At 69.7% G+C, this 57671-nt stretch carries 49 protein-coding genes and 7 pseudogenes (2 of these 56 cut by a window edge); 25 read left to right on the top strand and 31 right to left on the bottom strand.

The features are described 5' to 3' along the window. Positions 1-858 carry the 3' portion of a carbohydrate kinase gene (locus tag OH735_RS02360; protein ID WP_406379002.1) on the top strand. The gene continues 75 nt to the left of window position 1, outside the view, so 858 of the gene's 933 nt are visible here — the last part of the coding sequence; its start codon lies beyond the left edge, outside the window; the stop codon is at positions 856-858. A gap of 31 nt (positions 859-889) precedes the next feature. Here OH735_RS02360 and OH735_RS02355 read toward each other — a convergent pair whose 3' ends face one another. Continuing rightward, a complete protein-coding gene (locus OH735_RS02355; RefSeq protein ID WP_406379000.1) occupies positions 890-2197 on the bottom strand; it encodes a hypothetical protein in 1308 nt (435 codons plus the stop codon). A gap of 197 nt (positions 2198-2394) precedes the next feature. On the opposite strand from OH735_RS02355, the gene OH735_RS02350 reads away from it, so the two are divergent. The 4 genes and pseudogenes from OH735_RS02350 to OH735_RS02335 all read left to right on the top strand — a co-directional run bounded on the left by OH735_RS02350 (position 2395) and on the right by OH735_RS02335 (position 7317). Further along, a complete protein-coding gene (locus tag OH735_RS02350; protein ID WP_406378999.1) occupies positions 2395-3672 on the top strand; it encodes a beta-ketoacyl-[acyl-carrier-protein] synthase family protein in 1278 nt (425 codons plus the stop codon). 14 nt (positions 3673-3686) lie between these two features. Further along, positions 3687-5731 (top strand): annotated as a pseudogene (locus OH735_RS02345) (acyl-CoA dehydrogenase). Between the two features lie 87 nt (positions 5732-5818). Continuing rightward, on the top strand, positions 5819-6097 hold the full coding sequence (locus tag OH735_RS02340) for an acyl carrier protein (protein ID WP_406378997.1): 279 nt from the start codon (positions 5819-5821) through the stop codon (positions 6095-6097). After that, complete coding sequence (locus OH735_RS02335; protein ID WP_406378996.1) at positions 6094-7317, top strand: beta-ketoacyl-[acyl-carrier-protein] synthase family protein; 1224 nt, start codon at positions 6094-6096, stop codon at positions 7315-7317. Before OH735_RS02340 ends, OH735_RS02335 begins: the two co-directional genes overlap by 4 nt. Positions 7318-7727: 410 nt before the next feature. Here OH735_RS02335 and OH735_RS02330 read toward each other — a convergent pair whose 3' ends face one another. Continuing rightward, positions 7728-8753 carry a DUF2382 domain-containing protein gene (locus OH735_RS02330; RefSeq protein ID WP_406378993.1) on the bottom strand — a complete coding sequence of 342 codons (1026 nt, stop codon included), beginning with the start codon at positions 8751-8753 and terminating at the stop codon, positions 7728-7730. 466 nt (positions 8754-9219) lie between these two features. On the opposite strand from OH735_RS02330, the gene OH735_RS02325 reads away from it, so the two are divergent. Together OH735_RS02325 and OH735_RS02320 are read left to right on the top strand one after the other, a co-directional pair. After that, entirely contained in the window at positions 9220-9948 is a 729-nt protein-coding gene (locus OH735_RS02325; RefSeq protein WP_406378991.1) for an adenosylcobinamide amidohydrolase, read from the top strand. Between the two features lie 52 nt (positions 9949-10000). Further along, positions 10001-10909 carry an NAD(P)-dependent oxidoreductase gene (locus tag OH735_RS02320; RefSeq protein WP_406378990.1) on the top strand — a complete coding sequence of 303 codons (909 nt, stop codon included), beginning with the start codon at positions 10001-10003 and terminating at the stop codon, positions 10907-10909. 294 nt (positions 10910-11203) lie between these two features. Here the strand turns inward: OH735_RS02320 and OH735_RS02315 are convergent, their stop codons facing one another. Beyond that, on the bottom strand, positions 11204-12178 hold the full coding sequence (locus tag OH735_RS02315) for an RNA polymerase sigma factor SigF (RefSeq protein ID WP_406378988.1): 975 nt from the start codon (positions 12176-12178) through the stop codon (positions 11204-11206). Between the two features lie 944 nt (positions 12179-13122). On the opposite strand from OH735_RS02315, the gene OH735_RS02310 reads away from it, so the two are divergent. Both OH735_RS02310 and OH735_RS02305 read left to right on the top strand, forming a co-directional pair. After that, complete coding sequence (locus tag OH735_RS02310; RefSeq protein ID WP_406378986.1) at positions 13123-13935, top strand: hypothetical protein; 813 nt, start codon at positions 13123-13125, stop codon at positions 13933-13935. A gap of 156 nt (positions 13936-14091) precedes the next feature. Next, on the top strand, positions 14092-14829 hold the full coding sequence (locus OH735_RS02305; protein WP_406378984.1) for an SAM-dependent methyltransferase: 738 nt from the start codon (positions 14092-14094) through the stop codon (positions 14827-14829). A 127-nt stretch (positions 14830-14956) separates the two neighbouring features. On the opposite strand, the gene OH735_RS02300 is transcribed toward OH735_RS02305, so the two are convergent. After that, on the bottom strand, positions 14957-16549 hold the full coding sequence (locus tag OH735_RS02300) for an IS1182 family transposase (RefSeq protein ID WP_406378983.1): 1593 nt from the start codon (positions 16547-16549) through the stop codon (positions 14957-14959). 90 nt (positions 16550-16639) lie between these two features. Here OH735_RS02300 and OH735_RS02295 point away from each other — a divergent pair, with 90 nt between their 5' ends. The 4 genes and pseudogenes from OH735_RS02295 to OH735_RS02280 all read left to right on the top strand — a co-directional run. Further along, positions 16640-17539: a TIGR03619 family F420-dependent LLM class oxidoreductase gene (locus tag OH735_RS02295; RefSeq protein WP_406378981.1), complete on the top strand. Its 900-nt coding sequence runs from the start codon at positions 16640-16642 to the stop codon at positions 17537-17539. Positions 17540-17739: 200 nt separating this feature from the next. Continuing rightward, positions 17740-18660 (top strand): NADP-dependent oxidoreductase, encoded by a 921-nt coding sequence (locus tag OH735_RS02290; RefSeq protein ID WP_406378979.1) that lies wholly within the window; start codon positions 17740-17742, stop codon positions 18658-18660. Continuing rightward, complete coding sequence (locus tag OH735_RS02285; RefSeq protein ID WP_406378977.1) at positions 18657-19415, top strand: GNAT family N-acetyltransferase; 759 nt, start codon at positions 18657-18659, stop codon at positions 19413-19415. The genes OH735_RS02290 and OH735_RS02285 overlap by 4 nt, the downstream gene beginning before the upstream one ends. Positions 19416-19609: 194 nt before the next feature. Further along, a pseudogene (locus tag OH735_RS02280) lies at positions 19610-19783 on the top strand (zinc-binding dehydrogenase); the annotation flags it as partial. 148 nt (positions 19784-19931) lie between these two features. Here OH735_RS02280 and OH735_RS02275 read toward each other — a convergent pair. Beyond that, positions 19932-20093, bottom strand: a complete 162-nt coding sequence (locus tag OH735_RS02275; protein WP_406378975.1) for a hypothetical protein — start codon at positions 20091-20093, stop codon at positions 19932-19934. Positions 20094-20332: 239 nt separating this feature from the next. Between OH735_RS02275 and OH735_RS02270 the strand changes: the two are divergent. Then, a pseudogene (locus OH735_RS02270) lies at positions 20333-21177 on the top strand (IS256 family transposase); the annotation flags it as partial. Next, positions 21069-21923, top strand: a complete 855-nt coding sequence (locus OH735_RS02265; protein ID WP_406378973.1) for an IS630 family transposase — start codon at positions 21069-21071, stop codon at positions 21921-21923. The pseudogene OH735_RS02270 and the gene OH735_RS02265, both read left to right, overlap by 109 nt. A 3-nt stretch (positions 21924-21926) precedes the next feature. Here OH735_RS02265 and OH735_RS02260 read toward each other — a convergent pair whose 3' ends face one another. After that, positions 21927-22370, bottom strand: coding sequence for a hypothetical protein (locus tag OH735_RS02260; RefSeq protein WP_406378971.1), 444 nt, complete (start codon positions 22368-22370; stop codon positions 21927-21929). 343 nt (positions 22371-22713) lie between these two features. Here OH735_RS02260 and OH735_RS02255 point away from each other — a divergent pair, with 343 nt between their 5' ends. Continuing rightward, positions 22714-23454: a methyltransferase domain-containing protein gene (locus OH735_RS02255; RefSeq protein WP_406378969.1), complete on the top strand. Its 741-nt coding sequence runs from the start codon at positions 22714-22716 to the stop codon at positions 23452-23454. A 61-nt stretch (positions 23455-23515) separates the two neighbouring features. Here the strand turns inward: OH735_RS02255 and OH735_RS02250 are convergent, their stop codons facing one another. From OH735_RS02250 to OH735_RS02225, 6 genes are all read right to left on the bottom strand, one after another. Continuing rightward, positions 23516-24760 carry an IS256 family transposase gene (locus tag OH735_RS02250; protein WP_406378967.1) on the bottom strand — a complete coding sequence of 415 codons (1245 nt, stop codon included), beginning with the start codon at positions 24758-24760 and terminating at the stop codon, positions 23516-23518. Between the two features lie 208 nt (positions 24761-24968). Next, positions 24969-25535, bottom strand: coding sequence for a GNAT family N-acetyltransferase (locus OH735_RS02245; protein ID WP_406386374.1), 567 nt, complete (start codon positions 25533-25535; stop codon positions 24969-24971). 377 nt (positions 25536-25912) lie between these two features. Further along, a complete protein-coding gene (locus tag OH735_RS02240; RefSeq protein WP_406378965.1) occupies positions 25913-26800 on the bottom strand; it encodes a sodium-dependent transporter in 888 nt (295 codons plus the stop codon). Positions 26801-26849: 49 nt separating this feature from the next. Continuing rightward, on the bottom strand, positions 26850-27554 hold the full coding sequence (locus OH735_RS02235) for a phosphatase PAP2 family protein (protein WP_406378963.1): 705 nt from the start codon (positions 27552-27554) through the stop codon (positions 26850-26852). Then, on the bottom strand, positions 27551-28153 hold the full coding sequence (locus tag OH735_RS02230) for a phosphatase PAP2 family protein (RefSeq protein WP_406378961.1): 603 nt from the start codon (positions 28151-28153) through the stop codon (positions 27551-27553). The genes OH735_RS02235 and OH735_RS02230 overlap by 4 nt, the downstream gene beginning before the upstream one ends. Further along, positions 28153-28821, bottom strand: a complete 669-nt coding sequence (locus tag OH735_RS02225) for a DedA family protein (RefSeq protein WP_406378959.1) — start codon at positions 28819-28821, stop codon at positions 28153-28155. Before OH735_RS02225 ends, OH735_RS02230 begins: the two co-directional genes overlap by 1 nt. Positions 28822-28936: 115 nt before the next feature. Between OH735_RS02225 and OH735_RS02220 the strand changes: the two genes are divergently transcribed. Next, positions 28937-29392 (top strand): BlaI/MecI/CopY family transcriptional regulator, encoded by a 456-nt coding sequence (locus OH735_RS02220; RefSeq protein ID WP_406378957.1) that lies wholly within the window; start codon positions 28937-28939, stop codon positions 29390-29392. Continuing rightward, entirely contained in the window at positions 29389-30333 is a 945-nt protein-coding gene (locus OH735_RS02215; RefSeq protein WP_406378955.1) for a M56 family metallopeptidase, read from the top strand. The genes OH735_RS02220 and OH735_RS02215 overlap by 4 nt, the downstream gene beginning before the upstream one ends. Before the next feature lie 110 nt (positions 30334-30443). Here OH735_RS02215 and OH735_RS02210 read toward each other — a convergent pair whose 3' ends face one another. Further along, positions 30444-30968, bottom strand: a complete 525-nt coding sequence (locus OH735_RS02210) for an NUDIX domain-containing protein (protein WP_406378954.1) — start codon at positions 30966-30968, stop codon at positions 30444-30446. A gap of 331 nt (positions 30969-31299) precedes the next feature. Here OH735_RS02210 and OH735_RS02205 point away from each other — a divergent pair. Further along, positions 31300-32385 (top strand): annotated as a pseudogene (locus tag OH735_RS02205) (metallophosphoesterase family protein); the annotation flags it as partial. 186 nt (positions 32386-32571) lie between these two features. Here OH735_RS02205 and OH735_RS02200 read toward each other — a convergent pair. From OH735_RS02200 to dhaK, 3 genes are read right to left on the bottom strand one after another with little or no spacing between them, the layout of a single operon-like run. Beyond that, complete coding sequence (locus OH735_RS02200; RefSeq protein ID WP_406378953.1) at positions 32572-32982, bottom strand: PTS-dependent dihydroxyacetone kinase phosphotransferase subunit DhaM; 411 nt, start codon at positions 32980-32982, stop codon at positions 32572-32574. Next, the gene (gene dhaL / locus OH735_RS02195; protein WP_406386373.1) at positions 32979-33593 is read right to left on the bottom strand and encodes a dihydroxyacetone kinase subunit DhaL; all 615 of its coding nucleotides are present in this window, start codon (positions 33591-33593) and stop codon (positions 32979-32981) included. The genes OH735_RS02200 and dhaL overlap by 4 nt, the downstream gene beginning before the upstream one ends. Before the next feature lie 22 nt (positions 33594-33615). Continuing rightward, on the bottom strand, positions 33616-34608 hold the full coding sequence (gene dhaK, locus OH735_RS02190; RefSeq protein ID WP_406378951.1) for a dihydroxyacetone kinase subunit DhaK: 993 nt from the start codon (positions 34606-34608) through the stop codon (positions 33616-33618). 791 nt (positions 34609-35399) lie between these two features. Here dhaK and OH735_RS02185 point away from each other — a divergent pair. Continuing rightward, positions 35400-36695 (top strand): N-acetylmuramoyl-L-alanine amidase, encoded by a 1296-nt coding sequence (locus OH735_RS02185; RefSeq protein ID WP_406378949.1) that lies wholly within the window; start codon positions 35400-35402, stop codon positions 36693-36695. 43 nt (positions 36696-36738) lie between these two features. After that, positions 36739-37058 (top strand): annotated as a pseudogene (locus OH735_RS02180) (transposase); the annotation flags it as partial. Positions 37059-37424: 366 nt separating this feature from the next. On the opposite strand, the pseudogene OH735_RS02175 reads toward OH735_RS02180, so the two are convergent. The 9 genes and pseudogenes from OH735_RS02175 to OH735_RS02135 form a co-directional block, all read right to left on the bottom strand. Beyond that, positions 37425-37683: pseudogene (locus OH735_RS02175) on the bottom strand (PIG-L deacetylase family protein); the annotation flags it as partial. Positions 37684-37866: 183 nt separating this feature from the next. Further along, positions 37867-39102 (bottom strand): IS110 family transposase, encoded by a 1236-nt coding sequence (locus OH735_RS02170; protein ID WP_406378948.1) that lies wholly within the window; start codon positions 39100-39102, stop codon positions 37867-37869. A 334-nt stretch (positions 39103-39436) separates the two neighbouring features. Next, a complete protein-coding gene (locus tag OH735_RS02165; RefSeq protein ID WP_406378946.1) occupies positions 39437-39583 on the bottom strand; it encodes a hypothetical protein in 147 nt (48 codons plus the stop codon). Further along, entirely contained in the window at positions 39580-39774 is a 195-nt protein-coding gene (locus OH735_RS02160; protein WP_406378944.1) for a hypothetical protein, read from the bottom strand. Before OH735_RS02160 ends, OH735_RS02165 begins: the two co-directional genes overlap by 4 nt. 14 nt (positions 39775-39788) lie before the next feature. Then, entirely contained in the window at positions 39789-40388 is a 600-nt protein-coding gene (locus tag OH735_RS02155; RefSeq protein ID WP_406378942.1) for an MFS transporter, read from the bottom strand. Then, positions 40381-41718, bottom strand: a complete 1338-nt coding sequence (gene fxlM, locus OH735_RS02150) for a methyltransferase, FxLD system (RefSeq protein ID WP_406378940.1) — start codon at positions 41716-41718, stop codon at positions 40381-40383. The genes OH735_RS02155 and fxlM overlap by 8 nt, the downstream gene beginning before the upstream one ends. A 522-nt stretch (positions 41719-42240) precedes the next feature. Continuing rightward, complete coding sequence (locus OH735_RS02145; protein WP_145768043.1) at positions 42241-43113, bottom strand: RNA polymerase sigma-70 factor; 873 nt, start codon at positions 43111-43113, stop codon at positions 42241-42243. After that, positions 43110-43688 carry a carboxymuconolactone decarboxylase family protein gene (locus tag OH735_RS02140; protein ID WP_145768042.1) on the bottom strand — a complete coding sequence of 193 codons (579 nt, stop codon included), beginning with the start codon at positions 43686-43688 and terminating at the stop codon, positions 43110-43112. The genes OH735_RS02145 and OH735_RS02140 overlap by 4 nt, the downstream gene beginning before the upstream one ends. Before the next feature lie 493 nt (positions 43689-44181). Beyond that, positions 44182-44607 carry a nuclear transport factor 2 family protein gene (locus tag OH735_RS02135; RefSeq protein WP_406378938.1) on the bottom strand — a complete coding sequence of 142 codons (426 nt, stop codon included), beginning with the start codon at positions 44605-44607 and terminating at the stop codon, positions 44182-44184. Positions 44608-44692: 85 nt separating this feature from the next. Here OH735_RS02135 and OH735_RS02130 point away from each other — a divergent pair, with 85 nt between their 5' ends. Then, a complete protein-coding gene (locus tag OH735_RS02130; RefSeq protein ID WP_406378937.1) occupies positions 44693-45259 on the top strand; it encodes a TetR/AcrR family transcriptional regulator in 567 nt (188 codons plus the stop codon). Positions 45260-45613: 354 nt separating this feature from the next. Here OH735_RS02130 and OH735_RS02125 read toward each other — a convergent pair whose 3' ends face one another. The 5 genes from OH735_RS02125 to OH735_RS02105 form a co-directional block, all read right to left on the bottom strand. Then, on the bottom strand, positions 45614-46348 hold the full coding sequence (locus tag OH735_RS02125; protein ID WP_406378935.1) for a hypothetical protein: 735 nt from the start codon (positions 46346-46348) through the stop codon (positions 45614-45616). A gap of 70 nt (positions 46349-46418) precedes the next feature. Next, complete coding sequence (locus tag OH735_RS02120) at positions 46419-48734, bottom strand: XRE family transcriptional regulator (protein WP_406378933.1); 2316 nt, start codon at positions 48732-48734, stop codon at positions 46419-46421. Beyond that, complete coding sequence (locus tag OH735_RS02115) at positions 48731-49054, bottom strand: helix-turn-helix domain-containing protein (RefSeq protein WP_406378932.1); 324 nt, start codon at positions 49052-49054, stop codon at positions 48731-48733. Before OH735_RS02115 ends, OH735_RS02120 begins: the two co-directional genes overlap by 4 nt. Then, positions 49051-50079, bottom strand: coding sequence for a tyrosine-type recombinase/integrase (locus OH735_RS02110; RefSeq protein WP_406386371.1), 1029 nt, complete (start codon positions 50077-50079; stop codon positions 49051-49053). Before OH735_RS02110 ends, OH735_RS02115 begins: the two co-directional genes overlap by 4 nt. A 139-nt stretch (positions 50080-50218) precedes the next feature. Continuing rightward, positions 50219-50593 (bottom strand): NUDIX domain-containing protein, encoded by a 375-nt coding sequence (locus OH735_RS02105; RefSeq protein ID WP_406378930.1) that lies wholly within the window; start codon positions 50591-50593, stop codon positions 50219-50221. Positions 50594-50827: 234 nt separating this feature from the next. On the opposite strand from OH735_RS02105, the pseudogene OH735_RS02100 reads away from it, so the two are divergent. Beyond that, positions 50828-51305, top strand: a pseudogene (locus OH735_RS02100) (Tn3 family transposase); the annotation flags it as partial. 59 nt (positions 51306-51364) lie between these two features. On the opposite strand, the gene OH735_RS02095 reads toward OH735_RS02100, so the two are convergent. Further along, positions 51365-52306 carry a LysR family transcriptional regulator gene (locus tag OH735_RS02095; protein ID WP_406378928.1) on the bottom strand — a complete coding sequence of 314 codons (942 nt, stop codon included), beginning with the start codon at positions 52304-52306 and terminating at the stop codon, positions 51365-51367. Positions 52307-52608: 302 nt separating this feature from the next. On the opposite strand from OH735_RS02095, the gene dnaE reads away from it, so the two are divergent. Continuing rightward, positions 52609-56205 (top strand): DNA polymerase III subunit alpha, encoded by a 3597-nt coding sequence (gene dnaE, locus OH735_RS02090; protein WP_406378926.1) that lies wholly within the window; start codon positions 52609-52611, stop codon positions 56203-56205. 346 nt (positions 56206-56551) lie between these two features. Beyond that, positions 56552-57671 (top strand): IS3 family transposase gene (locus OH735_RS02085; protein ID WP_406378924.1). Its coding sequence is split into 2 segments (ribosomal slippage): positions 56552-56849 and positions 56849-57671, totalling 1212 coding nucleotides; it runs 91 nt beyond the window's last position; the frame shifts between segments, so codons are not numbered across the junction.

Here is a 57671-nt window from a genome sequence, read left to right as displayed (position 1 = left end):
CAGGTCCACCCGGGAGGCAGCCCGGCCAACGTAGCGTACGGCCTGGCCAGGCTCGGGTACGGCACCTCCCTGCTCACCCAGCTCGGCCCGGACGACAACGGACGGCTGATCAGGGACCACCTGGCCGCTGCCGGGGTCGAGGTCCGCACGGACGGTGCAACGGCGCCCACCCCGTCCGCCGCCGTGACCCTGGACGACGGCGGCCGGGCCGCATACACCTTCGACATCACCTGGACGCTCGCCCCGGTGACCCCGGACCGGCCGCCGCACCATGTCCACACCGGATCCCTCGCGACGGTGATGGCACCCGGTGCGGCCACCGTCCTCGCCGCCGTCGAGTCGCTGCGGGCGGCCGCGACCGTCAGCTACGACCCCAATGTGCGACCCGAACTGATGGGGGACCACGACGCGGCCGTCCGCCAGGTGGAGCGCTGCGTCGCATTCAGCGACGTGGTCAAGGCCAGCGACGAGGACCTGGAATGGCTCTACCCGGGCCGGGACGCGCGGGAGGTCGCCGAGCGGTGGCTCGCCAGTGGCCCGGCCCTCGTCCTCGTCACCCGGGGACGCGACGGTGCCCTCGCCGTCCTCCGCGGCGGGCAGGTGACGATCGACGCGCTGCCCGCCGACGTGGTCGACACGGTGGGGGCGGGCGACGCCTTCATGTCGGGCACCCTGCACGCCCTCGCCGCGCACGGACTGCTCGGCGCGGCCGGCCGTGAACGGCTGCGTTCGCTGGACCGGGCCACCGTGACCGAGGTCCTGCGCCACGCCGCGGCCTGTGCCGCCGTGACCGTCGCACGGGCCGGCGCCAACCCGCCGGACGAGGGGGAGTTGAAGGCGGCCCTCGCCCGGAGCTGAACACGACGGTGCAGCAGGGCCTGCTCCGAGCTCACCGGAGTCCGGGCACCGCCGGACGCGGCGTGCGGTCGCCGTCGAGGAACTCGACGACGGCGAGAGCGAACAGCGCGCACAGCGCGATGCACACGGTGACCAGGCCGGTCGGCCGGTTCCACACCACCAGGACCGCGGCGGCCACCACGACCACCGTCCAGTTCAGCCAGGCCCTGGCCCGGTGCACCCACCTGCCGACCGGGCCGCCGCTGACACCCGCCGCGTCCCGTACCGCACGGATGCCGCCGCTCCACATGGCGTCGACGCGAGTGGCGGCGTGGCCGGCCCCGGTGAGCCACGCGGCGAGCGCCACCACGATGCCGAGCGTGATCACCATCCGGACCAGGGTGCGCGCCGGGCCGGCCAGGGCGTCGAAGACGGAACCGGCCGCCGGCTGCGACACCTCGGGCGGGAGAGTGTCGAGGTAGAACGCGCGGCCCAGCCACATGGCCACCGCGAGCACCGCGGCACCCGCCGCGACCGCGAGCGCCGTCGTGACCAGGGCGCGACGGCGGCGCGCCGCGAACAGCACCCCGCCCGCGGCCAGGACCAGCGTGACCGGCGGCAGCCAGAAGCCGATGATCTGCAGGGCCCGGAACCCCTTCTGGGCCTTGCCGACCGCGTCGGAGGTGAGCACGGTGAAGTCGGTATGGATCTCGGGAATCTTCGCGGCGATCGTCAGTCCCCGGTCGACGAGGCGTTGTTTCACCCGGTCGATCACGGGCGCCAGGTCGATGGTGACGGTGTCGTTCGTGAGCTTCACCGCCCCGTTGCCGCTGCCGGTCAGTGCCTTCAGCGCCGCGGACTGGGCGGCCCGGTTGAGATCGGTCCAGAGCGTCGCGAAGGCATCGCTCGTGACGAACTTCTCCACGGTTGCGTGGACGAAGCCCGTGACTCCCGCGGTGAGGGGGCCGCTCAGGCGCGTGAGCGCCTTGTCGACCACCGGCCGGTCCGTGGGGGCGACATCGGCCAATAACGCCTTCACGTCGAGGTGCTTCATGACGGCGCCGGTGACGCGGTCGGACACCGCGGCCTGCACATCGGGATCGGAGGCGAGGGGCGCCATCATCGCCACATAGTTGTCCGTGTCGCCGATCTGGTTCTTCGCCCACGTGGACACGATGCTCAGCGGTGTGAGGACGGCCGCGACGAGGATGAGCAGCGCGGCGAGGAACGAACGGGCCCGCAGCCGGTGCCGCGCCGGGGCATGGGCCTCCAGCGCCGTCACCCGGGCACGCAGCGCCTCCAGTTCCGTAGGTTCCTTGCGCGCGTCGGGGGATTCCGAGGGGTTGTCGTCCGCTTCCATGACCCAAGGGGATCCCTCACCGGTGCGAACAGCGCGGTGGACTGCTGCGAACGGGTGAACGCGCGTACCGGACGCGCCGCGCGGACGGTCCACCCGGCCCATCGGTGACCCGTTCGGCCCATTGAGCGCATCCTCGCCGGGGCTACTGCCGTTCGACAACCGGTAGGCGTGATCGATTACGGCGGAGGGGGCGGAACATGGGGCGGGCGGACATGGGTGTCGCGGTGACGGGAATGGGGCTGGTGACGCCGGCCGGCGCGGACGAGCACACCTTCTGGGCGGGACTGTGCGCCGGCGTGTCCGTGGCCCGGCGCTGCGACGAACTGGCGGGACTGCCCGTCGACTTCGCCTGTCCGGTGGACGGGATCGATCTGGACGAGGCCGTTGGCGGCCGCGCGGTGTGGCGGATGGCGCGGTTCGTGAAGATGGCGCTGGTCGCCGCCCGGCAGGCGGTGGCGGACGCCGGGCTGGCACCGGAGCGGTGGGACGGCGGCCGGGTCGGCGTGGTGCTGGGTGTCGGTGTGGGCGGGGTGTCCGCGCTCGTCGACAATGTGCGCAAACTGGACGACCAGGGGCCGGGTGCGGTGTCACCGCTCCTGGTCCCGTTGATGATGCCCAACGCGGCCGCCGGGGAGGTGGCCATCGCGTTGCGGGCGTACGGTCCGAGCCTGGCACCGGCCACGGCGTGCGCGTCCGGAGCGACCGCGATCGCTGTGGCCCGCGACCTGTTGACGAGCGGCCGGTGCGATGTGGTGGTGGCGGGCGGCGCGGAAGCCGTACTGACTCCGCTGGTGGTGAGCGCCTTCGCTGGCATGGGCGCGCTCTCCCGGCGCAGCGGCGATCCGGCCGGGGCATCGCGGCCGTTCGCCGCGGACCGGGACGGATTCGTGATCGGTGAGGGTGCCGCCGCGCTCGTGCTGGAGCGGACACCCGCCGTGTACGCCCGCGGCGGGCGGCCGCGCGCCCTGCTGACCGGTGCGGGCTCCGGCACCGACGCCCATCACCCCACGGCCCCGGCCCCGGACGGAGCCGGGCCGCGCAGGGCCGTGGAGGCCGCGCTGCACGAGGCGGGCTGGGCGGCCCACGAGATCGATCACATCAATGCGCACGGCACGTCGACGCCGCTGAACGACGCGATGGAGACGGAGCTCATCGCGGACCTGTTCCCGCACCGGCCGTCGGTGACGGCGCCCAAGGGCGTGCTCGGGCACACCCTCGCGGCGGGCGGGGCGATCGAGGCGGTGGCCACCGTACTGACCCTGGAGCAGGGCCTCGTCCCGCCGATCGCCAACCTGGACTCGCTGCCGGACGGGTTCGACCTCGACTGTGTGGTCAAGGAGCCCCGCCCGCAGTACGTCGAGCGGGCGCTCAGCCACTCCTTCGCCTTCGGCGGGCACAACGTCGCGCTCGCCTTCCAGCGCGTCGACCCGGACGGTCCGCGGCCCACGGCCCCCGGTGTCCTCGCCGTCGGCTGAGTCGTTCTTGTCGCATGACCGCAATGATCGACGGCCCCTCCACCGAGCCGTCCACGGACCTCCTCACCGCTGTGCTCCTCGGCGACAACTACCGCCGGGAGCACGGCTTCTGGCAGCGGCTGATCAGCACGGAGCCGTTCCGCCGCCCGGAGCGCCGCACCCCCGGTGAGCGCCTGGGTCTCACGTACGAGCGGCTGCGCGTCCTCAACGACTGCCTCGACAGCGGCGCCCGGCTCGCCGCCGACCCACGCGCCCTCGCGGCCCTGCACGAATGGCTCGGGCCGGTCGACCCGGCACTCGCCACGGTGGCGGGCATCCACTACAACCTCTTTCTCGGCACACTCCTCGACCACGAGGGCGACACCCGGCGCGATCTGTCGGACTTCCTCCGGCTGCGCAGCATCGGCACCTTTCTCTGTACGGAGGTGGCGCACGGCAACGATGTGGCGGCCGTCGAGACCGTGGCCGCCTACGACCGCGCACGCGACGGCTTCGTGCTCCACACCCCGCACGCGGGCGCCCAGAAGTTCATGCCCAACACCAGTCCGGCGGGCGGCCCCAAGACGGGGCTCGTGGCCGCCCGGCTGCTCGTCGACGGCACCGATCAGGGGGTCTTCCTCTTTCTCGTACCGCTCACCGATGCCGTACGGGCCCTGCCCGGTATTCGGGTCCGCAGGCTTCCCGCACGCATGGGGAGCCCGGTGGACCACTGCCTGACCTCCTTCGACCAGGTCTTTGTGCGGCGCGACGCGCTGCTCGGCGGGGACCACGGACGGATCGGCGACGACGGCGGGTTCAGCAGCACCGTCGGCAACCGGAGGCATCGGCTCCGGGTGTCGATCGGGCGCGTCACCTCCGGGAAGCTCTCGATGAGCGCGTGCGCGGTCGGCTCCGCGCGCGCGACACTCGCCGTCGCCGTCCGCTACGGCGGCCACCGGTACATCTCCGGGCCGCGCGGCTCGCGGCCGGTCCCGGTGATCGCCCACCGCAGCCACCACGGCCCACTCGCCGTGGCCATGGCGACCGTGTTCGCGATGAGCCTGCTGCACCGCCGGGCCCTGGACCGCTGGGAGCGGCGGGAGGACGGCTCGGGTGCGGGCCCGGAGGAGGCGGAGCGGCTGGTCGCCGTGGCCAAGGGGTGGATCACCTGGCGGGCCAGGTCCGTGATCGTCGAATGCCGTGAACGGTGCGGCGCCCAGGCGCTCCTGGAGAACAACGGCATGAGCGAACTCCTCACCGGAGTGGAGGGCGCCATCACCGCCGAGGGCGACAACCTGGCCATCTATGCCAAGGCGGCCGCGGAAATGCTCTTCGCCACCGAACCCGCCGGGTGCGGAACCCGCTGTGACGGCGCATCCGGTGATCTCGCCGACCCCCGGTTCCTCGGCGGGCTCCTGGCGGCCCTGGAGGAGATCTGGTTCGGCCGGGCCAGGGAGCGGATGGGCCGCGCACCGCACGGCGATCCGCTGGGGCGGTGGAACGCCGCCGCCGGGCCCGCCCTGCGCGGCGTCGAGGCCCACGCCCACCGGCAGGCGGCCGAGGCGTACGCGGACGCGGTGGCCGGTCTGCCGGCCGGGCCCGCCCGCGAGCAACTGATCACACTGCAACGGCTGTTCGCGCTCGACTGGATCGCCCGGAACAGCGGTGACCTGCTGGCCGCAGGTCATCTGACGGACGATCAGGTCAACCGGCTGCCGGAGGCGGTGGATCAGCTCATCACCGCCGTCGCCCCTCGACTGCCCGCCCTCGTCGACTCCTTCGCACTGCCGCGCGATCTCCTCGCCGACTGGCCCATCGCGGGGGCCGATTACATCGACGCGTACGACGACCCGGCGGGTGCCTGGCAGCGGCACGGCGGCCCGATGACGGCTCAGGGACCGCGATGAGGGCCGTGACCAGGACCGGAACGGGGCCGAGGGCCCGACGGGTACGGGAGGCGGCCGGGGCCCTCGGCGTCCGGGTCGTGCTGCTCGCCATCTGGGGCACGGCGGCCGTCCTGGCCCGGTGGTGCGGACCCCCGCGGAAGGACGGTGCCGAATCGGTTCGCCACAAGGCGTAACTGGAGGCACGCCACCCAGTTGATCCGGCGTCGGGACCATGCCCCCACAGTCCCCGGCAGCCGTACCGAATGATGGAGAGGAAGCTCATGAGTGCGATTCATCCCAAGATCACCGAGGTGCTGACACACACCTTCAAAGTGCCCGCCGCCGAAATCCGCTCCGATTCCACGATGGACAGCCTGGAGATGGACTCCCTCGCCGTCGCGGAGTTCGCCGTCCTCATCAGGGAGACGGCGGGCGGCGACGGGGACTTCGACAAGCTCCCCAAGGACGCCACCCTCGCCGACATCACGCGGTTCATCGAGGCGACAGCGGGCGGCGGGGCGCCGGTGGGCGGCTCGGCACCGATGAGCAACGCCCGATGAACAAGCCCGCCATCGCCGTCACCGGCCTGGGAATGATCACCCCGGTCGGCAACGACACCGAATCCACCTGGAAAGGCGTGTGCGCCGGAGTCTCGCCGGTGCGTACCGTCGCGGCACTCGAAGGGTGCGCGATCGATTTCGCCTGCACCGTCGACGGCATCGATCTGGACGCCGAGATCGGCGGCCGCACGTCCTTCCGGATGGGGAGGTACGTCAAGTTCGCCGTCCTCGCCGCCCGGGAGGCGGTCGCCGACGCCGGACTCGACCCGGCGCGGTGGGACGGCAGCAGGGTCGCGGTGGTCGTCGGCACCAGCAGCGGCGGCTCCGCCTCACTGACCGAGCAGGCCGTCGTACTCGACCGGCTCGGACCGGACGCCATCTCGCCGTCGGGCATCCTGCTCACCATCCCGAACATGCCCGCGGCCGAGATCGCGATCCAGCTGCGGGCCACCGGTCCCAGCATGGCACCGTGCACCGCGTGTTCGTCCGGTGTCACCGCCCTGTCCGTCGCCCGCGACCTCCTGATCACCGGGCAGTGCGACATCGCGATCGCCGGAGCCACCGAGTCGATCGTCTACCCGGCCGCCATGGCCGGGTTCGCCCGGTCCGGAGCCGCGGCCCGGGCGCACGGCGATCCGGCCAGGCGCTGCCGGCCCTTCGCGGCCGACCGGGCCGGGCTGGTCATGGGCGAGGGCGCCGCCGTCATGGTCCTGGAACGGGCGGCCGACGCCACGGCCCGGGGCGCCGGAACCCGGGCACTGCTCGCGGGCACCGGCGCCACCACCGACGCACACCACCCCACCAGTCCGCACCCGTCGGGCGCGGTCGCCCAGGCGGCGGTCGAGGCCGCGCTGCGCGACGCGGGCTGGGCGGCCGAGGACGTCGAGCACATCAACGCGCACGGCACGGCGACGCCCATCAACGACGCCACCGAGGCCGCCCTCATCGGCCGGGTCTACCCGCACCGGCCGCCCGTCACCGCTCCGAAGGGCGTACTGGGGCACTGCATGGGGGCGGCCGGAGCGATCGAGGCCGGACTGACCGTCCTCACCCTCCAGCGCGGAGTCGTACCGCCGATCGCCAACCTGGACGCCCCGGCACCCGAGTTCGACATCAACTGCGTCACCAAGGAACCGCTGCGGCTGCCTGTCCGGCGCGCCGTCAGCCACTCCTTCGGCTTCGGCGGACACAACGCCGTGATCGCCCTTCGGCGTCCGTAGGCATCAGGCAGGTGGTGCGACGGGGAGCACAGCCCGGCGTGCCACCGGCCACACCGCCCATGAGCTGTGCAGACGCGCGTAATCGCTTGCCTGGGCCAGTCGAACTCCACGTAGGGGACAACGCCGGCGGACGCGCGGCGCGCCTCCGAAGCGACCGCGCGAGGGGACGGTGTACGGAAGGTGCGCGGCGGGGTCCCATGGGCTTGCGGCGTCCCACCGAAGTGACCAACGAGGAACTCGTCGCCGACGTCCACCAGCTGCGGGCGCGGGTCGCTCCGGACCGCCCCGCCGGGCGGCCTTCGGTGCGCTACCTGGCCGGAGCCCTGACGGCGAGAGAGCGAGCCCCGGCATGCCACGGGCCCGCCCCTCACTCGCGCTCTCGGTGCGGCTGTCCGCCGCTCTGCGCGGGGTCAGTGGCGGCGCCCTCGGCCGTACTCGCCGCCCATGCCCTTGTCTCCGATGTCTGCGCCCCCGACGCTCTTGTCGTCCGCGTAGTCGATCTGTTCCTTGCGGAGTTCGGCGGAGACCTCCTTCTGCTCGGTCACCTTCTTGGTCTCCATGCGCACCCGCTCGACCGGCACCGTCTCCTTGCGGGTGGTGGCGCGCTCGGCGTGCAGGGTCACCTCGACGTCCTGCTCGCGGATGTCCGTGGGCCCCGTCGCCCTGTCGCCGGGCCGCAGCGGTTCACGGATGACCCGTACCTCTTCGTGCATCACCGGCACCGTCCGGGTCACGTTCTCGGTGACGACGTACTTGTGCAGGCGTGCCTTGCCGCTCTCGTACTCCTCGGTGCCGACGTGCAGTTGCTCCTCGCAGCGGATCAACTCCTCCTTGCCGCCGAGGTTCGCGGCGGACCGCTCGGCACCCGCGCCGGCGCCGACGAGAGGCCGGGCCGTGCCGGCCGTCCCGGTGTCGCGGTGCCTGCCCGGCCCCGTACCGGTTCCCGCGCCGGCCATGCCGGTCGTGCCCGACGTGGTGGTGCGGGAGGTGTCCGTACCGGAGGCGGAGGTGCCGGCCGCGCCCATGGCTCCGGTTCCGGCGGCTCCCGCCGCGGCCGTGGTGCCGGTCCCGGACGTCGTGGTGCCCGACGGCCCGCCGAGCCGGGCGGTGGTGTTCCTGGCGAGGCCGTAATGGTGGTAGAGCTCCTCCTCCTCCGCCACGGACAGATGCGCGTCCGCGTCCACCCTGGGGGCTTCCTTGACGCGGTCCTTCGGATGCGTAATGTGCAGGTCGGAGCCCACGCGACGGGCCCCGGCGAGCGGCACGAAACTCTCCTTCATGCCGAACAGGCCGGTTTTCACCGTGATCCAGTCCGGGCGGCCGGTGTTGTCGTCGACGTACACCCGGCCCACACTGCCGATCTTCTCGCCCGCGGTGTCGTACACCGTCAGGCCGTCGAGCTCTCCGGAATCCGTGAAACCCTCAGCGGCTCCCATGGCCGATCCCTCCTCGCCCGGGCGCGTCCTGTGGCTGGATCCATCAGGGGAGGCGCGTCCGATTTCCATCGCGCCTCACCCGGATGGACGCTGCAACCTCCCCGGCTGCGCAGCCCGGCCGTCACATGTGCGGGGCTTGGGCGGTGGTCGCCCGTCACGCCGGTGCGGACGCCACCGTTCCGTTAGGCCAATCGGGTGAGGCGTGAAGGGTGTGCGCCCTGTGCGTGAACTCCTGACCGCGCGAAGAACGCACGCGCGCCGGCGGTACGTCTTCGCGCCGGCGCCACCGCTGTGACTGGGTGACCGACGCCTATGCCCATGACGGCGTGCGGGCCGACGCCGCGGTGCTGGACCGGCTGATCGCCATGGCCCGGAATGAAGCCTGACGGTCCGCACCGGGGCAGGGCACCGCCCGGGGGCGCCCTGCCCGGCGCATATGATCGACCGGCTCGGGGCCCGTCCCGCCATGATCCGCCGGACAACCCTGGTGCCGACCGTCGTCCTGCCGTGCCACCGGGGGTGCCCCATCAGTTCCGTACGTATCCGGCTGCCCCAACAGCGTGGCGAACTGTTGACCCGGCGCGAGGACGGTGAAGACATGCACCACCTGGTATGGCGGCTGGGACCCGGGTGGCGGGTGTGCAGCAGCGCCGTGCTCGGCGGCGGCATCGGCCCGCGTGACTGGATCCTCAACGCCCAGGTGCCCGGCGGCTATCCGCGCATGGACCCCGACCGCCACCTCGCCCTGATCGCCGCCGCGGAACACCTCACGGGACCCGGCGCCGGACTGATGACGGCCGCCGATGTCACCGCGTACACGGTCGCCGACGACGAAGGCGTCATGGCCACAGCCACCTGCGGACTCGGTGTACGCGGCTGGGCCGCGACCCCCGCCGAAGGCACCGGCGGCCCGCCCCGGCCGGGCACGGTCAACATCGTCGTCACACTCCCCGTGCCGCTCTCCGACGCCGCACTCGTCAACGCCGTCGCCACGGCCACCGAGGCCAAGGTCCAGGCACTCCTCGACGCGGGTCTCGACTGCTCGGGCACCCCCACCGACGCCGTCTGTGTCGCCGCCCCCTCCCCGGGACCCGACCCCGGCGAACCCTTCGCGGGACCGCGTTCGCGCTGGGGAGCGCGACTCGCCAGGGCCGTGCACGCTGCCGTGCTCGACGGTGCGCTGCGGCAATCCTGAGAACCCACCGCGCCGTGAGCCGACCGGGCGCGGCCGACCAAGGGAGTCCCTCATGTCCTCAAGCGCTGCCGACGTCACCCCGCAGCGGCCGACCGTCGCCGTCCTCGGAACCGGGATCATGGGATCCGGCATGGCCCGGAGCCTGCTGCGGGCCGGACTCGACGTCCGGGCCTGGAACCGGACACGGGCCAAGGCGGCCCCGCTCGCCGCCGACGGCGCCACGGTCACGGAGACGGCGGACGAAGCAGTGCGCGGCGCCGACGTCATCCTCACCATGCTCAACGACGGCCCCTCCGTCGCCGCCGCGCTCGCCGCCGCGGCGCCGGGGCTCCACACCGACCAGGTGCTGCTCCAGAGCTCGACCGTCGGGTTCGAGGCCACCGCCGATCTCGCCCGGCGCGCCGCGGACCTGGGTCTTGTCTACCTCGACGCGCCGGTCTCCGGCACCAAACAGCCCGCGGAACAGGGCGCGTTGACGGTGTTCGTCTCCGGCCCCAGCACCGTCCGGGCGACGGTGGACCCCGTGCTGGAAGCGATCGGGCAGCGCACGGTCTGGGTCGCCGAGGTCCCCGGCGCGGCGTCGCGGCTGAAACTCGTGGTCAACACCTGGGTGATCAACCTGGTCAACAACATCGCGGAATGCCTCAACCTCGCCGAGGGCCTGGAGATCGACCCGCAGACGTTCCTCGATGCCATGAAGGGCGGCCAGCTGGACTCCCCGTACCTCCAGGGCAAGTCCGCAGCCGTCCTCTCCGGCGACCTCACTCCCAGCTTCACCCTGACCATGGCGCTCAAGGACGCCCGTCTCATCCTGGACGCGGCGGAGAAGTCGGGCGTGCGCCTGGACCTGGTCGCCGCTTCGGCCGAGCGATTCACGCGCGCCGAGGCGGCAGGACACGGCGCCGAGGACATGATCGCCACCTACTACGCGGGCCGCGCCCCGGAGCAGGACAGCGACTGAGCCCGTCGGCAGGTCCGGGTGCCGGAGCGATCCGTTCCGGCACCGCAGGGCCCCCGCGAGGCCGTCGGACCACCCGCATCTCGTGCCGGACCACTGCGTCGAACAAGTCGACGGAAGGTAGCCAGGAGACCGCCGGTGGCCGTCGGACCACCCGCATCTCGTGCCGGACCACTGCGTCGAACAAGTCGACGGAAGTTAGCCAGGAGACCGCCGGTGGCCGTCGGACCACCCGCATCTCGTGCCGGACCACTGCGTCGAACAAGTCGACGGAAGGTAGCCAGGAGACCGCCGGGATCACTCCTCGACGAACATTCCGCTGCGGAGCTTGTGCAGAATCCTGCTGATCAGCCGGGATACATGCATCTGCGAGATGCCGAGCTCCGCGCCGATCCGGGACTGTGTCATCTCCTGGCCGAAACGCATGTCGACGATGCGGCGCTCACGCGCGTCCAGACCACCCAGCAGCGGCGCCAGCGCGTGCAGGTTCTCGACCGTCTCCATGGCGGGATCCGGCCCGCCCAGGACATCGGCGAAGGTGCGGCCCGCCGTATTGTGCCGACTGGAGTCGTCCGGATCGGCCGGCATGTCCAGCGAACCCGCCGTGTATCCGTTGGCCGCCACGATGCCCTCAGTGACCTCCTCCTCGCTCAGCCCCAGCTGCTCGGCGAGTTCCGGGACGGTCGGCTCGCGGTCGAGTTCCGTGGTGAGGGACTCCTTGGTCCTGGCTATGTCGACCCGCAACTCCTGGAGCCGGCGCGGGACATGCACCGCCCAGCTGGTGTCGCGGAAGAATCGTTTGATCTCACCGGTGATGTACGGGACCGCGAACGAGGTGAACTCGACCTCGCGGGAGAGATCGAACCGGTCGATGGCCTTGATCAGCCCGATGGTGCCGACCTGGACGATGTCCTCCATGTCGCCGCCGCCCCGGCTCCGGAACCGCCCGGCGGCGAACCGGACGAGGGACAGATTCATCTCGATGAGGGTGTTGCGCGCGTACTGGTGGGCGGGGGTTCCCTCCTCCAGGGCCCGCAGACGTTCGAAGAACAGCCTGGACAGCTCCCGCGCGTCGGAAGGCGCGACCTTCCCCGCGTCCTCTATCCACGGCAGTTCGCCGCCGTCCGCGGCAGCCTCCGCGAACCCAGTGACGTCCGCAGGATCCTGGGCAGCCACCCTGTACCTTCCGGTTCCTGTCGGCATGTCGGCCGGCGTCGACCGTGCGTCCTGCGCCCGCTCCGCACCGGCGGTCCGCGCAGTGTGCGCCGTCATCTCGTCACGCTCCCCTGGTCGTAGGCCATGAGGTACATGCGTCTGCCCCGGGGGGAGGCGCCCATGCGGAAAAGAGAAAGTCGATCAGGTCACACGGCAGTAATGGCCGCGAATCGCCGTGATCGGCCGTCGTGTTCCTACGGAGGCCGGACGCGCCGGGCAGCGAAACCGCCCCACCGGTACGGGGGAGCCCGGTGGGGCGGTCGTCTCCAGACTGCCACAGCCAACGGCGCAATGGGGACCGACCGGCGTATATCCAGCGGTAGTTGAGTCGAAATCGATGGTGGCGCGACTCGGGGACGCTGCCCGGACGGGGCAGTCGCGCGGGTGGCCGACGATGGTGTGCGTGACCGCGGGGGAGTCCTCGGTCGTGTAGTAGTGGCTGCTGAGTCCCGAGAACTGGGCCGTTTCCCCGCCCTCCAGAAGGTGCGGGACGTCGTTTCCTTGCTCACACCCGTCGCCGCCGAGGGTTCGCGCAGGCTTCAACCGCGGGCCAGCCGCCGCCGGTTCAGATTTCCGGCCAGTGACATCCGGACGCCGACGGCATCGGGCCGCTGAGCCTGTGGCGGACGCGGGGGTGCGGGCAGGCCGACGCTGGCGGGCGACTCGGACCCCCTTCCTCCTCGCTCCCGGTGGTACGCGCAGGTCAGCGGCACAATCTACCGGCGCGGCCGCCATTGGGTCAGGTTCCGGGGGCGTCCGCGGCTTCGGGCCCCGCCACCAGGTAGTTGAGCACGCCCGCCTCGCGGCCCACATCGAGGCTGGAGACGGAGGAGGGCAGGGCGAGCGTTGAGGGCATCAAAGGATGGCTGATGAATGTCCGGAGGATGGACACCGGGGTGGGGCATATCGCTCCGACGGGCAGAAAAAGGGTGGTCGTGTCCGGGCGGGGCCGGTGCTGGGATCATGAGGTGAGCGGGGGAAGACGCGACCAAGGGGGCGTGATGATTTCCGAGCCGGAAATAGCGGGCGAGCCGGGCAGAGGCGGGGGCGGCGAGGCGCGGGACGGGGGCGGGGCCGGCGAGGTGCTGGGTGCCTTCGGCCAGGGGCACATGGGCTTCGGCCAAGGGCGCATGGGGGAGCCGTGGCCGCGCAGGCCGTGGCGGTGGGCGCTGGGCGGAGCCGTGGTGGCTTCAGTCGTGTGGACGGCGGCGCTGCTTTTGTTCCCATGGGGTGACCGGCAACCGGACATGCACGGATACCGGTTGAACGAAGCCCCCTGCGCGACTCTGTCACTGAAGGCACTCGGTACGGCGATCGCACCGAGAGAGCCCACGGGCGAGGAGGGATCAACGGGCAGGGCGGATTCAGGGGTTCTGAACGACCCGGCGCTGGATCAGGCCAGGTGTTTCATCGCCCTTCGATCCGCCGCCGGGCCGGAGCGTTCCACCAAGGGCTGGTCCACTGGTTACTCCGTCGGCGTCATGGTGGAACTGCACAAGAAGACCGACCCCGCTGCCGAGTTCGAGGCGAAGCGCGGGGTGACAGATTTCGGCGTCGATCCCGGCGTGAAGGTGGAGGCGGTCGCCGACCTCGGCGACAAGGCGTATCTGCTGACCTCGGACAACGGTATCGCGGAACTGCGCGTGCTGGAGGGCGGCGCGGTCCTCTCGCTGTCTCTATCATCCTCCCTGCAGTACGAGGACAACCTCGGCGGAGCGCCGATGGGTGACGGACCGGACCTCCCCGATCTCTCCCCGTACCAGTCCGCGATGATCAGCGACATGCGCGACCTCATGGACGGCCTCAAGCGCTGACGGTGACCCAGGAGTTGGGGCGATCGCTCCCGCATCCGCTCCCGCATCCGCTCCCGCGCCGTGCCGGGAGCGGCGGGAGCGGCGGGAGCGGGCAGCGGCCGGCCGGCACCGGGAAAAAGACGTGCGTACGGCCTTCGGTGCTGTCAGGCTGCGCCGGTGAACCGTGAAGAGATTTCCAGGCTTGCCCATGCCGAACACCCGATCAAGTCCCCGCTCGACGACGAATCGGTGCGACAACTCCTGGCGCACGGCGCCCCGCGCGGGGGCGAGCGGGTGCTCGACCTGGGCTGCGGCGGCGGAGAGTGGCTGCTGCGTGCCCTGACCGCGCACCCACGGCTGTTCGCCGAAGGCGTCGACACCTCCGAGGACGATCTTCGGCAGGCCCGAGAGGCCGCGAGCCGTCTCGGCGTCCAGGAACGCCTCGCACTGCACCACGAGGATGCCGCGCAGTTCCGATCCGCACACTCGTTCGACCTGGTGTTCAGTGTCGGGGCCGCGCATGCCTTCGGCGGACTGCTGCCCACGCTCGCGGCGGCGCGCACACATCTGGCTCCGGGTGGACGCGTCCTGATCGGCGACGGCTTCTGGGAACGTGAGCCGTCGCAGGAGGCCATCGAGATGCTCGGCGACTTCGCCGACCTCGCGACCACCCTGGACCACGTCGCCGCCGACGGGTGGACTCCGGTCCACGGTCACGTCAGCACGCGCCGCGAACTGGACGACTACGAGTGGTCCTGCTGGGGGTCGCTCGCCTCCTGGGCCCTGGACCACCCCGACCACCCGGACAGCCCGCAGGTGCTGGAGACGGCCGCGGTCCGCCGCACCGAATGGCTGCGTGTCTACCGGGACACCTTGGGCTTCGTCACTCTGGTCCTGCGACGTACAGCCGACTGAGCCACGGCGGGTCGCCGGGATCTTCCAGGCTTGCCCGGTGACCTGCCGTCAAGAAGGTTCGCCTAGAAGACTGCTGAAAATCTTGTTGAGGGGCTGTTTGGCCGTAGGCCGGGCGGCCCCTTCTTCGTCATGGGGTGGCCGGGGCGAGGTGCCAGGTGGTGTTGGTGCGGGTGAGTCCGAGGTTGATCAGTCGGCGGAGGTTGAGGGCGGCGGCGCGGTGGTGGAGTGCGATGTTGTTGGCGATGACGCCTCGGTAGCGGACTCTGCGGTTGCCGTGGGCGACGAGCCAGGCGATGGCGCGTTCGACCGGGGGCCGCCATCGGCGGTATTCGTCCTGCCAGGCGGTGTCGGTGGCGGCCTGGACGCGGGCTGCGGTCAGCAGTTCGTGCTGAGGGTGGACGTTGATAACCCGTCCGGTCTTGGAGGTTGTGCAGCGTTCCCGCAGCGGGCAGCCGGTGCACAGCCGTTTGAACTGGGCGGTGCGGCCTCCGTCGGCCTTGGTGCGGCCCAGGTTCGCGGTCTGTCCGGCCGGGCAGGTCACGGTGGCGGCGTCGGTGTCGACGTGGAAGTCGTCGATGGTGAAGCCTCCGGGGACGGCCTGCCGCAACGGCGGCGGCTTGACCACCAGGACGTGGCCCTGGGCGGTCAGTTGTTCACGCAGGTCGCCGGTGCCGTAGGCGGAATCGCCGAGCACGGTCAGCGTCTCGCCCTCGCTGTGGTCTTCGTCGGCCAGCAGGTCCAGCGCGACGGCGGCCTCGTGGTTGTCCGGCCCGTAGCCGCTGGTTAACGCGACGGCAGTGAACAGTCCGGCCTCTGGCTCGAAGGACACGTGCCCTTTGAAGCCCTCCTGGTGGCGGGTTCGGTTCTTGTGGATGTGCCGGGCATCGGGGTCGACGGTGGACACCGTCCGGTCGGGCACGGTGCGCATGGCGATGCGCCAGCGTCCGTCGCGGCCGTCGGAGTCCTCGGCCGGCTCCACGTCCTGGCCTGCGACGAGGGCGAGAAGGCCCACCGCGTTCGCGGCCCGCTCGCCCAGCTCACGCTCGGGAAGACGGCCGAGCATGTTGAGCGCGTCGGTCACCAGGGCGTCGACCAGCGCCTCGCGGGCGGCTTCGTCATTCCAGGCGATCCTGGGTTTGCCGGGGTCGGTGTAGTCGTGAGCAGTACACCACCGGCCGGCGACCTCGCCGGCGCCGGGGACCTCACGGATCACCCGGCGGATCGCGGCCACGATCTGGGTGACGGTGTCCTGAGTGGCCACCGCATCGTCCAGGACGGTGGAGTCCAGCGCCCGGCGCTGCTTTCCTCTGAGGACACCGGTGGCAGTCACCACCTCTTTGACCTTGGTGAAAATCCGCGTCGGGTCGGCCGAGCGGGCGAGCCGGCGCCGGAAATAGGTCAGCAGCGAGGGATCGAAGGCGGTGTCGTACAGGCCCAGCCCGCAGGCGGCCTTCCAGCGCAGGTCACACCGCAGTTCCTGGACTGTCTCGAAGTCCGACAGCCCCTGCAGGCTCTGCAGTACCACCATCGCGGCCAGCACCTGCGGCGGCAACGACGGCCGTCCGTTGGCCGACGGATACATGTCCGCGAAGAACTCTGGCGGGAACAGCACCTCACGATGCTCGGCCAGGAAAGCGAACACACTCCCTGCCGGGATCAACTCCCGGCAGGTCTCCCACACATCCGGCCCGACCATCTCCCCGGCCCATTCCCCCTGCATGCTCACAAGACTGGCCCCGGACCTACCGGTCCGGGGCCAGAACGCAAAAGATTTTCAGCAGTCTTCTAGGCTCTTGTTGTGAAATTCGGCGTGAACATACTCAATTTCGGTGTCGGCACCACCCCGGCAAGCCTCCTCCAACAGGCTGTGGACGCACGTGAGTTGGGGTACTCCTTGGCGATGATCTCCGACCACATCGCGGTCACCCCCGATGTGCACGAGACGTATCCGGCCCCGTTCTACGACCAGTTCGTGCTCGCCGCGCACATTGCCGGACGGGTACCCGGCCTGGCGCTCGGCACGACCGTCACCGTCATCCCGTACCGTCACCCGCTGCAGACGGCCCGGCTGGCCGCCAATATCGACAACCTGAACGCCGACGGGTTCATCCTCGGTGCGGGGATCGGCTGGTCCGGGGCCGAGTACGCCGCGCTGGGCGTGTCCTTCGCCGAGCGGGGGCGCATCACCGATGAATACCTGGCCGCGATCCGGGCCGCCTGGGCCGAGGACCCCGTGACGTTCCGGGGCGACTACGTCTCGTACCAAGGCGTACGGACCGCGCCCGCGCCGGCATCCGCTCCCGGCCTGCCCGTCTGGGTCGGTGGCAATTCGGCCGCCGCCCAGCGCCGCGCCGCCCGGCTCGGCGAGGGCTGGCACCCGTACCGGCTGCCGCTCGACGCGATCCGGGCCGGGCTGCCGTTGATCACCGAGGAGGCCGAACGCGTGCAGCGCCCCGTTCCCGCGCTCGTGCCCCGGCTGCAGATCCGCGTCACCGACGCCCTCCTCGGCGAAGAACGCCCCGCCGGACACGGCACGATCGACCGGATCCGGGCCGATCTGGCGGAGCTCGGCGAGCTGGGCACCACCCATGTGCTGCTCGACGTCAACCCGGACACACCCGCCGAGCGCGGCACCGCGGGCGACGACCGGAGGCTTCTCGAACTGCTGGTGAACAAGGTCGTGGACCCGGTCACGGGCGGAGTCCGCTGAGCGTCGTGGGAGATGTGGGAGACGTGAGAGACGGTACGGAGGTCGTCGCGGCGGGCACTGCGGTCCGATGAACGCCCCGGCGGTCCGGGAATACACGCACGCGGAGGCGCCTTCCTGCTGCTGTGGCGAGTGGTGACCGGCGCGGCCCCGGCGCCGTGCACGGTCACCGCCACGAACATGGATCAGGAGAGAGGAAGCTCATGCCCAAGGCGTACGTGTTCACCCGCAACGGCGGACCGGAGGCCGAGGCCCTCGTCGAACAGGACGTGCCGGTGCCCGGTCCCGGCGAACTGCTCGTCGCCGTCCGGGCGGCCGGGGTCAACCCGGTCGACTGGAAGCTGCGTACGGGGTACATCAGGCCCGGCAGCGAGCCGCAGCCGTTTCCCACCGTGTTCGGCAGCGAGGCGGCCGGAGTCGTCGAGGGCGTGGGCCCGGACGTCGAAGGATTCGCGGTCGGGGACGAGGTCTTCGGCAATCCGGTGACCGGCGGCTACGCCCAGTACACGCTGCTTCCCGTCGCCGTGACCGCGCACAAGCCGGCCGGTCTGTCGTTCGCCGACGCGGCTGTGCTGCCGGTCGCCGCTGCCACCGCGTACGACGGTGTGCGCCAGCTCGATCCCGCCCCCGGCTCGACCCTGCTGATCACCGGGGCCGGAGGCGGGGTCGGCGTCTTCGCGGTTCAGCTCGCCCGCCACGCCGGTGTCGACGTCGTCGCCGCCGCGAGCGCGGCCAAGAAGGACTTCGTCGAGTCGCTCGGCGCGGTGCACGTCGAATCCGGCCCCGGTCTCGCCGACCGGGTGCGGGCGGCGGCGCCCGACGGCGTCGACGCGATCTTCGACCTGGTCGGCGGCGACACCCTCAGGAGCGTGGCCCCGCTCCTCGCCGACCCGGCGAGGCTGATCAGCGCCGGGGGCAAACCACTGGCGGTGGAGCTCGGCGGGGCGGCGGTCGCCCGCGCCCGCACCGCGGCCGTCCTCGAAAAGGTGGCGAACCTCGTCGTCACCGGAGTCCTGCAGACGCATGTGACCGCGACCTTCCCGCTCTCCGGGGCGGGAGAAGCACTGCGCTCCGTGGAGAGCGGACACGCGCGCGGGAAGACCGTGATCAAGGTGGCCGCGTGAGCGCTCCGCGTGCCGCCGCCGGTGACGGGCACCCGCTGGACAACCCGGTCCGCGCCGCGCTGACCGGTCCGCACGCCCACTTCGCCGAGCACCGCGGCCGCGTCCTGCGCTACCCGGCGGACGTGGCCCCCTGGGTCGCGGTCCCGGACCCGACGGAGCCCGCGGACTGGGCCGACGCCGCGGCCCTCGCCGGACCCGGCGGCGCGGTCACCCTCACCGCGTTCCGGGAGCCGCCACCGGCAGACTGGGAGATCACCTTCCACGCCGAGGGCGTCCAGCTCGTCGACGCCGGGGTCGCGGCGGCCCCGCTTCCGCAGGCCGTGCGGCTGGGACCCGCCGATGTACCCGAGATGCTCGACCTGGTCGCCCGCACCCGGCCGGGGCCTTTCCTGCCCCGTACGGTCGAGCTCGGCACCTACCTCGGCGTCCGGCGCGAAGGGGTGCTCGTCGCGATGGCGGGCGAGCGTCTGCGCCCGCCGGGCTGGAGCGAGATCAGCGGCGTCTGCACGGACGAGTCCGTGCGCGGCCAGGGGCTCGGCACCGGGCTCGTTCTCGCGGTCGCCCACGAGATCAGGGAGCGCGGCGAAACGCCGTTCCTGCACGCCTCCGCCGCCAACACCAACGCCGTCCGGCTCTACGAATCGCTGGGATTCGTGCTCCGCCGCCGGACATCCTTCCTCTCGGCTCTCGTAACGGAGCACCCGCCGGCACGCCTGCCGGGGTCCGGCGGTGTCCGTACGGCAGCCGTGCGGTGATCTCCGGCAGGGGACCTGCGGCCCGGGACTTTCGGGCCGAAGGTCCACCGGCCGCCTCCCGTCGCGGGACCTTCGGCATGCTCCATGGGGCCGTAAGCCTCGTGTGCCGTCCCCCGCGATCCGGGTGGACCGGGACGGAACGCCGGCACGGGCCGGCAGATCCCGGGAGTCCCTGTCGTACAACACGACGGTGGACCTCCCCGTACTGGGGATCGCGCTCCGGACTGGCCGAGGTGCTCGACCTGGCCCGCGCGGGATCGGTCGAGGTCCACGTCGAGACCTACACGCTGGACGAGGCGCCGCTGGCGTACGAGCGGCTGCACCACGGCAAGGTCAACGGTCGCGCGGTCATCCTCCCCAACGGCTGACCGCCCGGGGCCCGGCCCCGTCAGGACCGTGCGGGCCGTCGCAGTGCACGACGGCCCGCACGGTCGTTCTCGCGACGGATGCGCGGCGCACCGCACACCGGTCTACCGTCGACCTCGACGGCGGCCTCGGCGCCATCCGCCTGCCCGGTCACAAGACCTGAGGCGGGTCTGCCCTGCGGCGCAGCACCGAGTCCGCCAGCCCCGCCCCGCACTTCTGCAACAGGCTGTACGCGAGAACCGGCAGGAGCACCTGCGGGCTGCTGGGCAGATTGGTCGCCGCCAGCACCGCACCGGCGCTGCTGTTGTTCATTCCGCAGCTGAGCGTGATCGCCACGGTGTCCGCGCGGTTCGCCCGTACGGGCCAGACACCAGCCGATCACGAAGGAAGCCGCGCACAGCGCCCCGGCCACGACGAGAGCAATGCTCAAGACCTGTGGATCGGACTCGGGAGGGGTGCCTCGCGGAACGCGGAGGGCGTACCTTCCCGAGTGATCGACTTCTGGTCATCGAGTAGGCCCGCGTTGCAGCGCGGGTCGGGAAGGCACGCCTGTGCTGAGCGTAGTCAACGAGGACGGCACCACCCAGAGCGGCTCCCTGATGGACGACATCGTCCGTGAGGGCGCCCGTCGAATGCTCGCCGCGGCCCTGGAAGCCGAAGTCAACCAGCACATAGCCGTGTTGGCGGGCGAGCGGGACGAGGCAGGTCGCCGTCTGGTGGTCCGTAACGGTCACCACCGCGAGCGGACGGTGGCCACCGCCGCCGGGCCGATTGCGGTGAAGGCGCCGCGGGTGAACGATAAGCGGGTCGATGGCGAGACGGGCGAGCGCAAGCGGTTCTCGTCGAAGAGCCTCGCCCCCTGGTGCCGGAAGTCTCCGAAGATCAGTGAGGTCCTGCCCCTGCTCTACCTGCACGGTCTGTCCTCCGGCGACTTCGTGCCCGCGATGGAGCAGTTCTTCGGCTCAGCGCTGGGCTCTCGCCGGCCACGGTGACCCGGCTGACCAAGCAGTGGAGCGATGACCACGCTGCCTTCCAGGACCGGGACCTGTCCGGATCCGACTACGTGTACGTGTGGGCCGACGGCGTCCACCCCAAGGTCCGCCTCGGCCAGGCCCGCTCCTGCGTCCTGGTCCTCATGGGCGTGCGCACCGACGGCAGTAAGGAGCTGATCGCGCTCTCCGAGGGCCTGCGCGAGTCGACCGAGTCCTGGGCCGACCTCCCGCGGGACTGCCGTCGGCGCGGCATGCGCGATCCCGAGCTCGTCGTCGGCGACGGAGCCATGGGTCTGTGGCGGGCCCTGGCCGAGGTGTTTCCGCAGGCCAGACATCAAAGGTGCTGGGTTCACAAAACCCGGAACGTGGTCAAATCACGATCACGGCGTTCTCCACCTGGAGCCTGAGCAAGCTCGCCGACCACCTCATCAAGCAGAAGGTGACAGCGGCCATCAGCAGGGAGACCCTGCGCCGGATCCTGCGCGCCGGCAAGATCTCCTGGAAGACCACCACCACGTGGAAGGCGTCCACCGGCCCGGAGTTCATCGCCAAGATGCACCGCGTTCTTGCGTTGTACGACACCCCGCCTGCCGACGGACGGGTGATATGCGTCGACGAGTTCGGGCCGCTGAACCTGATGCCCCGCAAGGGCAAGGCGTGGGGCCCGGTGAGGCGTCCGCGCAGGCTGCGGGCCACCTACAACCGCTACGGCGGCGTGATGCACATGCTCGCCGCCCTCGATCTGGCCACCGGCAAGCTGTACTACCGCATCCGAAAGCGCAAGCGGTGGCGCGAGTTCCTCGGCCTGCTCAGGGCCCTGCGAGCCCGCTGGCCAGGGGAGAAGGTCTACGTGGTGCTGGACAACTTCTCCCCGCACAAGCACGCCGAGGTGCGGACCTGGGCCGCTGACAACGACATCGAGCTGGTCTTCCTGCCGACCTACGGGTCCTGGCTGAACTGGATCGAGTCCGAGTTTGCGGCCCTGCGCTACTTCGCACTCAACGGCACCGACCACCGCAGCCACGACGAGCAGAACGCCGCCATCGCCTCCTACGTCCGCTGGCACAACGCCAACGCCGAGCCGAAGACGGCCTTCGCACCCGACTCACCGATCAGGTCCTGGACCGAATACCCGGCGAAGGCTGCGTGACAATCACTCTCCGTCCAGCGACAGCAGATCGGCGCCGGTGTCGAACCAGAAGCCCAAGGCATTGGTCAGAGCGAATACCAGGTCCTCGGCGAACGGATCGCACTCCGCTACCAGGACTGCTCTCACAGCGGCCGGATCGGGCTGAAGACCTGCTTCCTCGGCCCAGGCCACAGCCTGGCTGGTGACACTGTCCGGATCTCCGATCCACTGCTCGGGAAATCCGTAGTCGCGCGCCATTTTGGAGGACAGGACGGACTGCCACGTCGGACCACTGGGACTGGCAGCCTGCACCGTCGCGAAGTCGCTATCGAGGACATGCACGACAAGGACCGGGGCCCCTGTCTCGGCGATGATCGAGCCGTCGGGATCCCCACCCGGAGACGCTTTCAAGATCTGCCAGGCCCCGTCCCTGGCCCACCACAACGGCAGACAGTCTGCTGCCTGCATCGCCCACAACTCGGTTACCGGCTGACCGGTTCGCGCCACTATGAAGGACCCCGTGAACCCCATAGGCCCCGACCTTAGACCCACCAGCCGACACTCCGACCTGCCCTGTCACCGGAGCAGCATGATGGGCCGCCATGTATCAATTACCGGGTCGACCCATCGAGCAGAGCCACTAGCACCTTTCACCAGGAGCATCCCGATGCTGCCCTGGCGAGAACCACAATGCTGTCAACATGAGTCGTGAACAAAGCCTCTCCCCAGAGCGCCGCGGGAGAAATTGTCAATACTTGTGGATGGCTCATCAGCAACGGTAGGTGGTGAGTGACGAGGCATACTGTCCGTCGTGACGACGTATGACCGCATCGGTGCGACCTACAATCACACGCGACGACCCGACCACCGGATCGGTGTCAAGATCCACGAGGCGCTCGGCGATGCTGGCACTGTCATCAACGTCGGTGCTGGTGCCGGCTCTTACGAACCACCGCAAACAGTGCTGGCGGTTGAACCCAGTGCAGTGATGATCGCCCAACGTCCGGCCGGATCTGCGCGGGCCCTGCAGGCATCCGCGGAGTCGATCCCCATCGCCGACGACTCGGCCGACGCGGCGATGGCCCTGCTGACCGTGCACCACTGGACGAACCTGGAAGCCGGCATCGGGGAACTCCTTCGGATCGCGCGGCAGCGCGTCGTCATCTTCACTTGGGACCAGGCCACCTTCCGCAGGTTCTGGCTGCTGGACGAGTACCTGCCGGAGGTAGCCGCGTTCGACGACACACGGGCGGTCCCAATCGACCGGCTGGTTGCGCTGCTGGGAGGCGCCCGCGTCGAGAAGGTCCTGATCCCGCACGACTGCACCGACGGATTCGGGGCTGCATTCTGGCGCCGACCTAAGGCATACCTCGATCCGGAAGTGCGAGCAGGCATCTCGATGCTTGCCCAATCCGGCGAGGAGGTCCTCCGCCCGGGCCTGACCCGGCTGTCCAGCGACCTGTCTTCCGGCCTGTGGCACGAACGGCATGCTGACCTGCTCGGCCGCGAAACATTGGACGCCGGCTACCGACTTCTCGTAGCGGACCTTTAGGAACATGCGGACGACCGACTCCCCACTCAGGCAGATTCATGCCTTCTACGGTGGGACTGGGTTATGCCGCGAGGGTCTCGGGTCGTTCGGCGAGTTGGCCGCGTTCGAAGCGGGCCCCGGCGCGGACGAGAGCGACGAGATGGGGTGCGTTCACGGCCCGCCACCGGGCCTGGGCGGACTCGATGAGCTTGAAGACCATGGCGAGGGCGGCGGCCCGGGAGCCGGCGCCTTTGGTGACCTCGGTCCGCAGTCGCACGGTGGCGAAGGTGGACTCGATCGGGTTGGTGGTCCGCAGGTGGATCCAGTGCTCGGCGGGGAAGTCGAAGAACGCCAGCAGCTCGTCCTCGTCGTCCGTGATCCGCTTGACGACCTTGGGGTACTTCGCCCCGTAGGCCCGCTCGAAATCGCGGACGGCCCTGACCGCGTGCTCCTTGTCCTCCGCGTTGTAGATCTCCTGGATCGCACGCTTGGCCGCGGGCTGGGCGGACTTCGGGAGGGCGTCGAGCGCATTTGCGGTTTTGTGAACCCAGCACCGCTGGTGGCGAGTGTCGGGGAACACCTCGTTCAGTGCGTTCCAGAAGCCGAGCGCGCCGTCGCCGACGGCCAGGACCGGAGCGCGCATGCCCCGGCGGGCGCAGTCCCGCAACAGCCCCGCCCATGCCTCGGAGGATTCGCGGTAGCCGTCTGCCATCGCGATCAGCTCCTTCGTGCCGTCCGCGCGCACACCCATCAGCACCAGCGCCGCGGCCTTCGCCTCCTCCAGGCGTATCCGCAGGTGCACGCCGTCCGCCCACACGTAGACGTAGTCCGTGGCGGACAGGTCTCGGTCCTGGAAGGCGGTGTGGTCGGCCTGCCACTGCGTAGTCAGGCGGGTCACCGTCGCGGGCGAGAGGCCGGCTGACGAGCCGAGGAACTGCTCGAGAGCGGGCACGAAGTCCCCCGACGACAGGCCGTGCAGCGGCAGTACCTCGCTGATCTTCGGGGACTTCCGGCACCACGGCGGCAGGATCGCCGAGGCGAACCGCTTGCGCTCCCCGGTCGCGTCGTCGATGCGCTTGTCGTTCACTCGCGGGGCCCTGACCTCCACTGCCTCGGCGACTGTGGTCACCTTCCGCGGCTGGTGGTAGCCGTTGCGCACGACCAGACGCCGACCGTCACCATCCCGCTGATCAGCCAACTCGGCTATGTAACTGTTGACTTCCGCTTCCAATGCGGCGGCCAGCATCCGCCGAGCGCCCTCGCGGACGATGTCGTCGATCAAGGAGCCGTCTCGCGTGGAGCCGTCGTCATTCACTACGGTGAGCACGGGCGTGCCTTCCCGACCGACGCGCCAACGTCGGCCTACTCGATGACCATCAAAGGATCATTCGGGAAGGTACGCCCTTCGCGTGTCTCCCGACACCGATCCACAGGTCATGAGCATTGCTCGAGCCGCGGAGTCCGTCGTGCCTGCGTCTGTGGGCCGCCCTTCTGCTGTGGACCTGTCTCATGTACGGGGAATGGCGACGCGTACGTCACCGCACCGATGGGTGCTGATGTGTGGCCCAGTGTTCGGCGGCGGTGATGCCGAGCAGCACAACGTCGTGGTAGCTGCCGGCGAAGAATTCATGCTGACGAAGCCGTCCCTCCTCGACGAAGCCCAGCCTGCGGTAGAGGGCGAGGGAGGCGTCGTTGAAGGCGTAGACCTCCACCTCGCACTTGTTGTAGCGCTGCTCGGCGAACATGTAGGTGAGGACGAGTTCGGTAGCCTCGGCTGCGTACCCCCTGCGGCGGTGATCGCGGATGATCTCGATACCCGTCCTGAATCGTCCCGCACGGCTGTCGGTCTCTCCGACGGTCACAGACCCTGCGAATGTGTGGTCGGCCGCCGCCTCGATCACCAGGCGGAATGCTTCACCTCCCGGCGGACGCCCGGCCCGCTCAGCAGTCCAGGAACGAAAGCTCTCAGCAGAGCGTGGAGGGTCGACCAGGTCGGCGTTGCGGACATCCACCGTGTTCTGGGCCAGGTCACGAAAGCCTTCCCAGTCTTCCCGCTCGACACCCCTCAGGCGTACCTTCTCACCGGTCCACATGTCACTCATGGCGACCACCACTTCGATCGGTTGCAGGCCTTCGCCATGCACGTCAAATACCGGAATATACTGGCGAGATGCGGTCGCGTATTCAGCGGGCTCTACTCTGATGCCGCCTGCTGACTCTCCCGGGGAAGAGCCCAAGGTCGCTACAGAGCCCGGCGCGTGCGGATGAGAGGCAGGGCGAGCAGACACATTGTGGCGCCAGGACGCGACAGCGGCCCGGACGCCTGCCCTGTTGTGTGGATCGGACTCGGGAGGGGTGCCTCGCGGAACGCGGAGGGCGTACCTTCCCGAGTGATCGACTTCTGGTCATCGAGTAGGCCCGCGTTGCAGCGCGGGGCGTCGTCCCGCGGCCTCACCAATGAAGACTTCGCAGTCCTCGATCAATGGCTCCGGGCCACTTGAGGCTCCCCGCGGTGATCCACAGGAATTGACAATTGCTCCACGACGACGGCCGCGACCAGCAGCGCGGGCCGCGGGTGGAACAGAAAGCCGCCAAGCGCCCCGCAGGCGTTGCTGTAAGTGAGCAGCACCGCGTCGACGAGTCCGAGCAGCCCCAGCCATGGCAGATGTCGTTCGAGCATGTGACGGGGCGTCATCCATTGGGCGGCCAGACCGGCGACGCACGGCACGATCACGCTGATCACGGCGAACGCTCCGCCGTCCGTTGCGGCCATGCGCGACAGGTCGTGGGCGTAGTGGCCACGCGTCACCGTCGAGGCCACCGAGAGCATCAGCGGAATGGTCAGCGGACTGAGCAGCGTGGAGGCGAGCACGATCCCCACGACCAGTGAGTGGTTGCCGGCTGCCCGGCCGCCCCAGACCGTGGCACCTGCCGCGACCGGCATGGCTCCCACGAGCGCGAGCCCGGTGATCAGCCCGCTGCAGCCGTCCGTATCGGGGAGTCGCCCCAGCGCCGCGGCGAGACAGGGCGGCAGGGCCAGCGGAATGAGGGTGTTGGCGGCCATTCCCACCAGCAGTGACAACGGCCGGCGGACGAGCCGCGGCAGCTCTCCGGCAGGCACCCGTAACGCCGCGGTGAAGAGCAGATGGGCCAACAGGAGCGACGGCAGGGTGAGCTGCGTACGGGCGCCGCCGGGGACGGGCACCGCGGCGAGGTGGACCCGCCGCAGGGCCAGTCCCGCCCCCGGCAGCAGCGCGGCCGCCGCGTACGCGGTCACCGTCACCCAGGTCAGCCGGCGTTGGAGGAGCGAGAGCGCACGCGGCACCACCGGCGGACGGGCGACACGGGCGGCACGCACGGGAGACATGAGGGGCATCGCACGGGACCTCGATGAGGGTGGGACCTGAACGGACCGGTCACTGCGGGAGCGGCAGTGCCTTTCGTATCAGCGTGGTCCCGAGCCCCACCCAGATCGCGGCGAACAGCCATCCGGCGAGCACATCCGTCGCCCAGTGCACCCCCAACAGGATCCGGCTCAGGCCGACGGCCACCGCCCAGCAGATCACCAGGGCGGCGACGGCGGTACGGAGAGCACACGGCCCCGTCCCGCCGCGCGTCCGGAAACCGATGGCCGTGAGCAGAAGGCCGGCCATCAGCGCGGACGTCGTCGCGTGTCCGGAGGGGAAGGCGAAGCCGGAGGCGTGCGTGGCCCAGTCGCCCAGCGGTGGACGGGGCCGGGCGATCAGCTCCATGAGACCGTAGCGGACACCCTGTGCGAGCAGCAGGAAGGCCAGGGCGCCCGCCGCGTACTCCAGCCGCCGACGGGGGTCACGGCCCGCGATCAGCCCGGCGATCACCGCCGCCGCGTACGGGAACACCCCGGTGCCGGTCGCCGTGACGGCCCGCGCGGCCGCCACGAGGCCCGACGGCCGGTGCCCCATCGACCAGTCGTGGGCGGCCCGGTCCAGGGCGGGCGGGGCGCCGTGCCGGGTGGCCAGGACGAGAGCCGCCAGCGCGACGAGTCCGAGCAGCCCGACAAGAACGGCTCCCAGCGGTGCACGGAGCCGTAAGCCCACGGGTTCGGACCGGCCGCGCGCGAGCGTCGAGGCGTTCTCGGTCACCGGTTCGCCACCAGGGGACGCAGCGCGCTTTCGCGCAGCCGGACCACCACCGGGGCGCAGCGCCGCGCCGCGATTGTCAGCGGCCAGGCGACGAGCGCGCCCGTGACCAGCCCGATCAGCACATCGTGCGGGTAGTGCACACCGATCCACACCCGGGACGCCGCCATCAGCAGAGCGGCGGGCACCGCGATCGCCCCGAGTCTGCGATCGGTCAGCCAGATGGCCATCGCGGCGGCCGCCGCGATGGCGGCATGGTTGCTGGGGAAGGACCAGTCACCGAGTGCCGGGCAGGCCTCCACCGTGACGACATGCAGCGTCTGGCACGGCCGCTGCTCATGGAAGGCCGACTTCACCAGGTCGTTGACGATGTAAGCGGCCACCACGACGAGCGGGGTGCAGAGCGCCATGGCGGTACGGGCGGGGCCCGAGGAGCGCGAGCGCCACCAGGACACGACCATCAGCAGGGCGAACAGGGCCAGCCCGTAATCCGACCAGATGCGGATGGCGGAATCCAGACCGGCGGGGGAGCGCTGGGCCAGCTCGGTGATCCAGGTGTACAGGCCACCGTCGATCGAGGTGGCCGTGGAGGCGAGCGGCATCAGCTGTTGTCTCCTTCTGCGGTGCGCCGGCCGCGGGAGCGGAGCAGTTCGGCGGCGAGGGGGATGAGGGAGACCACGACCACGACAGCGACGATCGGCAGCAGATAGCGGTCGATGTTGGGCACCGAGGAGCCCAGCGCGTACCCGGCGAGAACCAGCCCGACGGTCCAGACCAACCCGCCGACGGCCTGCCACAGCATGAACAGGCCGGAGGGGACGTTGAGCGCCCCCGCCAGCGGGTTGAGCACCGTGCGTACGACGGGTACGAAGCGGGCCAGCACGATCGCCCGGGCGTGGCCGTACCTGGCGAGCAGCTCCTCGGCGCGGGCGGCGCCCTCGTGCAGCCGCTTGGCGCGGCTGCGGGCGAGCAGGGCCCGGCCACCGCGGCGGCCGATCCAGTAACCCGTCTGCGCGCCGAGCAGCGCGCCGGCCACGGCGGCGATCAGCACCTGCGGCAACGACAGCTCGACCGGCCCGTGGGTGCCCGACACGCAGAGAAGACCCGCCGTGAAGAGCAGGGAATCGCCGGGCAGGAAGAAGCCGACGAGCAGTCCCGTCTCGGCGAAGAGCACGACGGCGATGCCGAGCGCACCGAACGCTCCGAGCAGTGAACCTGCGTCCAGCACGTTCAGCGCTTGTGGCGCGGCCGCCAGTGAGAATACGGACACGGTGGAGGGTCTCCCATAATGGTGAGCGGGCGACCCGACGGAACGCCCGGACTGACTACAGTGGTGTAGACGGTCTACTTCACTGTAGACGCCCGAAGGGTGGAGGAGAGTTCCCATGTCGCAGGTGAAGGGGATATCGAGCGGAGAACCCGCCCCCCGCCCGCACGACGACCCGGCACCGGAAGCCGGGCCGGAGCGCCCGCATCCCACCGCGTCGGAGCGGCGCCCGTCCGGCGAGCTGGAATCCACGATCCTGGCGGCCCTGTGGGCGGCCGGTACGCCCCTGACCCCCGCCCAGGTGCAGGACGCGATCGGGGCGGCGCTCGCCCGTACCACCGTCGCGACGATCCTGTCGCGTCTCTACGACAAGGGTACGGTCACCCGCACCCGGGCCGGCCGCGGATTCGCGTACACCCCCACCGAGGACGCGCCGGGTCTGACCGCCCGCCGGATGCACAGCGAGCTGCGGAAGGAGGAGGACCGCAGCACGGTACTGGCGCGATTCGTGTCACAACTCACCGATGAGGACGAGCAACTGCTCCGGGACCTGCTCGACGGAGAAAACCGATGATCTACGCCGTGTGGGTTCCGCTGCTGATGCCCTTCGTCGCGGTACCCGCCGCCCGTCGCCTCGCGGACGCCCTGTCGCCGGTGCGGGCCGTACGGCTGCTCGCCTCGACTGGCATCGGCCTCGCCCTGTGCAGCCTGCTCGCCCTGGTCCTGTTGGTGGTGCCCGGCGCCACCCGGTTCTCCGCCGTCTCCGCCCTCGGCGAACTCGTCAGACCGCTCTCCGACGCCGCTCCGGCCGTCGCCGTACCCCTCGCGGCCGCCGCGCTGGCGCTGCTCACGGGCTGCGCCGCCGCGGTCGCCCGCGCCGCCCACCGCCACTGGGCGGAGCTGTACCGGGCGGTGCGACCGTCCGAGTACGCAGGCGGTGAGCTGGCCGTCCTGCGCGACAGCCGCGCCGACGCGTACGCGCTGCCCGGCCGTCCGGGCACGCCGGGCCGGATCGTCGTCACCACGGGAATGCTGCGTGCCCTGGACCCCGCCGAACGCGACGCGCTGCTGGCACACGAACGCGCCCACCTCACAGGCCGCCACCACCTCTTCCTCGCAGCCGCCGAGATCGCGGCACTCTGCCACCCCGCACTGCGCTCCCTGCGCGCCCCCATGGGCTACGCCCTGGAGCGCTGCGCCGACGAGGCGGCGGCCTGCGCCGTCGGCGACCGACGGATCGCCGCCCGCGCCATCGGCCGCGCCGCCCTCGCCGCCCGTGCCGCCGAAGGCGCCCCGCAGCCCCGTCCCCGGACGGCGCTCGCCGCAGCGGCCGGACCCGTACCGCGCCGCGTCGCCGCGCTGCTCGGCCGGAACGCCCCGCGGCCCCGCGTCGGCCGGGCTGCGGCTGCCGCACTGCTGGCCTGCCTGGTCCTCTCCGGAGCCGCCGCGCTCGACGCGACGAGCGATCTGCACAGCAGCATCGAGGCAGCTCAGGGCGAGGGCGCGCCGCACTGACGCCCCCGACCGCGGTGCGCCACGGCGCCGTCGAACACCACCTGCGCGGCGCCGTCGAACGCCAACCCGCATCGCCCGGAGATCGACCGCACAGCCGGTGAACAGCCCGCTCAGGGTCCGTCCTGAGCGGGCGTCACCCGCCCGTCCTCCACGTGCTCCCGCAGCCGGTCGAGGAAGACCCGCTGCCCCGTGACGAGCCGCTCCGCCGCCTCCTGGGGCGTGCACCAGGCGAACCGGTCGACCTCCGGGAACTCCCGCAGCACCCCGGACCCCCGCGGCCACTCCATGGTGAACGTCCCGGGAACGGCCGTCGCGGCATCGAGATCCGCCTCCAGCGCCCACACCGTCACGGTCTTGCCGCCGGACTGACGGGACTCACCGAGCGCCACCCACTCACCCTCCGGCACCGGACGGCCGAACTCCTCCTCGAACTCGCGGCGGGCAGCGGCCGCTGGTTCCTCGTCGGGGCCGTACTCACCCTTGGGGATCGACCACGCCGCGCTCTCCCGGCCCGCCCAGAAGGGGCCACCCATATGCCCGATGAGCACCTCGAAACCGGCGCCGTCCGCAGCCCCGGCCGGGCGGCGGAACAGCAGGAGACCCGCACTGCGCGTGGCGCGCTTCTGGGACGACATGCCGTCAAGTCTGCAGGCCGGCCCCGCACGCCGCCCCGGACGACACCCCTGCCCGCTGATCATTTCCGTCATCGAGCCGACTCGCCCTGTTTCCCCCGATGTTCCCGATGCCCCGTGGTGCGGGGCTGCACGCGCGGCCATGCTGTCCGCAGACAGCGCTTGCCGCCCGTGGACCCGACCGGGCAACCAACCTGATTCCAGGAGGATTTGTGGCCCTCGGCATAGTCGGCAGGACGACCGGACCGCGTGCGGGAACGGCGCGGCGGTACGGGACGCTCGCGCGACCGCTCGTGCTGCTGGCGACGGTGTCCGCGATGACGGTCGGCGCGATTCCGACGCCCAGTTCGTCGCCCGGGACCCGGACAGCGCCATCGTCACCCGGGCACGGCGCACCCTGCGCGAGATCAGGGCGGCCCACCCGGACTTCCTCGTGATCAACGGTGACCTCGTCGACGAGGGATCACCCGCGGACCTGGCCTTCGCCCACCGGATCCTCGACCAGGAACTCGGCGACTCGCTGCCCTGGTACTACGTACCGGGCAACCACGAGGTGATGGGCGGAAGGATCGACAACTTCATCACCGAATTCGGCCCCGCCCAGCGGACGTTCGACCACAAGGGCACCCGCATAGTCACGCTCGACACCTCCGGCCTCAGCCTGCGCGGCGGGGGCTTCGCCCAGATCAAGCAGCTCCGCGCCCAGCTGGACGCGGCGGCGAAGGACCGGACCGTCGACTCGGTCACGCTGATCGAGCACGTGCCGCCGCGCGACCCGACCGTCCAGAAGGGCAGCCGGCTCAGCGACCGCAAGGAGGCGGCCCTCGTCGAACAGTGGCTCGCCAACTTCCGCCGTTCGACGGGCAAGGGCGCGGCGTTCATCGGCGGCCACGTCGGCGTCTTCCACGCCTCGCACGTCGACGGAGTGCCGTATCTGATCAACGGCAATTCAGGCAAGGCACCGGCCGGTCCGTCCGACGAGGGCGGCTTCACCGGCTGGTCGCTGGTCGGCGCCGACCACATCACGCCCGGTGAACAGGGAGCCGCGCGGCAACGGCCGTGGCAGGGCGGGCCCGACTGGGTCTCCGTACAGACCCGCGCGCATGTCGACGCGCTGGAGATCGACACGCCGACGGTGCTCGGCACCGGCAGCCGTACGAAGGTCACGGCGACCGTCACGCAGGGCGCCCGCAGGGTCCCGGTCGGCTGGCCGCTGGCCGCGGACTGGACCGGATCCCCGAACGTCCACATCGGCGACCGGGACGACGCCCGCCACCGCCAAACGGCGGTCCTCGACCCGTCCACCGGCACCTTCACCGCACTCCGGCCGGGCACGATCACACTCGCCGTGACGGTCAACGGCACGACACAGCAGGCCCGGATCAGGTTCGAGGCGGCTGCGACCGCGTCGGCGGCCTGACGGACCGAAGGCCCGTCAGACGGATCGCGACCTCACCGGCCGAGGAACCGTCAGACGGATCGCGACCTCACCGACCGAGGACCCGTCCGGCGCGGAGTGCAGGCACAACGTCAGGCGTGAGGCCGCCCCGTACACCCACGGACAACGGGTGCGGGGCGGCCTCACGGACCGCCGGAATCCACCTGCCTACACCTTGCGGTACTCGTACGCCTCCGAAGCCGCGGCCGCCACCGCCGCGATGTCGCCACCCGCCGACGCCGTGACCACGGCGGCCACCGCACCCTCCAGGAACGGCGCGTCCACCAGGCGCGAGCCGTCCGGCAGTTCGTCGCCCTCGGCCAGCATCGTCTTGACCGTGAGCACCGCGCTGCCCAGATCGACGAGCAGGGCCACCCCCGCACCGCCGTCCACCGACCTGGCGGCCTCCGCGATCAGCTCCGCACTGGTCCCGAGCCCACCCGCGGGCGTACCACCGGCCGCGGCGACCGGGGCCGTCGCCCCACCGGCGGCCAGCCCCCTGGCGAGCTCGGCGACGGACTCGGCCACCGGGCCGCTGTGCGAGACCAGCACGATCCCGACCTGCTTCCCGTCGATCACGCCGCACCCCCGGGCACGGCTCCGGTCTCGGCCAGCGCGGCGATCAGCAGGGCGGAGGACGTCGCCCCCGGATCCTGATGCCCGATGCTGCGCTCACCCAGATAGCTCGCCCTGCCCTTGCGGGCCTGGAGAGGAACCGTCGCCAGCGCCCCCGCCGCCGCCGCTTCCCGGGCCGCCCCGAACGAGGTCCCGAGCGCCTCGACGGCCGGCAGCAGCGCATCGAGCATCGTCTTGTCCCCGGCCTGCGCCCCGCCCAGCTGGGCCACGGCCGCGACGCCCACCCCGAGCGCCTCGGCCAACTGCTGCGGCGTCACGGCGGGCGCGTCGCCCAGAGCCTTCCCCGTTCGCCGCAGCAGCGTCCCGTACAACGGCCCCGCAGCCCCGCCGACCTTCGAGATCAACTGTCGTCCGGCGAGCGTCAGCACGGCCCCCGGAGTATGCGGCCGCTCCTGGCCCAGGACCTCGGTCACCGAGGCGAACCCGCGCTGCATGTTGCTGCCGTGATCGGCGTCCCCGATCGCCGAGTCGAGCTCGGTGAGGTGGTCCGCCTCGCGATCCACGGCGGCCGCGGACGCGGTCATCCAACGGTGGAAGAAATCGGCGTCGAGCAACATGATCTCCTTGTCGGGTGGGTCAACGGCCCCAGCGCAGCGCCGGCGTCTCCACCGGCGCGTCCCAGAGGCGCAGCAGCTCCTCGTCCACCTGGCAGAGCGTCACCGAACAGCCCGCCATGTCGAGCGAGGTCACATAGTTCCCCACGAGCGTACGAGCCGTCACGACCCCCCGCTCGGACAGCACCCGCTGCACCTCGGCATTGAACCCGTACAGCTCCAGCAGCGGAGTCGCACCCATCCCGTTGACCAGCACGATCACGGGTCCGCGTGGCTGCAGGTCCTCCAGCACCGCGTCCACCGCGAAGTCCGCGATCTCCCCCGACGTCATCATCGGACGCCGCTCCCGCCCCGGCTCGCCGTGGATCCCGATGCCCAGCTCCAGTTCGCCCGGCGGCAGATCGAAGGTCGGAGAGCCCTTGGCGGGCGTGGTCACGGCACTGAGCGCCACCCCGAAACTCCTCGACTCCTCGTTGACCCGCCGGGCGACGGCCGCGACCCGTTCCAGCGGCGCGCCCTCGTCGGCGGCGGCCCCGGCGATCTTCTCGACGAACAGGGTCGCGCCCGTGCCCCGCCGCCCCGCCGTGAACAGACTGTCGGTCACGGCCACGTCGTCATTGACGAGGACCTGGGTGACCCGAATGCCCTCGTCCTCGGCGAGCTCGGCGGCCATCTCGAAGTTCAGCACGTCACCGGTGTAGTTCTTGACGACGAACAGCACCCCCGCCCCGCTGTCGACCGCCGCGGCGGCCCGCACCATCTGATCCGGCACGGGCGAGGTGAACACCTCTCCCGGACACGCCGCCGACAGCATCCCGGGCCCGACGAACCCGGCGTGCAACGGCTCGTGCCCCGACCCGCCCCCGGAGACCAGCGCCACCTTCCCGGCCACGGGCGCGTCACGCCGCAGGACGACGCGGTTACCGACATCCACGGTCAGCTCCGGATGCGCGGCTGCCATACCGCGCAGCGCGTCCGCGACAACGGTCTCCGGGACGTTGATGAGCATCCTCATGGGTATCTCCTAGGGAGGTTGGCAGGTGGGTTGTTGTCCTGCGTTTTCGCTGTTCAGAGTGAGTATGGGTAGATCGTGATCTCGGCTGTCCGTGGCGGTCGTGAGCGGGTTCTGGCGGTACTGATGCTGACTTAATGCTGACTTTGGTGACGGGCCGTCAGGTTGGCTGGGTGGTCGGGCGGGTCTCGGCTGACCTGCTCCTGTCGGCAGTATCGGCCTTGCGGCAGCGAAGGGCACGTGCGAGAACGTCATGGGCGCGCCCAGGTCTGAATCAGGATGCGTTCGGTTGTGGCCGGACGTCGGTGTCCATGCGTACACCGGGCCTCGTCAGCACGTGGTGTATGGGGACGTTCCAGCCCCTTGCTTGCGGCGGGAGGGATTGCGAGGCGGCGTTCGCTGTGCGGACCGGCCGTGGTGCCATCCCGGCAGATTCTTCGTCTGCTGGTGGTACCACGTCCGCGCCTTGCTCGACCAGGGAGTATGGCTCCGTTGACGGAGCACATGGGGAAGTTGGTCCGGGAATGGCCCGGATCTTGGTAGCCCATGGCGAAAGCCGTCGCCGACTGGGCCCCCAATCTGGTTCGTGGCGGGCACCTTGGTGAGCAGCCCGGTCCCGTACGTCTTCCGTGGACGAGACCGAACTGCGGTGTCAGGACTGTTGGTCAACGATCCTGAAAACCCCTGGACATTGGGGCAGTCAACGGGTTAGAAGGAAGGCTGCCTGCTGGCGTACACGGAGCAGCGTGGCGTAGCGGCGAGAGACCCCGGACAGCCCTGGAGAGGAACGCCTCATGTCCTTCGAGCCCGTGTACATATCCCGGCGGAATGCCCTGCGGGCCGGCGCCGGCGCAGCCGCCGTCGCCGGTCTCGGGGCTGGCCAGCTGGCCGGTGCGAGCGATGCCTCGGCCGCCGCTCCGGCCGACCTGTCGGACACCGCGTACATCATGAGCTGCGACGAGTGGGGTGCCCGGCCGCCCGCCGGGGAGCTGTCGACCCGTACGGGCTCCACCCGGCGGATCGTGGTGCACCACATGGCGTTCCCGAACACCATGGACTTCTCCATGGAGGCGGCCATCGCCTGCGCCGAGCGGGTCCAGTACATCCACATGGACAAGAACGGCTGGTCGGACACCGGAAACCACTTCAGCATCAGCCGCGGCGGCCATGTGCTGGAAGGCCGGCACGGCAGCCTGGACGCGCTCGAGGACGGCGGATACCAGATCGTCAGCGCGCACGCCGTCGGCCAGAACACCCAGTCGATCGGTATCGAGAACGAAGGCACCTACATCGACGAGCTGCCCACCGGCAAGCTGTGGTGGTCGCTGGTTCAGCTCTCCACCACCATCTGCACCCAGTATGGCTTCGGCGCCCAGAACATCACCGGCCACTGGGACTGGAACAACACCCAGTGCCCCGGTGCGAAGTTCTACTCCACCTTTCCGCTGCTGCGCCTGCACGTCGCCAAGCGCCTCGGCCAGGACCCGAGCACCATCCCGGCCCGGACCTGGCCCGACACGTTCACCTCCTGCGCGGGCGCCACGGTCCGTACGCTGCAGCACCTGCTGAACACCCAGGGCTTCAACCTCGTTGCGGACGGGGCCTTCGGCCCGGCCACGCTGGCAGCGGTGCGCGCCTTCCAGACGGCGCACGGCTTCCCCACCGCCTCGGACGGCACGATGACCGGGCCGACCTGGGAGGCGCTGGCCCCGGAGATCGGCATGGGTGCCACCGGGTCTGCGGTACTCGGCGTCCAGTCGATCCTGGCGACCAAGCTGTATGCCGTGAAGGCAACCGGTACCTTCGACCGGGTGACGTGGGTCGCGGTCGCCAAGCTGCAGGCCCTGCACGGGCTCCGGGTCACCGGGCGGGTGGACCTGAGCACCTGGTGTGCCGCGCTCGGCGGTGTGGTGGAGGAGAACTTCCGCGGGCTGAAGGGCCAGGCGGGGCTGGAAAGCGAGCTTGTCGTGCCGGAGGCCGAGTCCCTGCCCCCCGTGACCCTTGCGGCGGACGGGGTCGTGGCGAGCGACGCACCCGCCACGCAGTTCGAGGAGTTCCCGGTCGACCAGGACGTCCAGGAAGGGTTGTAGGCCCTGCGCCGGCGGCGCCCGACCTCAGGGCGCCGTCGGGCCTGACCGGCACCGCTCGGTCAGCGGCCATCAGGGCGCCTACGCGATGCGGGAGATCGTGAACGCGATCCCCTACCAGGGCCGGACCGGCTGCCAGTGGGCCTCCTTCCGCACGACCTGCCGCCGAAGAGCGCTACGTACTACTACTTCGCCGTGTGGCGCGACGACGGGATCGACCAGGTCATCCATGAACTCCTGCGCTGCCAGGTTCGGGAACGCTCCCCCCGATTAGAGGACCCGACCCTGGTGGTGCTGGACACGCAGAGTGTCCGTGTGACTGCCGGGGTCCCTGCCTCCACGACCGGCCTGGATCCGACGAAACGGGACGTCTCACCCAAGGCTGACAGAGTCCCCCATATTCCTTCCAGGGACGCCTCGCAGGCGTGAAAATGGTTTGTGGTGGCCGCCCGTCGACGTCGCTCCCTCTTTGGGACCCTGAGCCCGGGACAGAGTCCGGCGCCGGGGCCGGCCGGAGGGGTCACGCACTGTCGCTTCGAGCACGCCGTTCAGATTCTCGCTTCCTCTCACGGCCCTGCGGGCGGCCACTGCCCTGCTGATCCGCGCGATGGAGGGGATGTGGATGGATAAGACCGAGGCGGTCGACCAGGAGACGGAGCTCGTGGAAAGGGTCGCCGCGATCGATGTGGCCAAGGCGTCCGGGATGCTCTGTCTGCGCCTGCCGCACGAGAGGTTGCCCGGGTGCCGATGTCTCGTTGCGGGCGTCGCGGTACCCGAGCATCCGCGGCGCGCCCGCGCCAAGGACAGCCAGGGCCTCGGCGAGCTCGGTGGCACGCGGGCTGTCCGGGGCCCAGGTCGCGGTGACGACCGCCGTGCGGGCACCGGCGGCGGAGTGCTGCGCGAGTACACCGCCGGCGAGAAGGCTCTCGTCGTCCGGGTGGGCGAACGCCCCGAGCAACGAGGGAAGTTCGGGCTCGGGGGGTGCCCCTATCTGTTTCGTCAACCCTGTCAGGGTCGGTTCGTGGGAGTTGGTGCTGGTTTTTGGGAACGTCCCGCGAAGCGGGACGTTCCCGGCGGATCGGGTGCCTGATGGGCAGCCCGGTGGCCGGCACGGCGGGGGTGGCCGTGCCGGTGCGCGCGTGATGGGGTCAGGAAGGTAGGGACGGTGGTGCTGTCAGGCCGCGAGGCCGATGTCGCCGGGGGTTCGTGGTTCGTAGAGGGCCCCGGTGCGGATCATCGCGTGGATGACGTTCACACGTTGGCGGGCCAGGCGGAGGATCGCTTGGGTGTGGGTCTTGCCGCGTGCGCGTTGACGGTCGTAGTAGGTGCGGGAGGAGCGGTCGGATTTGCAGCCGATCGCGGCGAACGCGGCCTGGAAGAGGGCGCGTTTGAGGAGCCGGTTGCCGCGGTGGGGTGCGTGCTCGCCACGGATGGAGGTGCCCGAGGACTTGGTGGCGGGGGCGAGTCCGGCGTAGGAGGCGAGGTGTCCTGCGGTGGGGAAGGTGGTGCCGTCGCCGATGGCGACGATCACGGCGGCGGTGGTCCTGACGCCCATGCCGGGCATGGAGGTCAGGAGGTGGAAAAGAGGGAGGGCCTCCAGCAGGGCGGCGATCTCCTGCTCGGCCTGGCGGCGCTGGGTGTGGGCGGCGGCGAGCTGGGCGGCAAGTCCGGGCACGATCAGCGCGCTGGCCTCGGTGCCGGGCACGATGACGGTCTGCTCGGCAAGCGCGTCGAAGATCTCCGCGGTGAGGTGGCGGGCCTTGCGCGAGCCGTGCGCCTTGAGCAGGGCCTCGCAGCGGGTGCGGCCCAGTTTCTTCAGCCTGGCCGGGGAGCCGTGCCGTTCAAGGAGGGCCAGGATGTAGGGGTAGCCCAGCCGGGGGCCGACCACCCGCTCCAGGGTGGGATGGATCTGGGAGAGCAGGCCGCGCAGCCGGTTGGAGGTGCGGTTGACCTCGCCGGCCAGGTCGTTGTCGTAGCCGGTGAGCATGGTCAGCTCGGCCAGCTTCTCGTCGTCGCGGTCCACCACGCGCAGGGTGTGCGGCATGGTCCGGGCGGTGTCGGCGATGACGAAGGCGTCGCGGGCGTCGGTCTTGGCTTCGCCCGGGTAGAGGTCGGCGGCCCGGCGCATCGAGAGTCCCGGCAGGTAAGCGACCCGGCAGCCGGTCGCGCGGGCCACGGTCAGTGGCAGCGCGCCGATGTTGGCGACCTGGTCCACGATCACCAGGACGGTGCCGAACTTGGCCCTGAGCTTGTCGAACAACTCCCGCAGGCGGGCCTCGGTGTTGGGCAGCTTCTTGTCGTGGACGGTCTTGCCCTGCCCGGTCAGGCCGCGGGCGTGGTGGAACTCCTTGCCCAGGTCCAGGCCGAGGAACAGACCTATGCCGGAGATATCGATGACGGTGTCGGCCATGCGCGATGCCCCTCTTCGGTCGTGCCTTTCGCATCCGTCCCGGCCGTCCCTGCGGCACCACACGCCGGCAACCACGTTACGCAGACATCCCGCCCGTGAAGCGGTCCGGCGTTGCACCGGACCAGGCAGTCGTCAGGCCCCTCATCAGCGGTCAAGCGGTGCCCCGAAGCCCGGCGGCAACACCCCCCAGGTCATCGACTTCGACAGGGGGCACACAGCCATACCGGACCCGGGGGCCAGGCGCCCCATTTCGGGGCCACAGAAAAGGTAACGGGGGAGCGGGTGTTGCCACGAGGGGCGCCTTTCTCGCGGTGAACGGGGTCGGTGCCGGGGCTCAGATGACAGGCGGGCGGCCGGCGGCGGTCAGCCGCCACACGGTGCGCCAGCTCATGGGCCGGCGCCACTGCTCGGTGCGGCGGGCCCAGTCCTCCCGCATGCCGCAGAGGGACTCGGGCACTCCACCGTCCCGTCGCGGCGTCACGCTGCCTCCTGGATGGTTGAGACGGCGGCCAGGGGCATGGCCGTCAGGCGGCCGAGCTGGGTCACCAGCAGCAGGAGGGGCGGCAGGCACAGGATCGCGGTGCCGGCCCACATCGCTGTGGGGCCGGAGAAGGCTCCGGCCAGAATCCCGGCTCCGGCCGAGGCGAACGGGGCGCACCAAGCGGAGAGCACGTACGACAGCGCGTTCAGCCAGAACGCGCGGACCGCCCCAGCGCGGCCACCACCCCGGCGCCGGCGTAGGCGCCCATGGCGTCCGCGAGGCTGAACGCGCCGCCGACCCGCGAGTTCGCCTCGTGGAGCAGGGGCCCGGGAACCAGCTCAGGCACTACGGAGATCGCGGCCGCCAGGTGCAGCACCGTCGCCGACCCCACGATCAGCGCGACGACGTAGAGCACCGGGAAGGACAGCAGCCCGCCGAGCGCGGTGAGGGGGATCACGGCGACGGCCACCGCGGCGATGAGGTCGGTGCCGATCAGGACCGGCCGCTTCGCGTGCTGGTCGACGTAGGCCCCGGCCGGCAGGGCCAGCACGAACGCGGGGGCCTGGGAGAGGACCGCGAGCGTGGCGACCTGACCGGGGTTCGCGTGCAGCACGAGAACCGCGAGGGCGGACAACGCCACAGCGTGCGCCGATGTACCCAGCAGGCTCGCTGCCTCCCCGGTCAGGTACGCGGCGAACGAAGGGTGGGCGCGCAGCGAGAACGAGCTCGGCGGCCCGCCGGTCACGGCCTCGTCGCCGTCGGGCGACCCGGACTTCGCAGGGATCAGCCCGTCGGAGTCAGGCACGCTGTCCGCCCGCCGCGAGCAGGTCCTGCGTCCCGTCGGGAACACGGCCCGGCCACTGGAAGACGAGCCGCGCGGAGGGCTTGTCGAGCACATCACCGACCGGCAGCTGCTCGTCAGGCGTTCCGGCCGGGTGGACGGTCATCGGCGGGTAGCCGCTTTCGCGCACCTTCTGGTCCCAGGTGCGCACGCAGTCGGCGAAGCGCTCCGCCAGCGCGTCCGCGGCCGGGCCGTAGGCGTGGATGAAGAACTCGGTCAGGCGGTCGGCCGGATCCGGGGCGTCCTTGACCTTGCGATAGGTCAGGTAGGCGAGGGAGCCGTCCGACAGCATCGCGGCCGCGTCCTGCTGCTCCACCAGCGTGGAACCTGCCGGGGCGGCCAGGCGGCAGAACCCCGGCAGCGTGGTCGCCGCGTAGACCTGCAGGGTCTCGAAATTGAAGATGCCGCGGACGACGAGGCCTGTGGTGAGTTCGTGCCGCGGCCCGCGCAGCGCCTCCTCCAGCCCGGAGGTATCGCCAGGCTCACCGTCTTCCCACCGCACGGTGACCTCACCGTCGGCCAGAGGGACGGCGGGGGCGGTACGGGCGGCGGCGCCGCGGTCCCGCACGAACCCGCAGTACGTCCAGTGCTCGCAGCGCAGCACGTCACCGCGCCGGACCAGGGTGAGGGAGCGGGTGAAGCCGCCCATCTCCAGCGGCACCACCAACCGTGCTCCCTCGGCGAGTTGCTCCCGCCAGGCCGGGGCGATGTCCGACGCATTGTGGGTGATCATCACCCCCTCGAATCCCCGGGCGGGGACGTGGCCGGGTGCTCCCAGACCACCATCGCCGAGGACGGCAGTGACCCGGCCGCTGCCGGCTTCCGCACACAGCCGCTGCGTGCGGTGCACCACGTACGGGTCGACGTCCACGGTCACCACGCGCCCGCGCGGTCCCAGGACGTGCGCCAGGAGCTCGCCGTTGTACCCGCCCGATCCGACTTCCAGCACGGTCATCCCCGGCTCCAGACGGAGTTGCTCGATCATGTCGGCCTGCAGCCACGCCGCGGAGACGGAGCTGAGCGCGGTCTGGGGCGACTTGCGGACCGTCATTACGGCGAGGTCGTCGTGGTAGGCCGTCTCCAGCGGAGCCTCGGGAACGAACCGGTGCCGGGGAACGTGGCGCAGCGCGGCTTGGACCCGCGCGGAGGGTGCCCAGCCCTTGACGATCACGATGTCCGCCATCCGCGCGCGCAGCCGCGCTGCCTCGGCCGGCTCCCCGGGCACCTGCGGGACGGCGGCGGAGCACGCGTAGGAGTGGACGGGCGGCAGGCCCGGCAGCACCCCGGGCCACACCGCGGTGAGGGCCTGGGTACTGGGCGCAAAGATCTTCCCGACTGGTGAAGAGGCAGTGTTCCAACCCTGCACTGTTCCTGTCGGAGCGCGTGTCCTGTCTCAACGAAGTTAGGCGTCCGTCCCAGCGCTGACCTGCGCGGACTGGATTAGGTGAGACGCGGGGACTTGGTTCGTTGAGACAAGTCTCGGGAGCTGGGACCGAACGGGCCGTGGACCCCTGTCCCGTCTCAGGCAACGTGGTCCCGGTCTCAAGTGATCTGGGCCGACTCTGCCGGCGTCTCAGATGGTTCGCTCCGTCAGGACTCTTGCGACCGCTCTCACTTGGCCCGGGGGCGTCTCACGCGTCTCAGGTGGTAGTCGGGCTTTTGGGGGGTCAGGGAACATCCATGTCGGATCGGGCGCCAATCCGCGTCCGTCCTGGATCCTTGGTCCTGGCGCCGTCGGGTTCTGGCCCGGCTTACGGTGGTGAGTGTTCCGGGCAGTTTCGCCCGGAACACTCACGACACCAGAGCAGCAGCCGGCTTACCTGGCGAGTTCAGCCGGTTCGTCCAGTCTGGTCAGCTTCCGCGGGTTTCTCACCAAGTAGACCCGGGTGACCTGCCCGTTCTCCACCACAAGGCTCACCGCTGTGGCCAGCTCGCCGTCGATCTCGATCCGGCCGGCAGGTGCGCCGTTGAGCCACACGGCCGTCGTCACGAGCGCGGCCACTTCCACCCGGTTCGTGCGCGCGAGCACCTTCGCCACGAGCTCGACCCCGTGGATCGGAGCCAGAGCGGCGGCCGCCAGCCCGCCACCATCGGCGATCAAGACCACGTCCGGCGCCATGACCTCCACCAGCTCCTGCAACTGCCCGGTGCGCAACGCGAGCAGGAACCGCTCCACCACGGCCTGCTGCTCCGACCGGCTCACCTGCACCCGCGGACGCCGGGCCGCCACATGCTCGCGGGCTCGCCGCGCGATCTGCCGCACCGCGGCCGCGGACTTCCCGATGGCCTCGGCGATCTCACCGTACGGCAGCTCGAAGACCTCGCGGAGCACGAACACCGCCCGCTCCGTCGGCCCGAGCGTTTCAAGGACGGTCAGCATCGCGATCGAGACGCTCTCCGCAAGCTCTACGTCCTCGGCGACATCAGGGCTGGTCAGCAACGGTTCTGGTAGCCACTCGCCGACATAGTCCTCGCGGCTGCGTGCCAACGTCCGCAGCCGGTTGAGCGCCTGCCGCGTGACGGTCCTGACGAGGTACGCCCGCGCGTCGCTCACCCGCGACTGGTCGACCTCGGCCCACCGCAGCCAGGACTCCTGCAGCACGTCCTCCGCGTCTGCCGCGGAGCCGAGCATCTCGTAGGCGACCGTGAACAGCAGGCTGCGATGGGCGACGAACGGGTCCTCGGTCATGCCGTCGACGCTACGCCGGACGTCTCAGGACGCGCGGCCAGCGGGATCTCGCAGGCATCGGAGTAGCCCTGCGAGGTGATCCCATGCGCCGTGTTGCACCTGGCCGCCAGGTTGGCGAAGCCGATGAACACGGTGAGCTCGACCAGCGCCGCCGGGCCGAGCCGGCCGAGCAGACTCGCCGACAGCTCATCGGTGACGGTCGTCGGCGTGTTCGTCATGGCCTCGGCGTACTCCATCGCCTCCCGCTCCAACGACGTGAACACCTCCGACTCCCGCCAGCGCGGCACTTGGCTCGCCTTGGCCAGGTCCAGGTTCTGGTTCAGTGCCGCGAAGTAGTTGATGTCGAGGCACCAGCTGCAGCCGACCTGTGCCGCGACGGCCATGTGCGCGAACGTCTTGAGGCTCGCGTCGGCCGCGTCCCAGGTGCCCACCTTGGCTGAGAACTCCTGGTTGGCCTCGGCGAGCTTGGGGTTGTTCCACAGCACCTCGTTGGGCTCGGGCACGGAACCGAGCTGCTTGATCAGGTTTTCGCGGAGCTCGGCGGGGAGCTCGGCCTTCGGGACGCGTAGCGCCATGGTGTTCTCCTTGGACGTTTGCCTGTTTGGCATGAAGACACCACCGGGCCCGCGAATGTGACAACCACCATCGCCACTGCGCATCGATCGTCAGCGCGCACAGGCCGACCCGCGGTCACTCTCAGACGACAGCGACCGGAAGGTCATTCCTCCTCGCCGGCGCGTCCGGGTCAACGGCTGCCTCGCCCTGGAAGCGGTCAAACCCAACGGCGGAGCCGGACCAGATCACCTGAGACAACACCCGCCATCCCGACTCCCGGGATCAGATCACCTGAGATTCCCGGCACCCCGGGGTCTCAACCGATTTGGTCGCCGCAGGTCACAGCACTGTCCACGGACCAGATCAACTGGGCCGGGACAACCCCGGTTCCGGGTCCACGGCGGCCGTGCCGGGGCGCGTGTTGGACGCACGCGCCCCGGCACGGTATCCGTTCCCGGTCCCGCACGGTGCTGTCCGGTCCCAGGTTGGGATGCCGCTGTACTGGTCGGGCCGTCAGGCCCTGGCGCTGGCGACTCCTGAGCCGTCCATGTAGTCGCGGACGCGTGTGATCAGTCCGTTGCGGACGTGGAGTATCAGGAGGCCGGGGACGGTGAACGTGGTGGCCTTGGGCGGCAGCGTTCCCACCACGACATGCTCGGCGATGATCACTTCGGGATCGGCCGTCTCGTGGGCCGCGATCCTCCTGACCTCCTGCACCTTGGCGGGGCTGGCGCCCCAGACCGCCCGGTAGCCGGCGCGCACGGCCTCACGACCCTCGAAGCATGCGGGGAAGCCGGGTGAGGTGAACGGGAACTCGTGCACCGCATCGATGGCGTAGAGATCGGCGAGACCGTCTGGTGACTTGTCGAGCATGGCTTGGTAGTAGCAGGTCAGCACCTCGTGAGGGGTGCGAACGGCAGGTGTATCCAGATGTGACACGGGGTCATTCCATTCGCTCAACACTTGTTGACCCACTCACGGTAGGGTCGGCTGGAAGTTCGGTCAACGGCTGTAGAGTGAATCGGTGTCCACTCCCCGCCAGTCCCGCGCCGACCGCCGCCGAGCGACCGAGGTACGCATCCTCGACAGCGCCCGGGAGCTGTTCGCTGAGAAGGGATTCGAACGCACCACCATCCGCGCCGTGGCGGCCGCAGCGAGCGTCGATCCGGCTCTGGTCATGCAGTACTTCGGCTCGAAACGGGAGCTGTTCAGCCAAGCCGTGCAGGCGTTGCCCGCCCCGCTGACGGTCACTGATGCCAACGAGCTCGTCGATCAGTTGCTGGCCTCGCTCGGCCTCAAGCTCGGCGGTCTTCCCGAGGGCACGCTGGCGATGATGCGGTCGATGCTCACCGACCAGGCAGCAGCCGATCACGTCCGTGCCGCTCTCGGCCGGCAGATCGACAGCGTCGGTGCCGCCCTGCCCGCTTCCGAGGATCCCGAACTGCGCGCCGCACTCGTCGTCACCGCATTGCTGGGCGTGACCATAGGCCACCAGCTCCTCGGCCTGGCCGCGCTTCGTGAGGCCCCTGCGGATCACATCGCCGCGTTGCTCCGCCCCGCCATCAAGGCCCTGGCAGGACCGCCAGGGTGAACCCAAGGCCCCGTCGCTCGGAATGTGAGCAGGCTGTACTCAGTCTGAGCAGCGGTAGTAAGGGTGGAACGGGCTCCGCCGTTTTTCCGCCCTCGGCTCCATCGGGCTGGCGCGGGGGCGGGATCGTTTTCACGCGGGAAGAACGCGTCGTAGATCCTCGGGCTTCAGCGGAAGGCGACGAACTTGTGGGTAGAGAAAAGCTGCTCGACCCACTTCACCCCACCTGGTACAGCCATCCAGCACCCCCACACTCAGCCGCGCGACTAGGTTCGCTGAGACAGAAGCCCGAACGGCTCGGTTCGTTGAGAAAACGACTCGATTGAGTGAGACAGGACAGCGCGGTGTTCCTCGCGTTCAGGTCCTCCGCCGCTGCGGCCACGGGTAACCAAGCTGTCTGGCGTACTCCGGAGATCCGCCGCAGACCTCGGCTGTCTGACGGGGGTCACCCGCCACGAGTTGCTCAGCAAGTCTCTCGGCCTGACTTTCAGGGTCGTCATTGGAGACGTCAAGCACCATCCGGAACTGCAGCCATGGGCGGTCTTCCCCGATGGCCGAGCGGCCCGGATGGAAGAGGAAGAGGTTGATCTGGTCGGGCTCCCAAAGCCAGGCGGACACACCGCCGAGTTCACATTCCCATCGTGCAAGCCAGCCGGCGCGCTCTCTGAGGTCCAGCTCCAGCAACCGGGCAACGGTGCGTGCTGGCCACTCCCAGCTGTGGTCCGCAACGGCTCGCAGGTACTCCTGAGCATCGAACCAGAACTCAGGCAGGTCAACGTTGTCCTCGTCGGGGTTGCGCCACTCGCTCCAGATCACGTGGTCGCCGTCGCGCCGGATGGTCACGTAGAGAGCGCCGCAGCACCCTTCGGTACACGTTGCCTCGGCCAGCCGCACCTCGTGCGGCTCAGGACCAGCCGTGAGAGGGCCGTCCGGCAGCAAGAGGTACTTGGGATCTTCGCCCGGCCCTTCTGTGAATACCTCAGCCAAGATGTCCTCACTGTCGACCAGCGGTCGGACCTCCACGCTTGCGTCCCTCTGCGGAAGATCAGGAACGACAACATGGAGGGTGAGGCAACGCTTCTTGGCAGTCATCGAACGATTGTCGGGCCTGCCACATCGAGGTGTCGCAGCATTTCTCGCGGATGGTCCCGTCACTGGTCCTTCAAGATCTCTCCGGCGGCTTCGCGTCGTCGTTCGTACAGGCAGCGAGGTAGTCGGTCCAGCTGTCCTGGGCGAACCTAGCCCACCTGTGGGCGCTGCCTGCGCTGACACCAAAGAGGTCACTGATCACGATGGGAGGCAGGTCGGCAACGGCTTCGAGCATGGCGGTGTTGCGGGCGCTGATGACTTCCAGGCCGTGCTTCCGGAGCTTGTTCACGATCCTCTGCGCCGTGATCGGGCGGTGGGCTGGCACGCCCGGAAGCAAGTAGGTAGGGCGGCCGTCCTGTGACGGCCGGAGCATGGAGCGGACCGTCGGTCGTGCGATCTGTTGCTCGATGAGCAGTGCCAGTTTGGGCGGCAGGAGGACGGGGTTGCGTTCGATGGTGAGGTAGGCGTCGTCCCCAGTGCGTTCGAACCTGTCAGTGGTCAGTTCGACCAGGCGGACGACGGGCAGGGCGTAGAGCCCGATCAAAGCGCCCGCGATGCGAACGTCGAGGGGGAGTTGGTCGTCGTTCAGGCAGCGTTTTAGTTGCTCGTTCAGCGCAGTTTCGGTGATGAACTGGGTTGGGAGACCGGTTCGCTCTGCCGTGAGGGCCATCGTGCTGTTGAGTCGTCGGGCCTTGGCCCATCGGATGAAGGCTCCGATCGACCTTCGGCGTGTGGCATGAGTGGTGAGCCAGAGGTCCAGGTCCTCCTGGCCGGCTGCGGCCAGGTCGAGCTGCTTCTCATCGAGCCAGTTCATGAAGTCGATCGCGGCGCGAATGTCCCTGCGATCGCTGGTGGCGGCGTTGGTGGTGTACCGGCCGCGGGATGACCGGCGTCGTGCGTCGCGGATGATCTGCCACTCTGCGAAGGGACGGATGATCTTCATCTGATGCTGCGGAAGTCGCGCCAGGACATCGGCAGACCACAGTTCCAGACGGGCGAGGTTCTCGTTTCGTTCCGGCAGGACGCCGGTCGCCACCAAGAGCTTCCGGAAGTGATGAGTCGAGTTGTAGTCCTGCGACAGAGCGTCCAGAGACGCGTGGGTGATCTCCGTGTCCCGGGACACGAGCTCGGCGAGGAGCTTCGGGCCGGAGCTGGTCCGAAGCCAGGTCAGCACGGACCGTGGGTGATCGGCCGAGGCGAGCACGTCCGCCAGCGGACGGAGTGGCGGCGGGACGGGGCCGTCCCCTTGCGCGAGGAGTTGGCGCACGCGGTCACCGACCGAGCACCGGGTGCAGAGGCCAGCGTCGTAGATGTCGCCGGGATAACCGCAGCGGCTGCAGCTGTAGGTGATGTCCGTGCCGCAGCAGGGCCCGCAGAGATCACCTCCGTCGTCAGCGCGGCCGATCAGAACCTGGGTGGTCTGGCATCGCGAGCAAGGCGCGGGGTTCCGCCGGCGCCGAATGAAGCAGGTGTCGCAGACCGGGCCGATGGGCCAGTTGGCCCGCACGTCACGCTCGCGGCCGCAGTCGGCGCACTGCGCAAGTGTGCGCGGTCGGCAGCGGTCACAGTGGAGGGCGCCTCCTCGCTCCCTCACGCGGTAGACACGCGCCTGCCGGTCGCAGACGCTGCACACCCCAAGCGGCCCAGTGTTGCAGTTCTGGCAGAGCTCGGGCTGTCCGTCGGCGGCACGGACTGTGATCCGCCGGAGGTTGCCGCAGCCTCCGCAGAGTCGGGGCGGGGGCGCATAGCAGCTGTTGCAGACCGGCCCGTCCTCGGTGTTGGCGTGGGCCGGTCGAAGTTTTCCGCATCGGATGCACTTCCGCTCCGGCCTCGGGGTGCAGGACTGGCACAGTGCTTTGCCGTCCTCGCGCCGGCTCTTCGGCAGCTTGCGCTGCCCGCAGCCCGCGCACTCCTCCCAGGACAGGGGGGAGTCCCTGCTGTAGCAGAGTCTGCAGATCGGCCCCTCCTCGAGTCGGCGGGCGATGAGGCCGTCCTGTCCGCAGCGGGCGCACTTCCGCAGCTCGGTTCGGTACACACACCACATGCAGCAGCGGCCCTGGGGAGTCGGGCGGGGAAGCTCCCGGTCGCTGCGGCCGCACATGGCGCAGGACAACTGGGTGACTGCCTCCCCGAAGCCGTCGGCTTCCAGCTGACGCAGGAGCCGGACCAGTGCGACCGGGCAGTGGGGCGACGGGGCGGTGAGCGCGTCACCGCGTTCGGCGAAGTGCCGGGCCAGCTCGCGTGCGGGTATCGGGCCCCATGCCTTCGCTCGCTCAAGGACGGCCTGGGCCGCCTGCTCGGTCAGCTCCGGAATCCGGCGCCGGACGTGGCCGATGTTGCTGGCCCTGGCCTCCGCGAGGTCCCGCTGATTTCTCTGCTTCTGGTTCACGGCTTCCCGGGGCGGCGAACGACGGCTCGGCGCGGTGTGATCGGGGTCGGGTCGGCTTCGCCGACGACCTTGCGGAGCTGGGTGTTGACGACCTCCGGCTTGATCAGGTCGTTCGGAGTGCACTGCAGGATGTCGCAGAGTGCGACGAGGGTGTCCATGCTCATCCGCTGGGGCGGCTGGGTCACCAGCCGGTAGACCTGTTCGCGCGAGAGGGTGACGCCTCGTTCGGCCAGCAGCGGCACCAGGTCAGAGGTCTGGAACATCTCTTTCTCGGCCATCAACTGCCGCAGCCGCCACTGGTAGCCCATCTTCTTGATCATGTCGTCACGTCCCAGTCGTCGCCCAGCCGGTCCTTGAGAGAAGCCTCCAACAGCTTGTTGCGGTACTCGTTCGAGACCCCCATGTAGATCGCCGTGGTGGACGCGTGCGAGTGTCCGACCTGTTCCTGGACGAACCGGGCCGGATAGCCGAACTCGGTCAGGTGTGTGATGTAGCTGTGGCGCAGGCAGTGGAGGTCGAGGTCCTCGTCGAGGCCGGCGGCCTCGCGGGCGGCGACGAAAGCCTCGTTGATCGACCGGGGCGACAGGCGCCCGCACCGTTCCGTCACCCAGAGCGCGGGGTGGCGTCCGGGCGAGAACTGCGGGCGTATCTCGGTCACCCACTGGTCCAGCACGTCGACGCACCAGTCCATCTCCGGGACGGTGAGCACCGTCCGCCGCTTGGGCGGCGAGCCCTTCTGGGACTTGCCGAAGCGGACCATCGCGCTGCCGTAACCGCGGAACTGCGGGGCCTTCCGGTTGCGCCGCAGGTCGACCAGGTCAAGCTTGGAGGACTCGGTGCGGCGCGTCCCGTAGGCGTAGATCGTCTTGAGCACGGCGGCGTCCCGCAGAGCAGACAGGGCGCCCTTACGGCCCTGGCCACGGATCTTGCCGGGCCGGGCATCGGCGGCGTCGAAGAGAGCCTGGATCTCGTCGTAGTCCAGTGGCCGGCGGCGCGGGTCGCCCTCGTACTCGACGGTGTGCAGGACCGAGTTGCCCTCGTGGAAGACCTGCTGCGGAACCTCGCCGAACCGCTCCGAGCACGCGTGCATCCAGCCGTAGCGGGAATCGAGGAGGTACTCCAGGAACAGGCCGATCGTCACCTCGTAGCTGCGAGCCGTCGACATCTGGATCGGCTTGCTGCCGCTTCGCAGGTGGGCGATGAACGCCTCGCCGTCCGCCGGGGTCCACTGCCAGGGGTACTGACCGGTGAACTCCTCCAGCCTCTCGATCAGACGCAGCCGCGGGTCGATCGTCGAGGACTTCAGGAACCGGGCCGACTGCTGCCTCGCCCAGCCCTCCTTCATCGCGTCGAACACCGCCGGCGCAGGGTCGAGATGGATGACGTTGCGGGCCAGGACAAGGTGCGCTGAACCGGGTGCTTGCGTGCTCACAAGCCTGTTGTATCAAACGCAACAATGATGAATCTATGTGCTAACGTGCAGGTCAGGGCTTGATCCGCTCGGCGGCCCCCTTCGGGGCCCGCCTCGCCGACCAGCGGAAACGGCCTTGTTGCCGCCTCGCAGAGTGTTGCATCTGATGCAATTCATCCCGTTTGAGGGTGGCCAGGGTGTTCAGGTCGTGCCACTCCCATCGCACGAAGCGGTGCGGTTCGGGCAGACCGAGTTCACCGTCCCAGCGGGTGACGCGGACCACGGCGGCGATGCGGCGCATGTCGAGGCGGTCGTCGTGGAGCACGGTGATGACGTGAGCGTCCTCCACGCGTGCCGTCAGCCCGGTCTCCTCCGCCAACTCCCGCACAGCGGCAGCCGACGCGGCTTCGCCCGTCTCGATGCGGCCGCCGTTATGAACAGCTCGCATGTCTCAGCCCCCCTCCTGTCTCATCAACACACAGGTGGAACCCAAGGCTGATCCAGTACAGGCGTGCAGCCAAATGTCTCAGCGACGACCGGAATCCGTTGCTCGTTCGTGACCTTCAACCCCGACCTACGAATGCTTCGTGTTCTCGCGGTGGCATATATGTCCGCCTCCTGAAATCACGCTCCGCGGATCGCGAAGACTTTCTGGATCAATGTAGGAGCGGTCAGGTCGTTGGGCCACGAGGGTCGCCCGACCCCGCTCAGGCAGGCGTTCGCCGAGTAGGGGCGGATCGCGAGACCCTGCACCTGCTCGCCGTCGTCGACCTCATGGACGACACGTACCGGCGCCAGAGGCACAAGCAGCTCACCGTCCAGGAGTCCTGCCGCAACCTCGCCCGGAACATCTGCCACGGCAAGAAGGGCACCATCCACCAGGCGTACTGGGATGGGATGGAGGAGTTGGGCTCGCTGGGGCTCGCTGTAAACGCCGTGGTGCTCTGGACGACGATGTACATCGACGCCGCCGTCGCCAGCTTCGCGCGGAGGGAACCAACATCAGGGACGAGGATGTCGCACGGGTGTCGCCGCCCAACCACAAGAATCTGAACGTCGTTCTGGGCCGCTACAGCTTCACCACCTCGCAGCCGGGCGGCGGGCTGCGGTCGCTGCGCGACCCGGACGCCGTCGGCCTGGACGAGGACGACGAGAAGTAGGGAAGCGAGGCGCCCAACGTCTCCTCCGGCCGTCGGCTCGTGGCGTTGTTCTCGCCAGCCTAACTTGGAGGGTGCTGAGCCCACTTCGTTGTCCAGATACCGCTCTCGGGGCGACCGGGGTATGCGGAGCTGAGGTGGGTGCGGAGCGCGGTGAGGGCAGGGTGCGGGTTGTCGGTGCGCCAGAGCAGTGAGTGCGGGTAGACCGGGATCGGGTTGTGTAGGGGGATGCGCCTCAGGTCATGGCCGGCGGGCCAGACGAGAGGGGTCTGCTCGCTGACGAAGGTCGCCAGCGTCGAGGAGCTCGCGATCGTGTCGAGGAGGGGCTCAATGCCGAAGTCGGGGCCGATCGAGTCGATGGTGAGCCCGAACGCGGTGGCGAGTTCGTCGTAGTAGGCAGCCCACTCGGTTCCGGGGACGTTGCCGGGCATCCAGATCCGACGCCCGGCGAGCTGGGCGGGGGTGACCTTGCGAGCGGCAGCGAACTCGTGGGTTGGTCCGGTGAACAGATGGAGGGGCTCGTCGAAGACCGGGGTGGCCTCGATGCCGTCGGGGAGTTGGTGCCCGGGCATGGTGACGGCGCGGAAGGTCGCGTCGATGGTTCCGGACCGGATGGCGGCGATGGCCGCCGCGGAGTCCAAGAGGGTCACCACATCGAGGTCGACGTCGGGGTGCGCGCGATGGAAGTCACGCAGCAGTCCTGCCAGAGAGAGCTGTCGGCCGATCACGTCGACGCGTAGCGGGCGGGTGCCTGGCCGTACGGAAGCGGCTGCCCGCTCCTCGGCTTGGAGGAGAGTCCGGGCGTGGGGCAGGAACGCCTGGCCGTCGATCGTCAGCCGGGCCCCGCGTGCTGTGCGGTCGAACAGTTGCACGCCGAGGTCCTTCTCCAGCACGGCGATGCGCTTGGAGACGGCCTGCGGGGTGATCGACAGGCTGGTGGCGGCTTCTTGGAACTGTCCCTCGTCTACGGCGGTGACGAAGGTGTGCACGGCAGTGAGGTCCACGCTGACCATCCTAGGCGATCAACCAATGGTTGAGTTATAGGGGTGAAATGGTTGCTTGATTCCCTTGCGCACTGGCCGCTTTGATGTCTCTGGTCAACGTGTGGTGTTGCGGAGCGGTGCGACAGGGGAGCGATTGCCCAGGCAGGTTCGATCCTGCTGGTCGCCCCGTCCACGCGATCACACCGCGACGGACCGAGTAGCCCGCCCATCTGCCGATGTCGGTGCGGTCGGTCGCTGGCAAGGTCACCATCGCGGCTCTGGTCGGGGTGGGGCTTCCTACTCGCCGCGGAGGCAACTCACCCGTGCCGGATCCTTTCGTTCACCTGCACAATCACACCGAATATTCGATGCTGGACGGCGCGCAGAAGCTGAAGCCGATGTTCGGCGAGGTGGCCCGGCAGCAGATGCCTGCGATTGCCATGAGCGATCACGGCAACATGTTTGGCGCCTATGAATTCGCGCAGGTCGCGAAGGGCTTCGAGGGCATCACGCCCATCATCGGTATCGAGGCGTACGTAGCGCCTTCCTCCCGTTTCGGCCGGAAGCAGGAGTTCTGGGGGCCGGGAGGCCGCCGTGCCGTGAGCGATGACGGTGAGGGATCGAAAGACGTCTCGGGTGGCGGCCGTTTCACCCATATGACCATGTGGGCGCGGAACGTCCAGGGCCTGCGGAATCTGTTCTGGCTCAGCACGCAGGCCAGCTATGAGGGACAGTTCCCGGTCGGTAAGCCGCGCATGGACCGCGAGCTGATCGCTGAGCGGCCGCAGGGCATCATCGCCACCACCGGTTGTCCCTCCGGTGAGATCCAGACCCGGCTGCGGCTGAACCAGTACGGCGAGGCGAAGGCCGCCGCTGCGGCTTACCAGGAGGTCTTCGGCCGCGAGAACTACTTCCTGGAACTGATGGACCACGGCCTGGACATCGAACGCAACGTCCGCGACGGCCTGTTGCGGCTGGCCAGGGAGCTGAGCATCCCTCTCCTGGCCACCAACGACGCGCACTACGTCACCGAGGACCAGGCCGACGCCCACGACAGCCTGCTGTGCATCGGTGTCGGCAAGAACAAAGATGACCCGAAGCGCTTCCGCTTCAACGGCTCCGGCTACTACCTCAAGACCGCCGCCGAGATGCGCAGGCTCTTCTCGGATCTTCCCGAAGCCTGCGACAACACCCTGCTGATCGCCGAGCGCATCGAGTCCTATGACGAGGTCTTCGACTACGTCGACGAGATGCCGCAGTTCCCGGACGTTCCCGAGGGTGAAACCCAGGAGTCGTGGCTGCGGAAGGAAGTCCTCGCGGGCCTGGCGATGCGCTACGGGAACCCGGTTCCCCAGCACGTCCTGGACCGCTTCGAGACCGAGATGACGGTCATCGGACCCATGGGCTTCAGCTCCTACTTCCTCGTCGTGGCGGACATTTGCCGCCACGCCCGGGAGAACAAGATCCCCCTCGGCCCGGGCCGAGGCTCTGCCACCGGCTCCATCGTGGCCTACGCCACTCGCATCACCGAACTGTGCCCTCTGGAGCACGGCCTGCTGTTCGAACGGTTCCTCAACCCCGAGCGCATCAACCCTCCGGATGTGGACCTCGACTTCGACGACCGCCAGCGCGACAGAATGGTCCGCTACGTCACCGAGAAGTACGGCGACGAGTACACCGCCATGGTGAACACGTTTGGCAAGATCAAGGCCAAGAACGCGACCAAGGACTCCTCGCGCATCCTGGGCTACCCCTACTCCCACGGTGAGCGGATCACCAAGGCGCTCCCGCCGGACCAGAACGGCAAGTCAGCCCCGCTGGCGGCCGTCTTCGACCCCTCTCACGAGCGGTACGGCGAGGCCGGCGAGCTCCGGCAGATGTATGACAACGAGCCGGACGTGAAGCGGGTCATGGACACGGCGCGCGGGGTGGAGGGCCTGACCCGCGGTACCGGTGTGCACGCCGCTGCGGTGATCCTTTCTAAGACGAAGCTGACCGACCGCATCCCGCTGCACATGCGTGCTTCGGACGGCGTGAAGATCACCGGGTTCGACTACCCGTCGTGCGAGGCGATGGGCTTGATCAAGATGGATTTCCTGGGGCTGAGGAACCTGGGCGTCATCGATCAGGCCATTGAGAACATCCGCGAGAACCGTGGCATCAACCTGGCCACCGTGGACCCCCTGGACGGCGACCCCTCCACCGTGGTGATCCCGTTGGACGACGCCAAGACGTACCAGCTGCTAGCCGAAGGCAATACGTTTGGTGTGTTCCAGCTCGACGGCGGCGGCATGCGGGTCCTGCTGAAACAGATGGAACCCACCCGGTTCGAAGATATCGCTGCGGTTAACGCCCTCTACCGCCCCGGCCCCATGGCGGCGAACGCACACACCAATTACGCGCACCGTAAGACAGGCCGCCAGGAGATCACCCCGATCCACCCCGAGCTGCGCGACGCCCTGGAGCCGATCCTCGGCAACACCTTTCATCTGCTCGTCTACCAGGAGCAGATCATGGCCATCGCCCGGGAACTGGCCGGGTACACCCTCGGCGGCGCCGACCTGCTGCGCCGTGCGATGGGCAAGAAGAAGCCGGAGGTGCTGGCCGCCGAGTGGGACAAGTTCCACGACGGCATGCAGGGCAACGGATTCAGCGAGGAAGCCATCAAGGCGCTGTGGGACGTCATGCTCCCGTTTTCCGGCTATGCGTTCAACAAGTCCCACACCGCCGGCTACGGCCTCGTCTCCTACTGGACCGCGTACTTGAAGGCGAACTACCCGGCCGAATACATGGCCGCCCTGCTCACCTCGGTGGGCGACGACAAGGACAAGGCCGCGATCTACCTGGCCGACGCCCGCAAGAACGGCGTCCGGGTCCTCCAGCCCGACGTGAACGAGTCCGTCGCGGAGTTCACCGCCGTCGGCGACGACGTGCGGTTCGGACTGCGGTCCGTACGCAACGTCGGCGACAATGTCATCGAGGCCATCGTCGGTGCCCGCCGCAGTAAGGGGAAGTTCACTTCCTTCCTCGACTTCCTGGACAAAGCCGACCTGCCCGCACTGAACAAGAGGGCCGTCGAATCCCTGATCAAAGCCGGCACCTTCGACTCCCTGGGACATGCGCGTAAGGGCCTGACCGCCATCCACGAAGACGCCATCGACGCCATCATTCCCGTGAAGAAGGCGGCCAGCTTCGGTCAAGACGACCTCTTCGCCGATCTCAGCGGAGAAGGCAGCGACGGACCGGCCTTCGGCCTGGACTTCCCCATCGACGACGCCGAGTGGCCCCGCCGCCAGCTCCTGGCGACCGAACGCGACATGCTGGGCCTGTACGTCTCCGCCCACCCACTGGACGGCGCCGAGCACATCCTCACCGGAGCCCGGGACTGCTCCATCGCCGAACTTCTCACCTCCGGCCGCACCACCGGAGACATCCAGCTCTCCGGGCTGATCACCGGCATCCAGCTCAAGATGACCAAACAGGGCAACGCGTGGGCCATCGTAAACCTCGCAGACCGTGACGCCAGCATCGAGGTCCTCTTCTTCCCTGCCTCCTACCAGCTCGTGCAACACGCGCTGGCCGAGGACAACGTCATCTCCGTTAGAGGCAAGATCGAAGACCGCGACGGTACGGTGAACATCTTCGGCAGAGAACTGACGATGTTGGACGTGTCCTCGGCCGAGCACGGCGGGAAACCTCCCGTAGGACTTGAACTCCCCGCCCACCGGGTCACGGAGCGGTCCGTGAGCGAACTGAAGAGAATCCTCGCGGCCCACCCGGGCGACAGCCCAGTCCGTCTCAGCGTCCGTGGCACACGGAAAACCACCGTCTACGCCCTGCAAGCCAGGGTGGACGCCACCACCATCGCCTCCGACGTGAAAGGCACCTTCGGAGCTGAAGCATGGGCGGGCATCGCATGATGCCGAGGACCGCCAGGTGGGATGCCATCGAGCTGCGGACATCCAAAACCAGAAGGAACGTCTCCTCGTGCACTTCGCACTGCAAGGCTGACCTGCGATTGCCCCACCACTACAGAGAACCCGGGGGATGTCGCCGGGTCCTCTGACTGTGCAAGATCAATCTCACCGATACTGACTGTTCTGTTGGTCTTACCGACGCCAATTGCATTGGATGCGAATACGCGACACCCGTCCTTGATGCGGCCCAGGAGTACAGGGAAGCGGCCCACCGGGGACAGGGCCCTGACCCCGGGTTTTGGACACCGGAGAGACTTGGATCGTGATGGTCCAGGAGAACGGAGTCCCTGTGGGGATGAAGCACTACCCCGCCGAGTTCAAGGCGGATGCGGTCGCGTTGTACCGGTCGCGTCCGGGAGCGACGATCAAGTCGGTCGCCATCGACCTCGGAGTGAATACCGAGACGCTGCGGAACTGGATCCGGGCCGCCGACGGACGCAGGTCCGGCGCTCACTCCACACCTGCGGTGGCGCCGCGGCCTGGTGATGACGCGGTTCAGGCGGAGCTCGCTGCCGCGAGGAAGAGGATCCGCGAGCTGGAGGAGGAACGCGACATCCTCCGCAAGGCAGCCCGGTATTTCGCAGGGGAGACGCGCTGGTGAACCGCTGCCAGTTCGTTGAGGACCACCAGCGCCGGTTCGGCGTCAAGCGGCTCTGCGACATCCTGGGCATCGCCCGCTCGAGCTTCTACTACTGGCGCCGCACCGCACCGGCCCGCGCCGCCCGCAAGGCCGCCGATGAGCGGCTCGCGGCCCGGATACGCAGGGTCCACAAGGACTCCGACGGCACCTACGGCGCCCCGAGGGTCACCGCCGAGCTCCGCGACGACGGCGGCCAGGCAGTCAACCACAAGCGCGTCGCCAGGATCATGCGGACCATCGGGATCGAAGGAGTACGTCTGCGGCGCCGGCACCGCACCACCATTGCGGACCCGGCCGCGGCGAAGGCCCCGGACCTGATCGGTCGCGACTTCACCGCGACCGAGGTGAACACGAAGTACGTCGGCGATATCACCTATCTGAGCGTCGGAGGCGGGAAGTTCTGCTACCTCGCGACCGTCATCGATCTCTGTTCACGGCGTTTGGCCGGGTGGGCGATCGCCGATCACATGCGCACCGAACTCGTCACCGACGCCCTCGCCGCCGCGATCCGGACCCGCGGAAGCCTGGCCGGAGCGGTGATGCACACCGATCATGGATCGCAATATACGAGTCGGATATTCGCAGAGGCCTGCAGGTCAGCAGGGGTACGGCAGAGTATGAGCGCGGTCGGGTCCAGTGCGGACAACGCCGCCGCGGAGAGCTTCAACGCGTCCTTCAAAAGGGAGACACTGAGGGGCCGGAAAGGCTGGTCGAACGAGCGTGAGGCCCGACTCGACGCCTTCCGCTGGCTGTCCCGCTACAACACCCG

This window comes from Streptomyces sp. NBC_01618 (assembly GCF_045209435.1).
In the GTDB taxonomy this organism is placed as follows: Bacteria; Actinomycetota; Actinomycetes; order Streptomycetales; family Streptomycetaceae; genus Streptomyces.
Note: the sequence above shows the minus strand (reverse complement) of the source record. Positions and strands in the feature narration are given on the sequence as shown.

Coding starts and splice junctions, on each gene's coding strand:
- OH735_RS02245 (WP_406386374.1), bottom strand. CDS start 25,535: ATGAGTGACATGTGGACCGGTGAGAAGGTACGCCTGAGGGGTGTCGAG.
- OH735_RS02310 (WP_406378986.1), top strand. CDS start 13,123: ATGATTTCCGAGCCGGAAATAGCGGGCGAGCCGGGCAGAGGCGGGGGC.
- OH735_RS02170 (WP_406378948.1), bottom strand. CDS start 39,102: ATGGCCGACACCGTCATCGATATCTCCGGCATAGGTCTGTTCCTCGGC.
- OH735_RS02105 (WP_406378930.1), bottom strand. CDS start 50,593: ATGCGAGCTGTTCATAACGGCGGCCGCATCGAGACGGGCGAAGCCGCG.
- OH735_RS02115 (WP_406378932.1), bottom strand. CDS start 49,054: ATGATCAAGAAGATGGGCTACCAGTGGCGGCTGCGGCAGTTGATGGCC.
- OH735_RS02125 (WP_406378935.1), bottom strand. CDS start 46,348: ATGACTGCCAAGAAGCGTTGCCTCACCCTCCATGTTGTCGTTCCTGAT.
- OH735_RS02290 (WP_406378979.1), top strand. CDS start 17,740: ATGCCCAAGGCGTACGTGTTCACCCGCAACGGCGGACCGGAGGCCGAG.
- OH735_RS02355 (WP_406379000.1), bottom strand. CDS start 2,197: ATGGAAGCGGACGACAACCCCTCGGAATCCCCCGACGCGCGCAAGGAA.
- OH735_RS02145 (WP_145768043.1), bottom strand. CDS start 43,113: ATGACCGAGGACCCGTTCGTCGCCCATCGCAGCCTGCTGTTCACGGTC.
- OH735_RS02240 (WP_406378965.1), bottom strand. CDS start 26,800: ATGTCTCCCGTGCGTGCCGCCCGTGTCGCCCGTCCGCCGGTGGTGCCG.
- OH735_RS02325 (WP_406378991.1), top strand. CDS start 9,220: ATGATCCGCCGGACAACCCTGGTGCCGACCGTCGTCCTGCCGTGCCAC.
- OH735_RS02110 (WP_406386371.1), bottom strand. CDS start 50,079: ATGAAGGAGGGCTGGGCGAGGCAGCAGTCGGCCCGGTTCCTGAAGTCC.
- OH735_RS02320 (WP_406378990.1), top strand. CDS start 10,001: ATGTCCTCAAGCGCTGCCGACGTCACCCCGCAGCGGCCGACCGTCGCC.
- OH735_RS02340 (WP_406378997.1), top strand. CDS start 5,819: ATGAGTGCGATTCATCCCAAGATCACCGAGGTGCTGACACACACCTTC.
- OH735_RS02275 (WP_406378975.1), bottom strand. CDS start 20,093: ATGAACAACAGCAGCGCCGGTGCGGTGCTGGCGGCGACCAATCTGCCC.
- OH735_RS02185 (WP_406378949.1), top strand. CDS start 35,400: ATGTCCTTCGAGCCCGTGTACATATCCCGGCGGAATGCCCTGCGGGCC.
- OH735_RS02350 (WP_406378999.1), top strand. CDS start 2,395: ATGGGGCGGGCGGACATGGGTGTCGCGGTGACGGGAATGGGGCTGGTG.
- OH735_RS02260 (WP_406378971.1), bottom strand. CDS start 22,370: ATGCAGGCAGCAGACTGTCTGCCGTTGTGGTGGGCCAGGGACGGGGCC.
- OH735_RS02210 (WP_406378954.1), bottom strand. CDS start 30,968: ATGTCGTCCCAGAAGCGCGCCACGCGCAGTGCGGGTCTCCTGCTGTTC.
- dhaK (WP_406378951.1), bottom strand. CDS start 34,608: ATGAGGATGCTCATCAACGTCCCGGAGACCGTTGTCGCGGACGCGCTG.
- OH735_RS02315 (WP_406378988.1), bottom strand. CDS start 12,178: ATGACGGCGCACACTGCGCGGACCGCCGGTGCGGAGCGGGCGCAGGAC.
- OH735_RS02140 (WP_145768042.1), bottom strand. CDS start 43,688: ATGGCGCTACGCGTCCCGAAGGCCGAGCTCCCCGCCGAGCTCCGCGAA.
- OH735_RS02230 (WP_406378961.1), bottom strand. CDS start 28,153: ATGCCGCTCGCCTCCACGGCCACCTCGATCGACGGTGGCCTGTACACC.
- OH735_RS02300 (WP_406378983.1), bottom strand. CDS start 16,549: ATGCAGGGGGAATGGGCCGGGGAGATGGTCGGGCCGGATGTGTGGGAG.
- OH735_RS02330 (WP_406378993.1), bottom strand. CDS start 8,753: ATGGGAGCCGCTGAGGGTTTCACGGATTCCGGAGAGCTCGACGGCCTG.
- OH735_RS02335 (WP_406378996.1), top strand. CDS start 6,094: ATGAACAAGCCCGCCATCGCCGTCACCGGCCTGGGAATGATCACCCCG.
- OH735_RS02215 (WP_406378955.1), top strand. CDS start 29,389: ATGATCTACGCCGTGTGGGTTCCGCTGCTGATGCCCTTCGTCGCGGTA.
- OH735_RS02220 (WP_406378957.1), top strand. CDS start 28,937: ATGTCGCAGGTGAAGGGGATATCGAGCGGAGAACCCGCCCCCCGCCCG.